Below are 57,671 nucleotides of genomic sequence, written 5' to 3' on the forward strand. Positions count from 1 at the left end.
CCTCGTCCCAGCCCGCGTCGCCGTCCAGCTCACCGAGATCGCGGACCCGGTCCAGCGCGGCCAGCTCGACCCGGCGGAACATCGCGTTGCGCACCAGCACCCGGAAGGCGCGGGCGTTCGCCGTGACCGGCTTGACCTCGTCGGCCCGCTCCTGCGCCTGCTCGGCCGTCTCCACCTCGGGATTGGCGAGCTGTTCCCACTCGTCGAGCAGACTGGAGTCCACTTGGCGGACCATCTCGCCGAGCCAGGCGATCAGGTCCTCCAGGTCCTCGGACTTGATGTCGTCCGGGATGGTGTGTTCCAGCGCCTTGTACGCGCCCGCGAGATACCGCAGTACGATGCCCTCGGTCCGGGCCAGCTCGTAGTTCGAGGTGAACTCCGTGAACGTCATGGCGCGTTCGTACATGTCGCGCACCACCGTCTTGGGCGAGACCGGGTGGTCGCCCACCCACGGGTGGCTCTGCCGGTAGACGTCGTACGCGTGCCACAGCAGTTCGCTCAGCGGCTTCGGGTACGTGACGTCCTGGAGGAGCTCCATCCGCTCCTCGTACTCGATGCCGTCGGCCTTCATCTGCCCGACCGCCTCGCCGCGCGCCTTGTTCTGCTGGGCGGCGAGGATCTGCCGGGGGTCGTCGAGCGTCGACTCCACCACCGAGACCATGTCCAGCGCGTACGAGGGGGAGTCGGCGTCCAGCAGCTCGAACGCGGCGAGCGCGAACGTGGACAGCGGCTGGTTCAGCGCGAAGTTCTGCTGGAGGTCGACGGTCAGCCGCACGATGCGGCCCTCCGCGTCCGGGGTTTCGAGCCGCTCCACCACGCCGCCGTCCAGCAGCGAACGGTAGATGGCGATCGCCCGGCGGATGTGGCGCAGCTGGGCCCGGCGCGGCTCGTGGTTGTCCTCCAGCAGGTGGCGCATCGCCTCGAAGGCGTTGCCGGGACGCGCGATGACCGACAGCAGCATGGTGTGCGTGACCCGGAAGCGCGAGGTCAGCGGCTCCGGGTCGGACTGGATCAGCTTGTCGAACGTGCTCTCCGACCAGGACACGAAGCCCTCGGGCGCCTTCTTGCGGACGACCTTGCGCTTCTTCTTCGGGTCGTCGCCGGCCTTCTTGACCGCCTTCTCGTTCTCCACGACGTGCTCGGGGGCCTGCGCGACGACGAACCCCGCCGTGTCGAAGCCGGCCCGGCCGGCGCGGCCGGCGATCTGGTGGAACTCGCGGGCGCGCAGCGTGCGTACCCGGGTGCCGTCGTACTTGGTGAGCGCGGTGAACAGCACTGTGCGGATGGGGACGTTGACACCCACGCCGAGCGTGTCCGTACCGCAGATGACCTTGAGCAGGCCCGCCTGCGCGAGCTTCTCCACGAGCCGTCGGTACTTCGGCAGCATGCCCGCGTGGTGCACCCCGATGCCGTGGCGTACGTAACGGGAGAGGTTCTGGCCGAACTTGGTGGTGAAGCGGAAGTTGCCGATGAGATCGGCGATCTTCTCCTTCTCCTCCTTGGTGCACATGTTGATGCTCATCAGCGACTGCGCCCGCTCGACGGCCGCCGCCTGCGTGAAGTGCACGATGTAGACCGGCGACTGCCGGGTGTCCAGGAGCTCGGTGATCGTCTCGGTGATCGGCGTCAGCCGGTACTCGTAACTGAGCGGGACCGGGCGCGTCGCCGAGCGCACCACGGAGGTGGGCCGGCCGGTGCGGCGGGTCAGGTCCTCCTCGAACATCCTGACGTCACCGAGGGTGGCGGACATCAGGACGAACTGGGCCTGCGGCAGCTCCAGGATCGGGATCTGCCAGGCCCAGCCCCGGTCCTGCTCCGCGTAGAAGTGGAACTCGTCCATCACGACCTGGCCGATGTCCGCGTACTTCCCGTCACGCAGGGCGATGGAGGCCAGTACCTCGGCCGTGCAGCAGATCACCGGGGCGTCGGCGTTGACCGAGGCGTCGCCGGTGAGCATCCCGACGTTCTCCGTGCCGAACAGCTTGCACAGGTCGAAGAACTTCTCCGAGACCAGCGCCTTGATCGGCGCGGTGTAGAACGTGACCTTGTCCTGGGCCAGGGCTGTGAAGTGCGCACCGGCCGCGACGAGGCTCTTCCCGGAGCCGGTGGGGGTGGAAAGGATCACGTTGGCCCCGGAGACCACCTCGATCAGCGCCTCCTCCTGAGCCGGATAGAGGGTGATGCCCTGCGTCTCGGTCCATGACGAGAATGCCTCGAAGAGGGCGTCGGGGTCGTCGGTCGGGGGCAGCTGATCGATTAGGGTCACGCCCCCATCTTGCCTGCCTTCCGCCCGGATGAGGGAACCGGACGACAGCACGAAGATCACGGACGATACGCTTCCCCCTCAACTCGACGACAGCGCAACGACGGTGGCCCGAGCACGGGCGGGGTGACATCTGTCGGGGCGTTTGCCGGGTCACCGGGCGATACCCGGACCAGTACCTGGATCAATACCTACGGGGGCGGAAACAGCCATGATGGGACCGGCACACTCTCTGTCAGGGGCGGCGGCCTGGCTGGGGGTGGGCGCGGCTGCGGCAGCTGCGGGACACACCATGCCGTGGCCCGTCCTGGTCGTCGGCGCGCTGATCACCGCCGGCGCCGCACTGGCACCGGATCTCGACCACAAGTCCGCGACCATCTCGCGCGCCTTCGGACCGGTCTCCAAGGGCCTGTGCGAAATAGTCGACACGCTCTCGCACGCCGTCTACAAGGCGACCAAGCTGCGGGGCGACTCCAACCGCAACGGCGGCCACCGGACCCTGACCCACACCTGGCTCTGGGCGGTCCTGATCGGCGCCGGAGCCTCCGCCGCTGCGATCACCGGTGGCCGGTGGGCGGTACTGGCGATCCTCTTCGTCCACCTGGTGCTCGCCGTCGAGGGGCTGCTCTGGCGGGCCGCCCGGGTCTCCAGCGACGTGCTCGTCTGGCTGCTGGGCGCGACCAGCGCGTGGATCCTCGCCGGCGTCCTGGACAAGCCGGGCAACGGCTCGGACTGGCTCTTCAGCGCCCCCGGCCAGGAGTACCTCTGGCTCGGCCTGCCGATCGTGCTGGGCGCCCTCGTCCACGACATCGGGGACGCGCTGACCGTCTCGGGCTGCCCGATCCTCTGGCCGATCCCGGTGGGCCGCAAGCGGTGGTACCCGATAGGCCCGCCGAAGGCCATGCGGTTCCGGGCCGGCAGCTGGGTGGAACTGAAGATCCTGATGCCGGTGTTCATGGTGCTCGGGGGAGTGGGCGCGGCGGCCGCGATGAACATCATCTGACGCCCGGCCGCGGCCGGCTTCCCGCCCTACCCGGGTCCGGGACGCACCAGGCGGCCGTGGGCGATCAGGGACGCGGCCTGCTTGAGGCGGCGGACCCGGATGCTGACCCCGTAGGCGTCGACCCCCGGCACGGTCGCGAGACGGGTGGTCAGATAGCGGTAGAAGTCCTCCGCGTCCCGGCAGGTGACGATGGCCATCACGTTGTGGTCGCCGCTGGTGGCCCCGGCGAACGCGACCTCCTCGTGTCCGGCGATCTCGTGCCCGGCGCGTTCCAGGATGGCGGGCGCGACGCGCAGCCAGAGAGTCGCGTTGAGGTGGTAGCCGAGGCGCTCGGGCAGCAGATCGATGTCGTACGAGAGCGCGCCGGAGGACTCCAGTGACTCCAGGCGGCGCGCGACGCGCCCCTTGGACCAGCCGGTGACCTCGGCCAGCCGCGTGTGCGAGGTCCGGCCGTCCTCGGCGAGCGCGTCGAGGAGCGGGGCATCCTTGTCGTCCGGGGGTACGTGCGGGCCGGCCGGGGCGGGGGGCGGGGCGCCCGCCAGCCGCTGCTCCTGCTCGGGCGTGAGATGTCCGCCGTAGCCGGTCCAGCCGGACGTGCCCCGGTCCTCGAAGGGGTGGATGAGCAGGTCGATGCTCATGTCGAGCACGGCGGCGGACCTGGGCAGCTGCTGGAGCAGCATGTCCTCGCGCCGGGCGTCCAGCGGCGAATGGATGACGCAGATGATCTCCGAGCCGCCCGAGGCGATGCTCGCGTAGGCGATGTCGGGGCGCCGGGTGAGCGAGTCGGCCAGCGGGCCGACCCGGTCGGGGCGGCAGCGGATGCGCGCGACCCACCGCGCCTCCCCGTACACCGCCGGATCGACCAGGCCCACCACGCGCATCACCCCGCTGCGGCGCAGGGCGTGGTATCGGCGGGCCGCGGTCTGCTCGGAGACCCCGTTCACCTCACCGATGAGCCGGAACGGGGCGCGCGGCGCGAACTGGAGCGAACGGAGGATCTGCATGTCTACGGCGTCGATCACGGTGGAAGTGTGCCATGTCGCACGAAGGCCATGGAGGTTTCTTCCTGGTTCGGGCAGCTGCTTCGTTGATTCCGGCTGACGTCACCGATGCTGGCGACCGGGGCCGACGGGCCCCCGCTGGACATCGACCGCGGCGCCCGCGCCGCAAAGGAGTGCATCCGTGAACGTCACACCCTCGGCGAGCGGGCCGGCCGACCGGCGGGCGGCCACGCTCGCCATGGCCTGCCTGGGCGTATTCGTCGCCTACTTGCCGGTGACCACCGTCTCCGTGAGCCTGCCCGCCATCCAGGCGGCCCTGGGCGCCTCCACGGCCCAGCTGGCATGGGTCCAGGACGCCTTCGTCCTGCCCATGGCGGCGTTCATCCTCACCGCCGGAGTGTTCGGAGAGGTCCACGGGCGCAAGAAGGTGTTCCAGGCGGGACTGCTGTTCTCCGCCGCCGGCGCCGCCGTCGCCCTGACCGCCCAGTCGATCCAGGTGCTGTGGGCCGGCCAGGCCCTCGCCGGACTCGGTGCGGCCGCGCTGCTTCCCACGACACTGGCCCTGATCAGCCACGCGGTGCCCGATCACCGGGAGCGCGGCAAGTTCATCGGTCTCTGGGCCACCTCACTGCTGCTGGCACTGGCCGTGGGCCCGCTGATCGCCGGAGTCATCCTGGAACACGCCGCCTGGCGGTGGATCTATCTCCTGGTCATACCCGTCTCGCTCATCGCGATGGCGGTCGCCGCACGGCTGCTGACCGATTCGCGCGCCCCGCACGGCCGGCGCCTGGACTGGCCGGGCCAGCTCACCGCCGCGGCCGCGATCACCGCGCTGGTGTACGGCGTGATCGAGGGCGGCGCCGGATCGTTCACCGACACCCGGGTCCTGGTGGCGCTGTTCGTCGCGGTGGCCGGTGGCGTCGCCTTCGTCCTGGCCGAGCGGCGCAGCGACAGCCCGATGCTGGACCTGGCGCTGTTCCGCAGCCCCGCGTTCACCGCCACCACACTCGTCGCGATGATCACCTTCCTGGCGCTGATCGGCTTCTTCTTCCTCCTGAGCCTCTACTTCGGCCTGGTGCAGCAGCTCGACACCCTCCAGGCGGGCTGGCGGCTCCTCATGGTCACCGGTGCCGCCATCGTCGCCGGCGCCCCCGTCGGGCGTCTGATGCACCGGGTGCCGGCCCGCGTCCTGATCACCGCCGGACTGCTCGTCGTCACCGGCTCACTGCTCTCGCTGACCACCGTCGGCGCGGATACCTCGTTCGCCTCCATCGCGTGGCGGCTGGCGCTGCTGGGCCTGGGCATGGGCGGCGTCCTGACCCCGATGACGGCCACCGCGGTCGCCTCCGTGCCCGGCCACCTGGCAGGCATGGCCGCAGCCGGCAACAACGCCTTCCGGCAGGTCGGCGGAGCACTCGGGCCGGCCGTCCTGGGCGCCCTGCTCACCGCCCGCGCCCTCGACACCTTCCCCGCCCACCTCGCCGACGCCGGGATCACCGGAGCGGCCGGGCAGAGCATCGCCGGGACCGCCCGCGCCGGCGGCCTCGGCGCGGTCGCCGCGATGAACCTGGGCGCCGGCACGGGACCGGCCCTGAACGCCGTGGGCGAGGCGTTCCTCGATGGCATGCGCCTCTGCCTGATCGTCGCCGCCGCCCTCACCCTGCTCGCCGCCCTGGTCTCCGCGGTCCTGCTGCGCCGCCCCCGCACGGCGTCCACCGTCGCGGCCTCCTCCAGCGGCGCGCCCGCCACCGAGCGGGCCCACGCGGGCTGAGGGCCGGACCCCGAGGCACCTCAGCGGCTCCCGCGCACCGCCCGACGGCCGGTGCGCGGGAGCCGCCGCGTCGTGCGTCCGCCGCTACCGGCAGACTGTGGCCAAGGGAGAACCGCACCCACAAGGAGCACGATGGATTCCCTCTCCACCGCCGCCGCCCCGGCCCTCGCCGCGCTGCTCGACGACTTCTCCCTGGAGATGACGGGCAAGGACGTGCCCGCGCTCGAAGAGGCCCGCGACCGGATACCCGCCGGCACCCGGATCAACATCACCTTCCTCGGCAGCGAGGACCCGGACACACGCCTGGCCGCGGCCCGCACCGTCCGGCGGCTCGGCTGCACCCCGGTCCCGCACATATCGGCCCGCCGGCTGCGCTCCCGGCCGGAACTGGAGGAGTTCCTCGCCGCCCTGCGCTCCGACGGCACGGCCGGCGACGTCCTGGTCGTCGGCGGCGACCCGGCCACACCCCACGGCCCCTACGACGACTCCCTCGCGGTCATCGGGTCGGGGCTGCTCCAGTCCTACGGCGTACGGCACGTCGGCATCAGCGGATACCCCGAGGGGCACCCGGCCATCGCCGCCCCGGCGCTCTGGTCCGCGATCGAGGACAAGACCACGGCCCTCGCCCGGCACGGCCTGTCCGGTGACATCATCACCCAGTTCGGCTTCGACGCCGGACCGGTCCTCGCCTGGGTCGAGGCGGTACGCAGACGCGGAATCGACGCACCCGTGCGCGTCGGCGTCCCCGGGCCCGCCGGAATCAAGCGGCTGATGACGTACGCCACGCGCTTCGGCGTCGGCACGAGCACGTCCGTCGCGAAGAAGTACGGCTTCTCGCTCACCAACCTGATGGGCACGGCCGGACCGGACCGCTTCATCCACGCCCTGGCCGAGGGCTACGACCCCCACCGCCACGGCGTACTCAAGCTGCACTTCTACACCTTCGGCGGGATCGGGGCCACGTCGCGGTGGATCACCGAGTTCCGGGCCGGCGCGGGCGGCTGACCTCGGGTCCCGTCCGGCCCGGTCAGGACGAGGGCGACGGCTCGCCGTGCCACGAGCACCAGAGCGCGGCGTACGCGCCCCCGGCCGCCACGAGCTCGTCGTGCGTGCCGAGTTCGGTGACCCGGCCGTCCTCCATCACGGCCACCCGGTCGGCGTCGTGCGCCGACTGCAGCCGGTGCGCGATGGCCACGACCGTCCGGCCCTCCAGGACGGCGGCGAGCGCGCGCTCGGTGTGCCGGGCCGTCCTCGGGTCGAGGAGCGCGGTGGCCTCGTCGAGTACCAGCGTGTGCGGATCGGCCAGCACCACCCGGGCCAGGGCGAGCTGCTGAGCGCGGGCCCCGTCCGGCCGGTGCCCGCCATGACCCAGATCGGTGTCCAGCCCGTCCGGCAGCTCGTCGGCCCACCCGGCGCCGACGGCGGCCAGCGCCGCGCGCAGTTCCGCGTCGGTGGCCCCGGCCGCGGCGATCCCCAGGTTCTCCCGGACCGTGCCCAGGAACACGTGATGCTCCTGGGTGACCAGCACGACGTGCCTGCGCAGCCGGTCGGGGTCCAGGCCGGCCACCGGCACCCCGCCCACCGTCACCGAGCCGGTGCGCGGGGTGTCCATGCCCGCCAGGAGCCGGCCCAGGGTGGTCTTGCCCGCGCCCGAGGGGCCGACGATCACCAGCCGCTCCCCGGGCCGGACCGTCAGGTCGACGCCGTGCAGGACGTCGTCCCCGCCGTCGTAGGCGTAGCGCACCCCGGCCACTTCGATCCGGTCGTCGGCCGGTGCGGGAGAGGAGGCAGGCGCCGGCCGTGCCGCCGTGCCGATCCCCTCCACCCTCGCGAACGAGGCACGGCTGCTCTGGAGCTGTTCCATCTGCTGGAGGATGACGTCCAGGGGCTGGGACAGCTGTCGCAGGTACAGCGCGGAGGCGACGACGGCGCCGAGGCTCATCGCACCGTGGTCGTGCAGCACCCCGCCGATCAGCAGGACACCGGCCACCGGGATGACGTAGGAGACGTCCACGGCCGGGAAGAGCACACTGCGCAGGAACAGCGTCCGGGTCCGGGTGCGCCGGCACGCGTCGATGCTCTCCCGGCACGCCGCGAGGCGGCGCCGCTGCAGTCCCAGTGCCTCGACGGTACGGGCGCCCGAGGCGGTCGCGGCGAGCTGCTCCGCGAGCTCCGAGTTGGCGGCTCCCTCGGCGAGGTACGCGCCCAGGGCCCGGCGCAGGTACCAGCGCGCGGCGAACCAGATGCCGAGCAGGCCCAGCACCCCGAAGGCGCCGAGCAGCGGGTCGAGCGCGAAGACCGCCCCGAGGATGAACAGCGCCTGGACCCCCGCGACGAGGACCTCGGGCCCGGAATCCCGCAGGGTCGCGCCGACCGAGGCGACATCGGCGGTCCCGCGCGTCATCAGGTCGCCCGTGCCGGCCCGCTCGACGGTCGCGGCGGGCAGCGCGAGCGCCCGGTCGGCGAACTGCTCCCGGACCCGGGCCAGGGTCCGCTCACCGAAGCGGTGCGCGACGAGGCCTGCGTAGCGGACCAGCAGCAACTGCACCACGGCGAAGACGAGGATGGTGAGCGCCAGGCGGTCCACCTCGGCCACCCCGCCGCCCGCCCGCACCGCGTCGACGATGCGGCCGAGCAGCCAGGGGCCGGCCAGCCCGGCAGCGGCGGCGAGTGCGTTGAGCCCGGTCATGGCGGCGAAGGCACGGCCGTCCAGCCGGATCAGCCGGAGCGCGGCCCGGCGGACCAGGAACGGTTCGGCGACGGGCAGGGCCCGGTCCGCCGCCCCGGCGCCGGCGGTCATCGCACGGCCTTCCGGGACGCCGGGACCGTTCCGCCGACGGTGTCGTCCTCCGCGCCCCGGGACACCAGCGCGCGGTATCCGGGCTGCCCGTCCAGCAGTTCACGGTGGCTGCCGACGGCTGCGACGGTGCCGTCGGCCAGGTAGTAGACGGTGTCCGCCCGGTCCAGCAGGAGCGGCGACGTGCTGGTGACGACCGTGGTGCGGCCGGTCCGTGCGGCGTGCAGCCGGGCCGCGACGGCCGCCTCGGTGTGCGCGTCCAGTGCCGAGGTGGGCTCGACCGCCAGGAGCACCTCGGGATCGGCCAGCAGCGCCCGCGCCAGCCGGACGCGCTGGCGCTGTCCGCCGGAGAGGTTGCGGCCCTGCGCGTCGACCGGCGAGTCGAGCCCGTCCGGCAGACCGCGCACGATGTCCTGCGCCACGGCCGCGCGGACGCTCAGGCCGATGGCCTCCTCGTCCCGGTCCCGCGCCCCCGAGATCACCTCGCGCAGCGGGCCGGCGAACAGGTCGGCCGCGTTGTCCGCGACCAGGATGCGGTTGCGGACCCGCGTCAGGTCGATCTCGTCGAGGCGTATCCCGCCCCAGGTCGCGGCGGACTCCGCGAACCGGCCGAGGCGGTCGACCACCGCCGCGGAGTCCGACGGCCGGGCGCCGACGAGCGCGGTCAGCTCTCCGGGCGCCACCTCGACGCCGGACTCCGGGTCACGGAGCGCGGCGGGCGCCCCGGGCCCGTCCGAAGTCGCCGCACCGCCCGCCGAAGCGGGCTCCAGGGCCAGGAACCGGATGACCCTGCGGGCGGCGACCAGCCCCCGGCTCAGGTCGTAGCCGCCCTCGATGAAGAACGAGACCGGCACCACCAGCACCGCCGTGTACCCGTACACCGCGACCAGCTCGCCCACCGTGATGGTCCCCTGGGCGGCCATCCGGGCCGCCAGCCAGGTCACGACGCCGAGGAACAGGGTGGGCAGCCCGACACCGAGTGCCTGGATCCAGCTGGTCACCGTACCGACCCGGTACCCCTCCGTCCGCAGCTCCCGCGAACCCTGCCGGTAGCGCTCGCCGTACACGTCTTTGCCGCCGATGCCGTTGAGGACGCGCAGGCCCCCGACGATGTCCTCGAAGCGGGCGGCGAGCCCACCCTCCCGCTCCCGGTACGCCGCCTCGACCCCCTGCAGGCGCCACAGCAGCGGGCCGACCAGCACCGCGAGCAGCGGCACCCCGAGCAGCACCACCGCGGCGAGCAGCGGTGAGACGGCCAGCAGCAGCACGGCCACGACGACATAGGCGAGGACCGCGCCGACCCCGGGGCCGGTGATGGTCAGGGTTCCGGCGATCACGGCGACATCGCGGAACCCGATCGTGACGACCTCCCCGCCAGTGACCCGGCGCGGCAGCTCCGCGCCCAGCACCGTCGCCTGCCGGACCACGACCGCCACGGACCGGAACGCGGCGTCCATCCGCACCCTGGTCATCGTGCGGTGCCGCATGATCGCCAGCCACGCGTTGAGCACCCCCACACCCAGCAACGCCGCGACCCAGCCCGCCAGCGCGGGCCACCGGCCCGGTTCGAGTCCGTCGTCGATGGCCCGCGACAGCAGGTAAGGCGGCAGCGTGAGACAGACCATCCAGGCACTGCCGAGCAGTGCGCCTGCGGCGATCCGGCGGCGCTGGCTGGTGATGAGCCACCACAGGTACCGCAGCGGCCCGCGACAGTCGGGGGTCCCCGGATCCGCGAAGGAATCTGTCATGCGCAGACCCTAACGATCCCCGGCCCGGCCGATGGAGCCGGGGACCGTCCAGGTCAGCCGTGCCAGGACCGCCACAGCGCCGCGTACGCGCCGTCCGCCGCCACCAGCTCGTCGTGGCTGCCCAGTTCGCTGATCCGCCCCTCCTCGACGACCGCGATCACGTCCGCGTCGTGCGCCGTGTGCAGCCGGTGCGCGATGGCCACGACCGTACGGCCGTCCAGCACCCGGGCCAGCGAGCGCTCCAGATGGCGGGCAGCGCGCGGGTCCAGCAGCGACGTAGCCTCGTCCAGCACCAGCGTGTGCGGATCGGCCAGCACCAGCCGGGCCAGCGCTATCTGCTGCGCCTGCGCCGGGGTGAGCACCAGACCGCCCGAGCCGACCTCGCGGTCCAGCCCCTCGTCCAGTGCCCCGGCCCAGCCGTCCGCGTCGACCGCGGCCAGCGACGCCCACAGCTCCGCGTCCTCGGCACCGGCACGGGCCAGCAGCAGGTTGTCCCGCAGCGTCCCCACGAACACGTGGTGCTCCTGGTTGACCAGCGCCACATGCGTACGCACGTGCTCGGCCGTCATCCGCGACAACTGCGCACCGCCCAGGGAGACCTCGCCGGTGCGCGGCGCGTAGATACCGGCCAGCAGCCTGCCCAGCGTCGACTTGCCCGCACCGGACGGGCCGACGAGCGCGAGCCGGGTGCCCGGCGCGACGTCCAGCGACACCTGGTGCAGGACGTCGAGCCCTTCCCGGTAGCCGAAGCGCACCTCGTCGGCGCGCACGTCCCGGCCGTCCGGGGCCACCGCCGCGTCGCCCGCGTCCGGCTCGATCTCACGGACCCCCACCAGACGCGCCAGCGACACCTGGGCGACCTGCAGCTCGTCGTACCAGCGCAGGATCAGGCCGATCGGGTCGACCATCATCTGCGCCAGCAGCGCGCCCGTGGTCAGCTGCCCGACGGTGAGCCAGCCCTCGATCACGAACCAGCCCCCGAGCATCAGGACCGCGCCCAGGATCGTCACGTACGTGATGTTGATGACGGGGAACAGCACGGACCGCAGGAACAGCGTGTACCGCTCCCAGGCCGTCCACTCCTTGACCCGCTGGTCCGACAGGGCGACCCGGCCCGCACCCAGCCGGTGCGCCTCCACGGTCCGCCCGGCGTCCACCGTCTCCGCGAGCATGGCCGCGACCGCCGCGTAACCGGCGGCCTCCGAGCGGTACGCGGAGGGCGCCCGGCGGAAGTACCAGCGGCAGCCGATGATCAGCACCGGCAGCGCGACCAGCACCGAGAGCGCCAGCGGGGGAGCGGTGACCGCGAGCGCCGCCAGCAGCAGGCCCGCCCACACCACGCCGATGGCCAGCTGCGGCACCGCCTCGCGCATGGCGTTGGCGAGCCGGTCGATGTCGGTGGTGATCCGGGAGAGCAGATCACCCGTTCCGGCCCGCTCCAGCACACCCGGCGGCAGCCGGACGGAGCGCACGAGGAAGTCCTCGCGCAGATCGGCCAGCATTTCCTCACCGAGCATCGCGCTGCGCAGCCGCATCATCCGGGTGACCGCGGTCTGGATGACCAGCGCGACGGCGAACACCGCGGCGGTGCGCTCCAGATGGAGGTCGGTGACCCCGTCGGACAGGTCCTCGACGAGCCCGCCCAGCAGGTAGGGCCCGGCGATCGAGGAGACCACGGCGACCGTGTTGAGCAGGGTGACCACGATGAACGGCCGCCGGTGGCGCCGCATCAGCTCCCCGACGTAACTCCGTACGGTCGCGGGGGTGCCGACCGGCAGGGTGGTGGCCGACTCGGGCGCTGCCGGGTCGTAGGCCGGTGGTGCGACGCCGGTCATGCCCTCTCCTCGATTTCCTCGTGGGTGTCGATCGGGTGGATCGCTTCGTCCTCGCCCGGCCGGGCCCGGACCTCGTCGTCGGTCTCGCGGGTGACGACCGCCCGGTAGCGCGGTTCACCCGACAGCAGTTCGCGGTGGGTGCCGACCGCCACCACCGTGCCCCGGTGGACCAGCGCCACCCGGTCCGCCAGGTCGAGCAGCAGCGGCGACGAGGCGAAGGCCACCGTCGTACGGTCCTTGCGCAGCGCCTTGATGCCCGCGGCGACCCGGGCCTCCGTGTGCGAGTCGACCGCGGAGGTCGGCTCGTCGAGCACCAGCGCCTCCGGGTCCGTCACCAGCGACCGGGCCAGGGCGAGCCGTTGGCGCTGGCCACCGGAGAGCGAGCGGCCGCGTTCGGTGATCCGGGTTTTCATCGGATCGCCGCCGGAGTCGACCGACGCGTGCGCCAGGGCGCTCAGCACGTCGTCGCACTGCGCGGCCGACAGTGCCTCGTCCGCACGCACCCGGCCGGACGACGGCACGTCCAGCAGCTCGCGCAGGGTGCCCGAGAGCAGTACCGGGTCCTTGTCCTGGACCAGAACAGCCGTCCGGGCCGCGTCCAGTTCCAGTTCGTCCAGGGGGACACCGCCCAGCAGTACGGACGGCACCTCGTCGTCGGCCGTCGCGTCCTCGACGGTGCCGTCCCTCGCCACCCCGGGCTGGGCGTGGCCGCCGAGCCGGTCCGCGAGCCGTCCCGCCTCGTCCGGATCGCCGCAGACCACCGCGGTGAACAGACCCTCGGGCGCCAACAGCCCGGTGACCGGGTCGTACAGGTCCCCGGCCGGTGCGGTGTCGAGCGTCGAGGGCCGGGCGACCCGGCTCAGCGACAGCACCCGTACCGCGCGCTGGGCGGACGGCCGGGAGAAGGAGTACGCCATGGCGATCTCCTCGAAGTGGCGCAGCGGGAAGAGCAGCAGCGTCGCCGCGCTGTACACGGTCACCAGCTGACCGACCTCGATCTTCCCGTCGCGGGCCAGCGCGGCCCCGTAGGTGACCAGTGAGATCAGCAGGACGCCCGGCAGCAGGACCTGGATCGCGGAGATCAGGGACCACATCCGCGCGCTGCGCACGGCGGCCTTGCGGACCTCCTGCGAGGCCCGCCGGTAGCGGCCGAGGAACAGTTCCTCGCCGCCGATGCCGCGCAGCACCCGCAGTCCGGCCACGGTGTCCGAGGCCAGTTCGGTGGCCTTTCCTGCCTTCTCGCGCTGGGCGTCGGCTCGGCGGGTGGCGCGGGGGAGGAGCGGCAGGACGCCCAGGGCGAGCACCGGCATCGCGAGCGCCACGAGCACGCCGAGCGAGGGCAGATACAGGACGAGACCGACGCAGATGATGACCAGGGCGGCAGCGGCGGCCACGAAGCGGGAGAGCGCTTCGACGAACCAGCCGATCTTCTCCACATCACCTGTCGAGACCGCCACGACCTCGCCCGCGGCGACCCGGCGGGTCAGCGCCGAGCCGAGCTCCGCGGTCTTGCGGGCCAGCAGCTGCTGGATCCGGGCGGCCGCGGTGATCCAGTTGGTGATGGCGGTCCGGTGCAGCATGGTGTCGCCCACCGCGATCAGCACGCCGAGCACCGCGATCAGCCCGCCGGCCAGCGCGAGCCGCCCGCCCGACCGGTCGACGACCGCCTGGACGGCGAAACCGACGCCGAGCGGCAGCCCGGCGATGGAGCACTGGTGCAGCAGGCCCCAGGACATGGACTTGAGCTGTCCGCGGATCTGGTTGCGGCCGAGCCAGATCAGAAAGCGAGGACCCGACCGGACATCGGGATCGCCGGGATCCGGGTACGGAAGATCGCGAATTTGCATGACGTCCCAAAGATCGGAAGGAACTTGAGGTCCGCGAGGACCTCCAGAAACACGTGGGCACAAGCGTGTGGGGGGACCAAACCGTCCAATCCTCGCGTCCCGCCGGGGGCGCGGCAAACCCTTTTACGCGCGCGGACCGCGCGCACCGACGCGGCGCGGGAGTAAAGATTCGGCACGCATTCGCCGCGGTGCGCACGGGTGGGGCGGGGCCGGCCGCCGGCGGGTGCGACCATGGACGGATGTATATAGCCGGTTCGGTACGAGTGGCGGTCTCGGCGGCCGCCTGCGCAGTCCTGCTCATGGCCCTGACGTCATGCGGCGCGGACCAGGACGCGAAGGAGACGGACGCGCGGTCCTCCGACGCCCCCAAGTCGAAGGACAAGGCGCCGGTCACCGACCTGAAGCGCATTCCGGACGTGGGCGACCGGCTGCAGTCGCAGATCCCGGACAACTCCCGTCAGGTCGTCACCGTCTACGGCGACGGCAAGAACTCCGCGGACTCCACGGTCGTGCTCTACACCAAGTCCGGCTCCACCTGGGACAAGGCCGCCGGCTGGAAGGCCCACAACGGGAAGAAGGGCTGGGCCGACAACCACCACGAGGACGACAAGCGCAGCCCCGTGGGGGTCTTCACCCTCACCGACGCGGGCGGCGTACTGCCCGACCCGGGCGCGCTGCTCCCGTACACGGAGTCGGCCTCCATCCAGGCCCCGCACTACTGGGCCAAGTCCCACTGGCACGACTTCGACTACGTCATCGCCATCGACTACAACCGGGTCAAGGGCACGCCTCCCAACGACCCGACGCGACCCCAGGGCCAGACCAAGGGCGGCAGTATCTGGCTGCACATGGACCACGGAAGCGGCACCTCGGCCTGCGTGAGCCTGCCGAAGGCGGGCATGGAGAAACTCCTGCGCACCCTGGACCCGAAGCAGCACCCGGTCGTCGTCATGGGCGACCGGGCGGCCCTTCAGGCCTGACCGGGTCCCGGCCTGGTCGCCCGCTCCAGTTCCATCAGCGCCGAGTAGTACGAGCGGCCCGTCGCCCGGTCCATGCCGATCTCGCACATCCGGTTGGCCGAGAGATACGTGTCGTACTCCCGGGTGTTGACCTCGGCGGCCTCCTTCGCGGTCGCCGAGGCCGTCAGTTCCTCGTGCAGCATGCCCCGGTCGCCCGCGAATCCGCAGCACGCGGCATCGTCCGGTACCACGACCTCCCGTGCGCAGGCCTGTGCGACCGCGCGCAGGTGCTCCACATCGCCCAGGTGCTCCATCGAGCACGTCGGGTGCAGGACGGCTGAGCCGGTCCGGCGCAGCACGGTCAGCTCCGGGAGGAGTTCGTCGGCGGCCCAGACCAGGGAGTCGACGATGTTCAGCTCGCGGTGCAACGCCCGGTTGTCCTCGGTCAGATACGGCACCACCTCATGGGCGATGCCCAGCGTGCAGGACGAGGCGTCGACGACGAGCGGCAGCCTCCCGCCCGCGGTCCAGCCCCAGGCGGCTTCCACGATCCGGTTGGCCATCACGGCGTTGGCGGTGTCGTAGCCCTTGGAGTGCCAGATCGTCGCGCAACAGGTCCCGGCGACGTCCTCGGGGATCCAGACCGGCTTCCCGGCCCGCGCCGACACGGCGACCACGGCCTGCGGCAGGGACGGGAGGTGCTGCCCCTCGGGGCCGCCGAAGATGCGGTTGACGCAGGCCGGATAGTAGACGGCGCTCGCCCCCGTCCTTGTGGTGCGCGGCAGTCTGCGGGCGGCGGCCCCGGGGATCTCCGGCAGCCACGCGGGCATCAGGTCGGGGCGCACGGCCCGGCGGGCGAGAGCGGTGACGCCTTCGAGGAGCCGGTCGTCGATCCGGCTCGCCGCGGCGACGGCGAGCCGGGCCGCCGCCTCCACGGCGCGGAACCGCTTCGCCGTGAGCGCGGCGATCCGCTCCTCGCGCGGGGAGTGCCGCTGGTGGCGGAAGCCCTTCATCATGGCGCCGGTGTCGATCCCGACCGGGCAGGCGAGCTTGCAGGTGGAGTCGCCCGCGCAGGTGTCGACCGCGTCGTAGCCGTACGCGTCGAGCAGCCCGGTCTCCACCGGCGAGCCGTCCGGCTGCCGCATCATCTCCCGGCGCAGCACGATGCGTTGGCGCGGTGAGGTGGTCAGGTCGTGGCTGGGGCAGGTCGGTTCGCAGAACCCGCACTCGATGCAGGGGTCGGCGACCGGTTCGACGCGCGGGATGGTCTTCAGGCCGCGCAGATGGGCCCTGGGGTCGCGGTCCAGGACGATCCGCGGTGCCAGCACCCCGTCGGGGTCGATGAGCTGCTTGGTCCGCCACATCAGTTCGGTCGCCCTCGGCCCCCACTCCAGCTCCAGGAAGGGCGCGATGTTGCGGCCGGTGGCGTGCTCCGCCTTGAGCGATCCGTCGAACCGCTCCACGGTCAGCCGGCAGAAGTCCGCCATGAAGGCGGCGTACCGGTCGACGTCGGCGGGCTTCGCCGCGTCGAAGGCGAGCAGGAAGTGCAGGTTGCCGTGGGCCGCGTGGCCGGCGACGGCGGCGTCGAAGCCGTGCTCGGCCTGGAGCGCGAGGAGCGCCTCGCAGGCGTCGGCCAGCCGGGAGGGCGGTACGGCGAAGTCCTCCGTGATCAGTGTCGTACCGGAGGGCCGGGAGCCGCCGACCGCGGTGACGAAGGCCTTCCGGGCCTTCCAGTAGCCGGAGATCGTCCCGGCGTCCCGGGTGAACTCGTTGGTGACAGAGGTGACGGGCCGCACCAGCTCCAGCCGGCGCACCACACCGGCCGCCGCCCGCTCGTACGCCTCCTGGCCCGGCTCGTCCGGCGCGCGGAACTCCACCAGCAGCGCCGCCGTCTCCTTCGGCAGCCCGGCCCAGTCGGAGGGGACGCCCTGCACGCTGACGGAGGCCCGCAGGGTGTTCCCGTCCATCAGCTCGACGGCGATGGCGCCCGCTTCGTTGAACAGCGGCACGGCGGCGGCCGCCGCCGTGAGGGAGGGGAAGAAGAGCAGCGCGGTGGAGACGCGGCGGTCCAGGGGCAGGGTCTCGAAGACGACCTCGGAGATGAAGCCGAAGGTGCCCTCCGAACCGACCATGAGGCCGCGCAGGATCTCTACGGGTGTCGTGCCGTCCAGGAAGGCGTCGAGCCGGTAGCCGTTGGTGTTCTTGATCTCGTACTTGGCCCGGATCCGGGCGGTGAGCGCCGCGTCGGCCTCGATCTCGGCCTTCAGCGCGAGGAGCCCCGCGCACAGCTGCGGCTCGGCGTGCGCCAGGTCCTCGTCCGCCGAGGGATCGCCGGTGTCCACCACGGTGCCGCCGGGCAGCACGACGGTCAGTGAGGAGACGGTCCGGTAGGAGTTGCGGCTGGTGCCCGCCGTCATCCCGGAGGCGTTGTTGGCGACGACCCCGCCGATCGTGCAGGCGATCGCGCTGGCCGGATCGGGGCCGAGCAGCCGGCCGTGCCGGGCGAGGGTGGCGTTGGCCCGCATGACCGTCGTCCCCGGCCGGATGCGGGCCCGCGCCCCGCCGTCCAGTACCTCGATGCCCGCCCAGTGGTGCCGTACGTCGACGAGGATGTCCTCGCCCTGCGCCTGCCCGTTGAGGCTGGTGCCCGCCGCCCGGAAGACGACGTTGCGGCCCTTGCCGTGCGCGTACGACAGGATCGCCGAGACGTCGTCGATGTCCTCGGGGACGACGACGACCTGGGGCACGAAGCGGTAGGGGCTGGCGTCGGAGGCGTAGCGCACCAGGTCGGAGATCTTCCACAGCACCTTGTGGGCGCCCAGCAGGGCGGTCAGCTCGCTCCGCATCGGCTCGGGCGTGCCGGTCGCCTGCCCGTCGGGCACCCGGTCGTGGGTGGGGCTGCGCATTGCCCCGGGGCTCAGGGCTTCCGGCTTCGGCTCCAGCAGCGGCATTCGGTGTCCCCTCGGGCGGCTCGGTGGGTGCTTCGCACCCGGTCAGCAGCGGCGCTCCGGCATTCCGTCGACCAGAGCGGTCAGCAGGCCGCCGAGCACCTCGCGCTGATCGGCGGTCAATGGAGCCAGGATCTCCTCTGCGGCCGCCCGGCGCCCGTCGCGCAGCGACCGCAGGGTGGCGACGCCCTGGTCGGTGATCTCGATCCGGACCACCCGGCGGCTGTCCGGATCGGGGACCCGGCGCACCCGGCCGCCGGCCTCCAGGCCGTCCACCAGCGTGGTCACGGCGCGCGGGACCACGTCCAGGCGCTGCGCGAGATCCGCCATCCGTGGCGCGCCGTCGTAGTGGGCGACGGTGCGCAGCAGCCGGAACTGCGCGGGGGTGATGCCGGCCGGCTCCAGCTGGCGGCTCTGAATGCGCTGGAGCCTGCGGGTCAGCCGCAGCAGCTGTTCGGCGAGCAGGCCGTCGGGGTCGGGGGAATCCATGTCAGGAACAATATCAGGACCACGTTCATTGTGAGTAGAGGTAACAATGAGCTATGCTCCTGTTCGCTGGACTGTGAGGGCTGTGATGCCGGCGGGCCGCAGATCGTGACGGCCGCCGCCCTGAGCAGCCCGGACCGCTGACACGCACGGCGTCGCAGGCGGTCGGAAGCCCTCCCTCTTTGCCCCTGTTGTCCTGTTGTCGCACGCCTGACGAAGGAGCCCATGAAACCCGACGAACCCACGTGGACACCCCAGCCACCGGATGCCGAGCAGCCGCCCGCCGAGCTGCGCCGCATCCTCCGCCTCTTCCATCCCTACCGCGGCCGCCTCGCGGTGGTCGGCCTGCTCGTCGGCGCCTCGTCGCTGGTGTCGGTGGCCTCGCCGTTCCTGCTGCGCGAGATCCTCGACACGGCCATCCCGCAGGGGCGGACCGGACTCCTGTCGCTGCTCGCACTCGGCATGATCCTGACCGCCGTGATGAACAGCGTCTTCGGCGTGCTGCAGACCCTCATCTCCACCACCGTCGGCCAGCGCGTGATGCACGACCTGCGCACCGCGGTCTACACGCAGCTGCAGCGGATGCCGCTCGCCTTCTTCACCAAGACCCGCACGGGTGAGGTCCAGTCCCGGATCGCCAACGACATCGGAGGCATGCAGGCCACCGTCACCTCGACGGCGACCTCGCTGGTCTCCAACCTCACCGCGGTCATCGCCACCGTCGTCGCCATGATCGCGCTCGACTGGCGGCTCACCGTCGTCTCGCTGCTCCTGCTTCCCGTCTTCGTGTGGATCAGCCGCCGGGTCGGCCGGGAGCGCAAGAAGATCACCACCCAGCGGCAGAAGCAGATGGCGGCCATGGCGGCCACCGTCACCGAATCGCTGTCCGTCAGCGGCATCCTGCTCGGCCGCACCATGGGCCGGTCGGACTCGCTCACCAAGAGCTTCACCGAGGAGTCCGAGCGGCTGGTCGACCTCGAAGTGCGCTCCAGCATGGCCGGACGCTGGCGGATGTCGACGATCGGCATCGTCATGGCCGCCATGCCGGCCGTCATCTACTGGGCGGCGGGCATCACCCTGCAGTCCAGCGGACCCGCCGTCTCCATCGGTACGCTCGTCGCCTTCGTCTCGCTCCAGCAGGGCCTGTTCCGGCCCGCCGTGAGCCTGCTCTCCACCGGCGTGCAGATGCAGACGTCCCTCGCGCTCTTCCAGCGGATCTTCGAATACCTCGACCTCACGGTGGACATCACCGAGCCGGAGAACCCGGTCCGGCTGGAGAAGATCCGTGGCGAGATCCGCTTCGAGAACGTCGACTTCAGCTACGACGAGAAGGGCGCGCCCACGCTCAGCGGCGTCGACGTGGCCGTGCCCGCCGGCGGCAGCCTGGCCGTCGTGGGCCCCACCGGCTCCGGCAAATCCACCCTCAGCTACCTGGTGCCCCGGCTGTACGACGTATCCGGCGGGCGGGTCACGCTCGACGGCGTCGACGTACGGGATCTGGACTTCGACACCCTCGCCAGGGCCATCGGGGTGGTCTCCCAGGAGACGTACCTCTTCCACGCCTCGGTGGCCGAGAACCTGCGCTTCGCCAAGCCGGACGCCACCGACGAGGAGATCGAGGCCGCCGCCCGCGCGGCGCAGATCCACGACCACATCGCCTCCCTGCCCGACGGCTACGACACCCTGGTCGGTGAACGCGGCTACCGGTTCTCCGGCGGCGAGAAGCAGCGCCTGGCTATCGCCCGCACCATCCTGCGCGACCCGCCGGTGCTGATCCTCGACGAGGCGACGAGCGCCCTCGACACCCGTACCGAATTCGCCGTGCAGGAGGCGATCGACGCGCTCTCCGCCGGGCGCACCACCCTCACCATCGCTCACCGGCTCTCCACCGTGCGCGACGCGGATCAGATCGTCGTCCTGGACGGCGGACGGACCGCGGAGCGCGGCAGCCACGAGGAACTGCTCGACCAGGACGGGCGCTACGCGGCCCTGGTCCGCCGGGACACACAGCTCGCCCCGGCGGCGGGCTGAGCGGGCGGGACACGCCCGACCGCTCGGTGAACTCGTTCGTAACGAACGCGTTCGTTAGAGTGGATGTGTGCCCCTCGCCGCTCTGCCGCCGACGAGGGCGCCGGACCGCGCGGAACCTGCGGCCGGCATTCCCGACGAGCCGGAGGTACCACCATGAGCAGCGCACACCACCCCATCGCGATCATCGGCGCCGGTCTCGGAGGCCTCACGCTCGCCCGCGTACTGCAGGTGAACGGGATCGAGGCGGCGGTCTTCGACCTGGAGGCCGACCGCAACGCCCGCACCCAGGGCGGCATGCTCGACATCCACGAGGATTCCGGCCAGGCCGCCCTGCGCGCCGCCGGGCTGCACGAGCGGTTCCGGGAGAAGGTCCACCCCGGCGGCGAGGCCATGCGCGTCCTGGACAAGCACGCCCGGGTGCTGCTCGAACAGGCGGACGACGGTTCGGGTGGCCGTCCCGAGATCGACCGAGGAGACCTGCGCGACCTGCTGCTCGACTCGCTGCCCGAGGGGACCGTGCGCTGGGGCAGCAGGATCACCGGCGCCGGGCCCACCGGTGACGGGCAGCACCAGGTGACCCTCGCGGACGGCACCTCCTTCACCGCCGGACTGCTCGTCGGGGCGGACGGCGCCTGGTCCCGCATCCGCCCGCTGCTCTCCGACGCCGCCCCCGCCTACACCGGCATCTCCTTCGTGGAGATGGACCTTTTCGAGGCCGACGCCCGCCACCCCGAGTGCGCCGAGCTCATCGGCGGCGGAATGTTCTTCGCCCTCGGCGACAACCGGGGCTTCCTCGCACACCGCGAATCCGACGGCAGCCTCCACGTCTACGCCGGGCTGCGTGTCGCCGAGGGAATGCTGTCGACGATCGACTTCACCGACGCCGAAGCCTCCAGGGCCGCCATGGTCCACCTCTTCGCGGACTGGGCGCCCGCGCTCCGGCGCCTGATCACCGACGCCGACGGCGCGCTGGTGCCGCGTCTCATCCACGCTCTTCCCGCCGGCCACCGGTGGAGTCGCACCCCGGGCGTCACCCTCCTCGGCGACGCCGCGCACCTGATGTCCCCCTTCGCGGGCGAGGGTGCCAACCTCGCCATGATCGACGGCGCCGATCTGGGCCGGGCGCTCGCCGCTCACCCGGGCGATGCCGAAGCGGCGCTGGCCGCCTACGAGGCGGACCTTTTCGCGCGCAGTACGAAGAGCGCGCAGGAGTCCGCCGAGGGTCTCGAGACGATCTTCAACGACCGGGCACCGCAGCCGCTCCTCGACATGTTCGCCTCGTTCCGCGAGGAGTGAACCCGGGCGGTCCGGGCGCATACGACGGCGCCGCCGCTTCCGTGGGACGGGAAGCGGCGGCGCCTGATCGAACAATGGTCATCGAACGACGGTCAATCGAACGACGGTCCATCGAGCAGTGATCAGATGAGCCAACCCACGAAGTGGACGACACCGGCAAGCAGGTTGGTGAGGACGTTCATCTGGTTTTTCTCCTTGTGCATGGTGATTCTCTGGGACAGCACAGTCGCGGTCTGCAGCCCGTCGCTTGCGCTCTGTAATCATCATGTACCGCGCAGCAGTTGAGCAACGAATGCCGATACGACCACACGTTCCAGCGAACATCCGATCCCCTGTTCGTGCGTTCGCCTTGCGGGAGGCCCATGCCGGTGCCGGTGCGGGGCGCGTGTCGTAGGCGGCGGGGTGCCGGACGAGCGGATCCCTGCGGGATAGCGTTCCCGCATGGTGAACGAGTCCCCGGACACCCCGCCCCGTCGCAAGCTCCGCCCGACCCGCCGCGGCCGGCTGGCGCTGCTCGTCGCCGCCGTGCTCGTCCTCGTGGTGGCCGCGGCCGTCCTCGTGCCGCTGCTGACGAGGGAGCGGTCCACCGAGCGGACCCGTTCCCTCGTGATCCCCGAGGGGTGGCGGGCCTCCCAGGTGTACGCGGCCGTGGACAAGGTCCTCGACGAGCCCTCCGGCACCACGGAGAAGGCCGTCGCCGCGGCCGGTCTGCCCCTCCCGCCCTCGGCGAAGGGCAACCCCGAGGGCTACCTCTTCCCGGCGACGTATCCCGTCACCTCCGACACCACCCCGCAGAGCCTGCTGCGCTACATGGTGGACACGGCGGTCAAACGGTTCGGCGCGGACCACATCACGACCGGGGCGCAGCGCAACGGCGTCACGGTCTACCAGACGGTGGCGATCGCCAGCATCGTGCAGGCCGAGGCGGACACCGGGCCGGACATGGGCAAGGTGGCGCGGGTCGTCCACAACCGGCTCGCGCGCGACATGCCGCTCCAGATGGACTCCACGCTCAACTACGCGCTGAACCGCAGCACCCTGGACACCACCGCGGGCGACACGAAGATCGACAGTCCGTACAACAGCTACGAGCACAAGGGGCTGCCGCCCACGCCCATCGGCAATCCGGGGGAGCAGGCGATGGCGGCCGCGATCAGCCCGACCGCCGGCCCCTGGCTCTACTTCGTCACCGTCGCGCCGGGCGACACCCGCTTCACCGCCGACTACGCGCAACAGCAGCGCAACGTCGAGGAGTTCAACCGCAACCGGCGCGGCGCCGGCAACGGCTGAGCCACCCAGCCTGCCGCTCCTGCCCGGCCCAGCCTCGCCGTCGACCGCCTCGCCCCGCTCAGGCCACCGAAGCCGCCCGTTCCGCAGCCGGCTCGGCCCGGTCCAGCAGCTGTGCGACCGCTCGCGCGGCGGCCCGCCCCGCCCGGTTGGCGCCGATCGTGCTGGCGGACGGGCCGTAGCCGACGAGCTGGACGCGCTCGTCGCGTACCGCCCGGGTCCCCTCGACCCGGATGCCGCCGCCCGGCTCGCGCAGCCTCAGCGGGGCGAGGTGGTCGACGGCGGGCCGGAAGCCGGTCGCCCAGAGGATGACATCGGCCTCGACGGTGCGGCCGTCGTCCCAGGCGACCCCGGCCGGTGTGATCCGGTCGAACATCGGCAGGCGGTCGAGCACCCCCGACTCGCGGGCGCGCCGGACGGCGTCGGTGACCGGCAGCCCGGTCACGCTCACCACACTCTGCGGCGGCAGCCCGCGCCGCACCCGGTCCGCCACCATGGCGACGGCCGCCCGCCCCCGGTCCGCGTCGAACGGGCCCTCGCGGAAGACCGGCGGCCGGCGCGTCACCCAGTGGGTGTCGGCGGCCACCTCGGCGATCTCCATCAGGTGCTGGGTACCGGAGGCCCCACCGCCCACCACGACGACCCGCAGTCCGGCGAACCCGGCGGGCCCCGGATAGTTCGCCGTGTGCAGCTGACGGCCCCGGAAGGTGTCCTGGCCCGGGTAGCGCGGCCAGAACGGCCGGTCCCAGGTCCCCGTCGCGCTGACCAGGGCCCGCGTCGCGTACGTACCCTCGGAGCTCTCCACGAGCAGCCGCCCGCCGTCGCCCTCGCGCACCGCGCTCACCTCCACCGGCCGGTGCACCCGAAGGCCGAAGGTGTTCTCGTACGAGTCGAAGTACTCGCCGATCACCTCGGAGGAGGGCCTGCTGTCATCGGCGCCGGTCAGCTCCATGCCGGGCAGCGCGTGCATGCCGTGCACCTTGCCGTACGTCAGTGACGGCCAGCGGAACTGCCAGGCACCACCGGGGCGCGGGGCATGGTCGAGCACCACGAAATCGCGGTCCGGCTCCAGGCCCGTACGGCGCAGGTGGTAGGCGGCGGACAGACCTGCCTGCCCGGCGCCCACCACTACGGCATCCACTGAGCGCACCCCGATATTGTTCACGCTTCTACCAACTGTGGCGGGGGCGCGGATCTTCCCGCCTGTTCCCGGAGAGCTCAGCGCCCCCCGGCGAACAGCAGCGGCGCGCCGCCCGGAGCGGAGGCCGGACGGCCGTTCGCCGCAGGCACCGTCAGAAGCGGGGACGCCGGGACCGTCGACAGCAGCCCCCGGGCCGCCAGCTCCGGGGTGACGCCCTCACCGAACCAGTACGCCTCCTCCAGATGCGGGTATCCCGAGAGCACGAAGTGCTCCACACCCAGGGCGTGGTACTCCTCGATCCGGTCCGCGACCTCCGCGTGGCTGCCCACCAGCGCGGTGCCCGCGCCGCCCCGCACCAGACCGACCCCGGCCCACAGATTGGGCGCGATCTCCAGCTTGTCGCGTGAACCCCCGTGCAGTGCCAGCATCCGCTGCTGCCCCACGGACTCGCTCCGCCCCAGTGCCTGCTGGGCCGCCGCGACCGTATCGGCGTCGAGGTCGCCCAGCAGCCGGTCGGCGGTCGCCCACGCCTCGCGCGACGAGTCGCGCGAGATGGTGTGCAGCCGGATCCCGAACCGCACCGTGCGGCCCTGCTCCTCGGCCAGCCCCCGGATCCAGTCGATCTTCTTCTTCACATCGGCGGGCGGCTCGCCCCAGGTCAGGTAGACATCGGCGTGCTTCGCGGCGACCGGCCCGGCCGCGGCCGACGAGCCGCCGAAGAAGACCTCGGGCAGCGGATCCGGCGGCAGCGCCGTCAGCCCGCCCTCCACCTGGTAGTGCGCCCCGTCGAAGTCGAACGGCCGGCCGCTCCACGCACCCCGCACCACCGACAGGAACTCCGCGGTCCTCGCGTAGCGCCGGTCGTGGTCCAGATGGTCACCGAACCGCCGCTGCTCCGTGGAGTCACCGCCCGTCACGACGTTGAGCAGCAGCCGCCCCCGGGTGATCCGCTGATACGTCGCGGCCATCTGCGCGGCGAGCACCGGCGAGATCACGCCGGGCCGGAACGCCACCAGGAACTTCAGCCGCTCGGTGTGCTGGGCCAGCGCCACCGTCGTGAGCCAGGCGTCCTCGCACCAGGTCCCGGTCGGCGTCAGCACGGCCTCGAACCCCAGCTGTTCGGCGGCCTTGGCGATCTGCGCCAGGTACTCGATGTCGGGCGCGCGCACCCCGCTGACCGGGGTGATCCGGTCCCGCTTGATCCCGCCGTCGGTGTACGCGTGCCGGTCGACGAGCGTGCGCCCGTCGCCGCCCGTGGGCAGGAACCAGTGCAGGTGGACGTTCATGAGGAGGCCTTTCCGTACGAGCGCGGGGCTGCCGAGGACGGGGGGAGATCACGGTTGAAGCGGGTGTCGACGAAGTCCTTGAAGACGAAACGGCGCGGGATGAGCTTCAGGTCCGCGAAGGTGTCCGCGATCTCCTGCTCGGAGGCGATCGCGGCCGGATCGACGGCGACGGGAACCCGGGTGCCGGCCGTCCGCTTCACCGCGTCCAGCGCCACCTCGTACGGCAGTCCGGTCTCCTTCGCCCAGACCTTCGCCCATGCGTCGGGGTGCTTGAACACCCAGTTCTGCGCCCGGTTCAGCCGGACCAGCAGATCACCGATGGCCCTGGACTTCCCGGACTCCTTGAGCGCGGCGGGCGAGGCGACCTGGAACCCGAGGCCGTTGACGACCCCCTCGCCCGTGGTCAGCACCCGCGCCCTGCCGCCCCGCAGCACCTGCGAGGTGTACGGGTCCCAGACGGCCCAGGCGTCGACCTTGCCCCGGGTGAACGCGGCCAGCGCGTCGGCCGGCTGAAGGTACTTCAGCTTCACGTCCGAAATGCCGAGCCCGGCCTTCTTCAGCGAGCTGATCAGCTGGAAGTGGGCGGAGCTGCCCTGGGCGACGGCTATCGACCTGCCCTTCAGCTGCGCCGGGCTCCGCAGCGGCGAGTCCTTGGGGACCACGATCGCCTCACCGGCCGACGAGCCGTGCGTGGCGCCCACCACCACGACCTTGGAACCGGCACCGGCGGCGAACACCGGCGGGGTGTTGCCGACCCCGCCGATGTCCACGGCCCCGGCGTTGACCGCCTCCAGAAGTGGTGGCCCGGAGGTGAAGGTGGACCATTTGATGCGGAAGTCGAGGTCGTCCAGCTCACCGGAGGCGCGCAGGATGGCTTCGTAACCACCCTTCTGGTCGCCGATGTTGAGTGTGACGCTGCCCTTGCCGTCGGTGCTGCTCGCCGTGGAGGCGGAGCTCGCGCCGCCGCAGGCGGTGAGGAGCAGGGCGAAGGGGAGCAAAAGCGCGGGCAGGGTACGGCGGTTCATGTCGTCTCTCTCCGGTCCGGACAGGCGGGGGTTCAGGGGGCGGAGTGGGCTCGGGTCTCAGGCGGCCGCGGGGGCCGTCTCGACGCCGAGCTCGGTGAGCAGCCGGGTGCGCAGCGCGGCGAACTCCGGGGTGCCGGGGTTGCGCGGGCGGTCCAGGCCCACGGACGTCTCGTACGCGATGGCACCGTCCCGCATCACCAGCGCGCGGTCCGCGAGGAGCAGTGCCTCGTCCACGTCGTGCGTGACGAGCAGTACGGCGCAGCCCCGGCGCTGCCAGAGCTCGGCCACCAGCTGCTGGGCCTTGATCCTGGTCAGTGCGTCGAGTGCGCCGAACGGCTCGTCGAGCAGCAGCAGATCGGGCTCGCGGACCAGTGCACGGGCCAGCGAGGCGCGCTGTGCCTCACCGCCCGAGAGCGTCCTGGGCCAGGCCCCGGAGCGCTCGGTGAGCCCGACTTCCGCCAACGCCTTCTCGGCCACGGCGCGTTCGGGCTTACCGGGCAGCCCGAGCAGTACGTTGCGCCAGACGCGTTTCCAGGGCATCAGGCGAGGCGCCTGGAACGCGACCGCCCGGCGCCGGGGGACCAGTACCGTCCCCCTGATCTCCCGGTCCAGGCCGGCGAGCACCCTCAGCAGGGTCGACTTCCCGCAGCCGCTGCGGCCGAGCAGTACGGTGAACTCACCCGCGCGCAGGGTCAGATCGAGCCCGTCGATGACATCCCGGCCGTCGAAGGAACGGGACAGCCCCTCGACCCGTACGGCGGCCTCCGGCAGCGGTCCGGCCGGGGCGGGGGAGCGGGTGGTCACTGGCCCGTGAAGGTCGGTCGCCATTGCAGCAGCAGCCTTTCGAGAATGCGGACGATGACATCGGCGGCGAGGCCGAGGAAGGCGTAGACCACCAGGCAGACGACGATGACGTCGGTGCGGAAGAACTCCCGGGCCTGGTTCATCAGGAAGCCGATTCCGGCGTCGGCGTTGACCGACTCACCGAAGACCAGCGCCAGCCATGCGGTCGCCAGCGAATAGCGCAGCCCCGTCATGGCCCCGGGCAACGCCCCCGGCAGCACCACATGCCGCACCAGCCCCCAGCGCCCGAGGCCCAGGGACTCACCCGCTTCGATGAGCTGGGGATCGACGCCGCGAATGCCCGCGTAGACGTTGAGATACAGATGGAAGGCCACCCCGAGCGCGATGAGCGCCACCTTGGGGGCCTCGCCGATTCCCAGCCAGATGATGAACAGCGGGATCAGCCCGACCCACGGCACGGTGCGCAGCATCTGGACGCTCGCGTCGACCAGGTCCTCGCCCAGCCGGGAGAGCCCCGAGACCAGTGCGAGCGCGGTCCCGACGGCGCCTCCCAGCAGCAGCCCCACGGCCACCCGCTGGAGCGAGACGGCCATCGCGGAGGTCAGCGTCCCGTCCGCGATCAGGTCCGACCCCGCGCGGGCGATGGTGCCCGGCGAGGCCAGTACGTCCGGATGCAGCACACCGGTGGCGCTGAACACCTGCCACAGAACCAGCAGCAGCAGCGGCCCGGCGGTGCGCCGAAGCCACCGGGGTACGTTCCGCAGCCGGACACCGCGAGCGGTGGCGGGAACGACGGGCTCCAGGTCGAGCGGACGCCGCCGGGCCGGATCTTCCGGCCAGCCGGATTTCCCTTTTTCAGGGGCTATATCGGGTGGGGCGAGAGCATGGTCGAGAGTCATGTGGGCTCCACGAACGCTTCATGGGAACGGAGGTGCCCCAGCACCCGGGCACGCGACAGCCACGCCGTAGCGGCGGGAGGTCACGGAGGAACCACACGGTGTCCGGCCCTGGCCGGGCGACACGTGCGAGGTGGGGGCGGAGTGCGTACTACGTCAGGAGCGGTCGGGCGCCTCGCGCCCGGTCACTGACGGGAAAGTGCTGAGAGAACGTCAGCAGCCGCGACAACACGCGGCGGAAGCCACCCGCAGCAGGTCGATGTGACCGCGCGTGGTGAGCAGAGCTGATCGGGACATGGCGCTGAACGTAGCGATCCCGCAAGGAACCGGTCAATGGTGTCTCGGCACGTGGACGCGCGACCGTCCGGCGCAGGCGGAAGAATGGAGCCATGTCGACCGCCTTCACCACCAGCGTCCTGCACATCACCACGGGAACCACGGAGACCGTCACCGACCTGACGTCCGACTGCGAACAGTTCCTCACCCGGACGGCCGCCGGCCGGGACGGACTGCTCAACATCTTCGTACCGCACGCGACAGCGGGGATCGCCGTCCTCGAAACCGGCGCGGGCAGCGACGACGACCTCCTCTCCGCTCTGCACGCGCTGCTCCCCGCCGACGACCGATGGCAGCACCGCCACGGCAGCCCCGGCCACGGCCGCGACCACGTGCTCCCGGCCCTCGTCCCGCCGCACGCGACACTGCCGGTGATCGCGGGGCGGCTGGAGCTGGGGACGTGGCAGTCGGTGTGCCTGGTGGACACGAATGTCGACAACGCCAACCGGCAGGTGCGGCTGAGCTTCCTGGGCTGACCAAGATCGCTCCCAGGGGTCACCTTGGCGGCCATGCCACGCAAGGGGCACGGGCGAGGGCTGGCCGGGGCAGTCAAGTGCGCGAAAGGGGCGGGGATCGACAGTCCGCGCTTCCTGCGCCGGGCCGAGAAGAGTCTGAAGAAGGCGCAGCAAACCTCTCCCGCAAGGAGAGGACGCGGGGAACAGGGACAAGGCCAGGATTCGTGTCGCACGGGACATGCCGTGTCACGGATGCCCGCCGCGAGCTCCACCACCAGCTATCCACACAGCTGATCCGCGAGAACCAAGCGGCCGCCACGGAGGACCTTGCGGTGAAGGGGGCTCGTCCGGACGTGCTGGACCAAGTCCGTGCGAAGGCCGGCGTTCGTGAGCGGCCTGGAGTATAAGGCTGCCCGGCACGGACGCATCTTTGGGCAGCCCGTTTCAGCGGATGTTGTCCACTCGACATGGATGTGACGACAGTCACTGTCACATCCAACACGTCCATTCTGTCAAATGTGTGACAACTCGTCAGCAGCGACCGAATTGCGGTGCGGCCAAGGCGGGCGGCACACGAAGTGATCAACCAGCACACCTTGGGGCCGCCGCAGCCACTGGCCCCACGTCACGGTTCGGGCCCCGCCAAGGCGCGGGACCTCGCGCCCTGGCGTGCGCTCGTGGGCATGATCCGCAATTTCCGCAAGAAAACCAGGAGGCCGAAGTGCTCAAGAGACTGAAAAGATTTCGGCTGGCGGCAGTGGGATTCCTTGCTGCATCCGCCGCTGTCGTCGGTCTGTCGACGCCGGCATCCGCCGTCTGGGGCTTTCCCGGCGAGGGAAGCGACTGGAACCCGGTGAACTACGCGGCCGGCCAAATCACCAGCAGATCCACCACGAGTGAGGCACGCGACAACCGCAACAACATCATTCATGCCTGGCGCGGCGGGGGCAACGACAACATCTACATCTCGCTGAACGGCGGCCCCGCGTACCAGTTGCCCGACGCGCAGACGTATACGTCCCCGCGGGTGATCTGGACCGACGACGGTGGTCGCGGTAACTTCCGGATCTTCCACACCGGCACGGAAAGCCACATCTACCAGCACCGCATCCAGCTGAGCACGAGCTACCAGCTGCCCGCCACCCTGCCCAACTGGACCAGGGTCCCCAACGACACCCGCACCACCAACACTCTGCCCGTGGGAGTCGCCGCGCTCCCCAACAATTCGTACATGCTCGCCTGGAACAGCCAGTCCGACGACCAGATCTGGACGTTGTACTACAACGGCCAGACCGCTACCTACAGCAATCCCAGCGTGGTTCCGGACGCGCTGAGCAAGGACGCGCCGGCCCTCGCCGCCCAGGTCGACACCAACAACGACGACCCAGCCCCCTGGAACCAGGTCGTTCTCGCCTTCACGGGCACCAACAACTACGTGTACCAGTCGCGCCAGCGGTACGGAAGTGGCTCCTGGACGAACCCGCGTCAGATCTTCGCGGCGAACTCCTACGGCTTCTCGAGGCAGGGCCCGTCGGTCGCGCTCTCCCGTAACGGCTACGGCGTCATCACCATCTCCGAGGACCGCGACAACACGATCGGCAGTTACATCATTTCCCGCGAGGGCGGGTGGAGCGGGTTCTACGAGGAGAACTCCTTCGCAAGCACCTTCGACAAGACCCCACTGGCCGTGATCGACGGTACGACCTTGTACTACGTCATCAATGGTTCGGCCGGGGGCCAGAACGGGGTCCTGTGGAAGCGCGTCTACGACTTCGCGGCCATGCCCACGCCGTCCGCGCCTCAGTGGTAGGCCGACGGTAGTCCCGTACGGGAACCAAAGCGCCAGGACCCGGATACGGGACCCAGCAGCGTTCCGGGTCCAGGATCGCGGCGCAGCCGTACAACATCCGCGTCGCCGCGATCCACCACCCTTCCTCTCCAAGACCTGAGAGCGCGGCAGGCACGATGTCGACGTCTCCATGCCTGGCGCCAACAGAGAACCGCATATGTCGTCCGGACTCGCGGCCCCTGCCCCGGAACGGCACTCCTTCGCGGCCGGCCGGTCCTGACACGCCTACCCGGCGCCCTCGTGTCAGGACGGTCCGGCATCCGGCGATACGCCGAGCCCGGTCGGAGTCAAATGCCTCGAAGAGGAGCCGAGTTCCGGGATCTGCCCCGTGGGCACCGCCCGAGCCCTCCTCCCCCTCACCGCGCGTGCAGGTACGAGACGAGCACGCAGAAATCGAGTTCCCGTGAAACCAGGTAGACCTGTGGCTGGCCTTACGTTCGGCCTGCTGCTATCACTCTTGATGTCGGGGATCGCCCCGGCAACGGCGCTTACTCCCACGGCGTCCATGGCCGCCCTGGCCGTCGCGGCGGCAGAGGAGGACCCAGCATCCACCGGGCCGGGGGCATCCGGGCCGGATCTGAGTCACGAGAACCGCACGAGCCCGCCCTCCGGCCTGCCGAACTGGTCGCGCGTGGGATACCGAGGTGGCCTGGATCTGCCCAGCGGTGACTCAGGTGCGACGACGCAGGCCTCCTGCATCATCTCGGCGGGAGAACTCGCGTCCACGTACAAGGTGATCGCCGACGACGGAGTCGATGACACCACCGGACTGCAGAGTGCGATCGACTACGTCAAGAGCGACTGCTCTCCGCAGGCCAACCTCGGGCGACTCTCGCGCATTGAGCTGCCGGCCGGCCAACTCGACGTGTCCCGGCAGATCTACGTCGACGCCAGCTTCCTGACCGTCAGAGGGAAGGGTTCCGGCGAGAACGGCACCCGCCTGGTGTTCCGCCCCGACGTCAATACCCGGTACGACACGCTGGTCAATGGTCGCTGGGACCAGGACGCCATGTCGGTCGGTAGCGGCAGCGACGTAGGCAAGGGCGGCTGGATATGGCCGGGGCGCGGTCTGTTCCGGGTGCAGACCCGGGACATGGCCGAGCGGTACAAGGACGACTGGGCTGCGGCCCCGGCCAATCGCAAGGACCTCTTCGAAGGCAGCATCAACCAGCACTGGGCCTCCGGACTCAAGCTGGGCGCCCAGAGCGACGAGCCCGGATACGCGGCCCGGCAGGGCCATTCCGTGGTGCAGCTGGACGCGAAAGCGAAGATGGACAAGCTCGTCCTGAATGGCTACGTCTGGGTCGGCGCGGCCAACAGCATGAAGTTCTACGAGCAACAGGGCATCGCTGACACGAGCTTGATGGAGTCCCTCCACATGCGTCAGCAGATGTTCCGGCTCGTCGGCAAGGACACGGTCGCCAAGACGATCACGCTGGACCGCCCGCTGGAGTGGGACCTGCCGGTCGACTCCGTCTCGGACGGATCCGCGCCGCTGGGACCCACCCCCTACGCCAGCAAGGTCACTCCGCTGACCATCGTCGAAGGAGTCGGCTTCGAGGACTTCTCCTTCACCCAGGACATGAACGGGCTGCCGAAGCTGGACGGTGGCACGTACTCGCTCACTCCTGAGCAGGCGAAGCACAACTACGGCAACCTGGCGCCCGAGTACGCGATGAACGGCATCGTCTTCAAGTGGGCCGCCAACAGCTGGGCGCGCGGGCTCAAGGCGACGATGACCGGCTCGCATCCGATCGTCACCGAGGTCGCGCGCAATCTGCAGATCGAGCGCAACAGTTTCGACGGCGCCTGGAACAAGGGCAAGGGCGGCAACGGCTACCTGCGCGGCAGCCGCGTCTGGGACTCGCTGTGGGCGCTCAACATCAGCCGCAACCTGCGCCACTTCACCTTCCAGTGGGCGGCCAGCGGCAACGTGGCCTTCCGCAACGACCTCGACTCCGACCTCAACCTGCACGGCGGCTGGGAACACGGGAACCTGTTCGAGCAGAACACCGTGCGCACTCCCTACGAGCACCGCTCGGCCAGCTGCAGCGCCAACTGCGGCGGTGAAGGCGGTCAGATCGACGAGGGCACCTGGTATCCCATCTGGTGGGCGGCCGGTCCCAAGGCGGCCAAGTGGGCCGGTTCCTCCGGGCCGCGGAACGTCTTCTACAACAACACACTGATCAAACAGGCTACCGAGGGCGGGCCGTTCGAGCCCTACACGCCGTACGGTACGCGCTCCGGTACCGCCTTCCAGTTCGGCTCGAACACGAACGACGCAAACCAGTTCCAGCACCTGAGCCAGGATGGTCAAGTCATCGCGGACTGGACCGGCCAGGAGACCCAGGACTTCTTGGGGAAGGGGGTGGCGGCCCTCGACGTCGGCAACCGGCATTCCCTGTTCCTCGACGACACCGGCGGTGAACTCGAACCCCGGCCGGGCGAATCCCGGCGCACCGTCGGTACCTGGAACATGCGCGGTGCGACCAGCAGGCTCGCGGGTGAGAACTACGACCTGTACGAACGCATCGGTCAGCTCATGGAGCTGGAAGCGTTCAATCTCAGCCTGGTTGCCGTGCAGGAGGCCGGCAGGCCACCCCGGTACAACCCTGGTGGGTACAACCCGCATGTGCGCCGAATCCCGCAGAACCAGTATGTGCGGTGGAACGCGGCCGGCACTGAACGCGTGTCTGAGGACGTTATCGAGGTGCCGCTGGGAACACAGGCCCGGCCCCGAGGGTATGTGTACTGGCTGCACACACACAACGACATCAGCACGACAGGCCGGAACAACATCGGCATCATCACCTACTCTCGACTGCCCTTGGATGACGGGCGAACCCATGTATGGGTCGCCGCCGGGCCCGTGAACAGCAATGGGGTATCGACGGGTCGCCCTGCGCTGGGAGTCCGCCTCGGCGACACCGTGTACTGGACCTTGCACGGAGATTCACAGACCAATGGTGCGGACGTCCCTCAGATCCTGCGCAATATCAACCGGCAAATGAGCGCCGCGGGCCCGAACGGAGCTCCGATGCGGTATGTCGTCATAGGAGATTTCAACCGCACCCCGTCGAACCTGGAAGGCTCCATCTTCGCACGTGACTTCACCGTCCATCGGCCGGCCGCCCCGACCTACCAAGGAGACAACAGGGACTATCAGTACGACTATGCCGTCACGGCAGGCAGCGACATGCCCAACGCCGTCAGCGTCGCTGCGCGACAGGTCCACGATGTTTCTCTATCGGATCACCACCTTTCGACGTTCTACGTGAACGCCGCTCGGGTCGAGGACGAACCTGGCCAGACGCCGCCTGGCGACGGGCATGACAGTCCGCCCCCGAGGCCGACGAAGAAGAGGATCGTGATTCGCAGCGCCAAGACCGGGAAGTCGGCCCTGCCCTCCGGTCAAAGTGGTGACGGTAGTCAGGTGGTCGCGGTACCGGCCGATCCGAATCATCTGCCGCTGCAGAACTTCGAGATCGAGGCGGATCCCGAGTACCCCGGATACCATCGTGTGCGCCACGTGTACTCCGGTGCCTATCTCGGACAGATCGACAGGGCCGACTCGGAGGTCTACACGAAGACGCACTGGTACGGAACGGAATCGCTCTGGGCTCTGGTCGAGGGGGACGATCACACCTGGATGCTGGTCAACCACCACACCGGCCAGGCGCTCACATCCGTCGTGGTATCGGGTCAGGAACGACTGTTCGGCCGTGACTGGGACGTCGAGGACTCGAGCCAGCGCTGGTTCCTCCAGGATGCCGACCAGGCGTTGGACGTGTATGAAATCACCGACTCGACCGAGTCCCCCGGGCAGGTCCTTCGCCCGCTGAACGGCTCCTCCGAGGAAGGTGCCCCGCTGGAAATGGTCCTGGACGGCAACGACCCCAGCGAAGAGTTCACCTTGGTCGAAGCCGATGACAGGAACGGTGAGAACTGCTTCTACGCGGTCAGCCAGGACGGAAGGTATCTCAATTCGACAAACGGTGCAGTGGACAGTCCGGCGGAGGGGAACACCCTCACACTCAACGCATATCACCCGGACTCCGACGGTTACCCGCTCTGTTCGAGTTCGGACCCTCGCGTGGAAGCGACAGTCCTGAGCCAGCACAGGCGGTTCAACGAGTTCGTCTTCCTCACCACTCGCGGAGTTTCTGCCTATGTGGGTCTGACCTACACGGTCCAGAACGCGAACCTGTTCCGATTCAGGTCGAAGAACAGTCGCTGAGGTCAAGACTTCGTGACAGACGTGCCTGTCGCGCACCGACGACGTCCATCAGTGTGATGTGGACACCGCGGCTCAGCGAGACGCCGCCCGTCGGATGACCGAGGTCCCCTTCCCGGCATGTCGGGAAGGGGACCTCGATGGTTTCGGGGGGAGAGAGATCGAGGCTCTAGGCGTGGTCCCCTACGGAAACGGGGCGACCCGAAACTGGAGGCCGACGGATAGCCGAGCACCCGTGCCTTCGGAGCGGATGGTGACCTGTTCCGTGTCGGATTGCAGCGTTACCGTGCACACAGCAGCGCAACGCCGGGCGGCCCAGGGTACTGCTCCGATAGGATGCGTGGACGAAGATATTGCCGGGCGGTAGTCTCCGGCGAAGGCGGATATCATGCCCGATATCGCACCGTTGTGGGGGCGGCGCGACGAGTTCGCGCGGCTGCACACACTGGTGGACCGGGCTCGCGCCGGCCGCAGTGGGGTGCTGGTCGTCTCCGGCGAGGCCGGAATCGGCAAGACGGCGCTCTTGAACCGCCTCACGGCACAGGCGGCCCCACACGTCCGCACCGAGCGCATCGTCGCCTCACAGGCCGGGATGGAGCTCGCCTATGCCGGCCTCCAGCAGCTCTGTGGGCACATGGTGGGTTCCGCCGTCCGGTTGCCGGCCCCGCGACAGGAGGCGATCGAGGTGGCGTTGGGGCTGTGCAGCGCCCCGCGCCGAGTCCTTTCCTCGTAGGGCTGGCCTTGCTGGGAGTGCTCACCGGAGCCGCGTAGGACCGTGGACTACGGGGCCTCGCCCGCAATCCATTCCACTTCACCGAGCGCTTCGGCAACCCGGACGGCGCCCGCGGCGTTCTCGACCGTGCCCTGGTCCGCGAAGACCAGGGCGAAGTCGGATGGGCCGTCGGTGGCAGCTACCAAGTCGTACGCGTCATCCGGCTGGCGACTGAGCTGTGGGACAAAGACCCGGTTCCTGAACAGGAGCGGATCATTGGCCGCCGCAGGGGCGGACGTTGGCTCTACGGCACGCCGAACGGCGAGCAGTCCGACTTTGCTGCGGACCCCACGGGCAAGGTCACGTCACTGGACTCGCATGTGCGCCTCGCGGCCCCTGACCGGCGCAATCCGCCACCGATGGTACGACGTGGGTACAGCTACGACCGTGGCAACGGGGACTCCGGGCTGATCTTTTCCTGCTTCCAGCGGGACCTGGCGAAGGGATTCGAGGCGGTGCAGAAGCGGCTCGCCGGTGAGGCCGTGGCGAAGTACAGCCTCACCATCGGCGGTGGTTACTACTTCGTTCCGCCGCCCGGAACCGCGTGGGTGGATGCCCTGTTCCGGTCCTGCGAGAAAACTGCTGCACGGCTGGATGACACCTGGTCTGGCTTGCAGTGCTGCGGAGGACCACGGTGCGTCACCCGCCATGAACTGTGGTTGATTATCACAAGCAGCGGGGGAGCGGAGTGTTACACGTTGCACAGGCGGCTGTAGGTACCGGATGGCCAGATATCCTCGGAGTTGCCTTAACGGAGTTTGGTGGACACGAATGTCGACAACGCCAACCGGCAGGTGCGGCTGAGCTTCCTCGGCTAGGCATGGCCGCGTGAGTCACTTCGGTGGGACTGTAGGGGCAAAGCCCGGCCGCACCGACTGGGCAGCGCTCGCAGCTGCCGCATGGGCTCCGAAGGCTGTCGGAAGGTCCTTCGTCTGCTTGTGGTACACGCCAACCATTGCTTCTGGCCGGCGGCAAAGAATGGAATCGGCTGTTGCCGGGCCGGGTCGGTCCGCGCCTGGTGGGTCGGTTGTCGGCGGTGTGTCGTCGGCTCGTCTCGCCCAACACGGCGAAGGTCGTGGCTCGCTTCGACTACGGGCACATGTGCGGCGGTTGATCCCACGGGACCGTACGTGCGGCGCACGGTGCGATCACCGTGTGCCGCACGTTCACGTCAGAAGGTCAGTTTCCAGCTGTCGATGTAGCCGGTGTCCTGTGCTGCCACATCCTGGACTCGCAGCTTCCACGTACCGTTGGCGGCCTCGCTCGACGCGTTGACCGTGTACGTGGCGATCACGTTGTCCGCGGAGTCGCTGGAGCTGGAGCTCTTGAGCCGGTACGCGGAGCCGTCGGGCGCGAGGAGGTCGACAACCAGATCGCCGCGGAAGGTGTGCTTGATGTCGACGCTCGCCTTGAGCGTGGCGGGTGCGTTGCCGGTGAGGCCGGTGGCGGAGACGGGCGATGTCACGGCCGCACCGTTGTCAGGTACGGCCACGTCTGCGGTGTTCTCGAAGACGGTGCCGGAGGGCGGCGGAGTGGTCGCAGCGGACAGGGCCCAGACCGCGTAGGCGATCGCGTCGCTGTTCCGGTCGAGCGCCGTGTCGTTGATGTTGGCGGAGGTGTCGCAGGACGCGTGGTAGCACCGGTCGAAGGCCAGGCCGGAGGTGCCGCCCCACTTCTGCGCCTGGGCCGCGGTCTTGGTGTAGTCGGCCCCGGAGAAGAGACCGCCGACGGGTATGCCGGCGTTCTTGAACGGCGCGTGGTCGGATCGGCCGTCGCCCTCCGTCTCGATCTCGGTCGGTATCGAGATTCCGGCGTAGTAGTCCTTGAACGTCTTCTCGATCGTGGGGTCGTCGTCGTACACGAAGTAGCCGGGATTGGGCGAGCCGATCATGTCGAAGTTCAGATACCCGGTGATCTTCGCGCGGTCGGCCGTGGCGAGGTGGTTGACGTAGTACGTCGATCCGACCATGCCGAGCTCTTCCGCTCCCCACCAGGCGAAGCGCAGGTGTTTCGAGGGCTGGTAGCCGGCCCTCGAGACGGCGAGGGCGGTCTCCAGGACCGCGGCCGACCCGGAGCCGTTGTCGTTGATCCCCGGACCGGCCGTGACGGAGTCGAGGTGCGCGCCGGTCATCAGGACCTGGCTCGCGTCGCCGCCGGGCCAGTCGGCGATCAGGTTGTACCCGGTGGACCCGCTGGAGGTGAACGTCTGGAGTGTGGTGGTGAATCCGGCGGCGTCGAGTTTGGCCTTCACGTAGTCGATGGAAGCCTTGTAACCGGCCCTGCCGTGGGCGCGGTTGCCGCCGTTGGCGGTGGCGATGGACTGCAGCTGGGCGAGGTGCGCCTTGACGTTGGCGACCGGGATGTCCGGGGCCGCGAGGACGGCGGCGGACGACGGGGCCGCGGATGCGGGGACAGCGGGAGCGAGGAGGGCGGCGAGTGCGAGGGAGGCCGCTGCTGCCACGGCCGTGCGTCTGGGGAAGGCGAGAGTCATGTGAGGGCTCCGGGTTCCGTACGCGCGAAGGGATCGGGTGTGGAACTGGCCGCGCGCACCTCCCCACGGGGGGCGGCAAGGGGCGCGGTGCGTGCCCGATCGTCGACGCTTGACGGCGCACCGTCAAGACGGCATCCGGGCGGCCGTGTCCGCTCAGCGGACGCGGCCGGTATCAGCCCACCAGGGCGTCGGCCGGGCCGAGCTTGTCGACCGCGTCGTAGTACGTCCGGGCCAGGGCCTTGCGGGAGGCGGGGCCGGCGCCGGAGTGGTTGGCGCAGACCCGCTTGAGGCCGTCGTGCGGCATGTCGTCGAAACGCGCCTGGCTGGCGGAGAAGGTGCCTGCGGCCCTGTAGGTGCGGTAGCCGAAGTCGTGACGCGCGCTGGTCCGGGTCCAGGGGCTGAGCATCTGCGGTTTGTCCGCCGGAGCCGCCGAGGCGGGCGAGGTCGCCAGGATTGCTGCGGTGGGAGCGGGGGCGGAACCGCCAACGGGCCGAGAAGTGTGGAACGCGTGACGGTGACCTCCGACTGCGCATCCGGACGGAAGGTCCTGGCCGGGGAGGGCGCCGAACGCGGCGGGAGCCGACCTCGGTCGCCCGTCGATTGTCGGACCGGTCCGGTAGGGCGCCGGGGCGGGATCGGTGCCGTCGTCGGGCGTCCGGGACCGGCCTTCTGCTTTATTTGAATTGCCGAGAACTTCCGTCCCGGACGTACAGCCCCGCGCGAGTTGAATACGCCCCATGTACCACCCGCCGTACGAGTGGATGAAATGGGTGTTTTCCCAGTTCAGCGCCGTTCTGGGGGTTGGTGAATTCATCATTCAATTGAATTGTGAATTCACTCCCCGAGCCGCCCGATTTGCGGCTTTACATTCCATGTATTTCACTCGGTACGTACGGCAACCCCACTTCCCAACAGGACGGGGCAACACCCATGTACACCACGGAAACCACTGCCACTGACATCGAGCTCGACCTCGACGCGGCGCTCAACCCGGGCGAGGCCGAAGGCTTCTACCGCGACTCCCGCGAGTGCGCGTACCTCGCGCTCCTCGGCGGCGGCTCCGCGCTGCTGCTCTCGCCGCCGACCCCGCGCCCGAAGAAGGGCTAGTCGGCAGCAAATGGACCAGACACATGCCTCGTCTCCCCTTGAGGGTGCCGTGCATGACCTGGCAACAGAGGTGGTCCTCGCTCTTCGGAGCGGGGACCACCTCGCCACGGTTTGCGGCGCGGCCGGAATCGACGAGGACAACAGGACAGGAATTGCCGCGGTACGCGTCATCGGAGCCGATCTGCTTCTGCCCAGTGTGCTGTACGGGCACAATCCGCATCCCGGGGACGTCGCCGTGTTCCACCGTGCCGTGCGGGAGTTCCCGCCCCGGCCCGACGCCTCCGACGCCACGGCCTGGAGTCACTGGGGCATGATCTCCGCCCTGCACCGGACGGCCCCGGCCGCCGCCCCCGGGCAGCCCGCGGTCACCGCTCCCGGCAGTGGTGAGCCGGATGCGGCGTGGCTCGAAGGAGCCCCCTGGCAGGCCTTCACCCATCAGCTCTCCGTGCTGGCACCGCTCGCCGTGCCGGCCGCGTCGTCGGCCGTGCACCGGGCCGCCGCACACCGGGTCGTGGACCTGTCCCGGGGGTTCGTGCGCGCGGTGCGGCGGCGCAACTGGCTTCAGGCCGCAGGCGCCGGACGCTGGCTGGCCGTGCTCGACGGCAGGCCCGACAGCCTGGGGCTGGACCGCGGACTCGACTTCGTCGAGCTGATGGGCGGCGCGGACCCCCGCGTCGCGCTGCATGTGCGGGTCGCCCGGCTGATGGCCGAGGAGCGGGCGCGGTGACGGCTCCGGCGGCCACCGCGCCGGGCAGTACCGCGGGCGCGGCGCTGGCCGTCCTGCCCCGCGTCCTGCGGCAGGCGCTCGGCTGGGCCGACGCCCACCGAACGGGCTTTGTGCTCCCCCCGGACGTGCTGGAGCCGCACACCCAGGTCAACAGCACACTCAAACCCCTCGGCGAACTGGCCCAGCTCTGCACCACGATCCGCCGCAGCACCGAGCCCGGCACCCCGGAACACGGGACGGCCGGGGACCTCATCGCGTTCGCGTGGGAGCAGGTGCGCGCCGGAGACCTGCTGCTGGAGCTGCTGCGCGGCGAACCCTTCGCCGCGTACCCGTACGAGATCTACGCGGCCTTCGCCGGACACGGCCTGCGCAACGAGGGCTTCGAGCGCCTGGCCGGCACGCTCTCCTCGACCAGGGGCTGGGCCCACACCGAGCAGCACGCCAACCGGGAGCTCGGCCTGATCAACTCGGAGCGGCGGGTCGGCGCCGCCCCGCACGCCGACGCCGGTGCGGTCCTGGCGCGCACCTGGCTGGGCGGGCTGTCCGAACCGTGGATGTTCGAGGGGCCCTCCGGCTACGCGCTGACCCACACCGTCTTCCACATCACGGACTGGTGCTGCGTCCCCGAGCGGATGCCCGCCGACATCGACGCCTATCTGCGGGCCTGGCTGCCGCCCTGGATCGACGGCTGTCTGGAGAGCCGGCAGTGGGACCTGACCGGCGAGCTGCTCGCGGTAGCCGCGGCCCTGCCGGGACCGCCGCCCACCGCCCTGCTGGACGCGGCATGGCCCGCGCTCGCCACCGCGCAGGCCCCGAGCGGCGCGGTGCCGGAGACGGGTCCGCTGATCCCGGTGCCGGAGAGTCCGGAGACGGCCGGACCCGGTGGCCCGGAGCCGGACCCGTACCCGTTCCTCGCCTGCTACCACTCCACCCTGGTGACCGCCTTCGCCGCCGCACTGTGCCTCAAGCGCCTCACCGCGCACCGGGCGGACGGCCCGGCAGCGGACACCGGGGCCGCCGTATGAGCCGTACCGGCCGCACGAAGGGAGCTGCCGCATGAGCGGCATCCAGCAGATCCATGACGTGGGCGCGCGGGCCCTGGGATGGCTGTACGACCACCGGGCGGGCTTCCGGCTGGACGACGACCCGCCGCCCGAGGTGGGCGTCCTGGACCGGTTCAAGCCGCTCGGCGAACTGGCCCTCATCAGCAAGGTCATCTTCCGCGAGGGGGTCGCCGGGTCCAAGCAGGCCGCCCTGGCGCGCAAGCTCCTGGACCACGCCTGGCACGAACTGCTGGGGTCGGGGAGCCGGCTGGTCGACGGCCAGCGGCGCGAACCGCTGTGCCCCGTTCCGATGGAGGTCTACGTACCGTTCCGGGAGCTGGGGTTCCAGCAGCCGGCCCTGGAGGCCGCCGTCCGGCTGAACCACCGGCTGAGCAGCTGGGGCGCGCTGGAGGTCGTGCCGGTGCGCCGCCTCGGACTCAGCGCCATGGAGCGCCGCTTCGGGCTGGAGCCGAGCGTGCCGGTCGACGAGGCGTACGGGCGCACCTGGCTGTCGCGGCGGCCCGAGCCGTGGACCGTCGAGGGCAACATCGGCTACGACATCACCCACACGGTCTTCCACCTGACCGACTGGGGAGCCAACCCGGCCGGGCTGCCCGCAGACGTCGCGGACTACCTGGCGCTCTGGCTGCCCGTGTGGCTGGACGACTGGCTCGATCTGGGCCGCTGGGACCTGCTGGGCGAACTGCTCGTCGTCGATGCCTGCCTGCCGGAACCGACCCTGGACCCGGCCGCCTGGGCGGGATTCGCCGGGGCCCAGCAGGCGGACGGCGCGATGCCCGTGATGGGCGCCATGCCGGAGGGCGACGAGGAGTCCGTCTTCGACCTCGTCTACCACCCCACGCTGGTGGCGGCGTTCGCCTCGGCCCTGGCCCTGTCCCGCGCCCTGTCGGACCTCACCGAGCCGGCCCCCGCGTGACGGCCCCGCAGGACGTCCGCCGGGCCCCCGCCGGCCGTCCTCCCCAGGGCGAGGACGAGGGCGAGCGGGCCCGGCTCCTCACCGAGGCCGCCCGCACCATCGATGCACCCGACCTCGTGATCGCACTCAGCCACGAGGGGCGCCGCACCTTCCAGCTCGCCGAGGGCCGGCCGCAGGCCGAAGCGCCGAGCGGCCTGCTCCGCTACGAGCTCGGCTCCGCGTCCAAGCCCTTCACCGGGCTGCTGCTCGCCTCGCTCGTCGCCCAGGGCCGCCTGAGCTACGAGGACCGGGCGGCCGGACTGCTGGCCCCGGGCCATCCTGTGCATCCCGCCGTGGGCGCCATCACCCTGCGCCATCTGATCACCCACACCTCGGGCCTGCGCGCGCTGCCGGTCGACTTCTACCCGCAGGCGCTGCCGCGTTGGTCCACCGCGCCCTACAGCGGCTACCCGGCCGACCGGGTCGTCCGCGCCTTCCTCCGCGCCCGCCCGCGCCACCGGCCCGGCACCCGCTGGCACTACTCGAACTTCGCGGTCTCCGTACTGGGGCACACCCTGGCCGCCGCCACCGGCATGTCCTGGGAGGCGCTGCTCCAGCAGGAGGTCCTGGACCCGCTCGGACTGGACGGTACGCGGCTGCGCCCCGGGGCGCCGGCCGGCGGTGACGCCGTGGGACACCGGAGGGACGGCGGGCCGCTGCCCGCGCTGGACACCGGCGGCTTCAGCGCCGCCGGAGCGGTCCGGGCGACGCCGCCGGACCTCCTCGCGTTCCTGGAGGCGCATCTCCCGGCAACCGCCGCGCCCACGCCCCTGCCGGCCGCCGCACTCGCCGACGTACAACGCCCGCTGCTGCGGCGCGGACTCGGGCACGCCCACACGCACACGCTGACCTGGTTTCGCCATCCGTCGCCGCGCGGGCCGGTCCTCTTCCACGCGGGGGCCACGCTCGGGCAGCAGGTGTTCCTCGGCTTCCGACCGGACACGGCTACCGCGGTGGCGGCCATGTGCACCCGGCGGGTGCACCGGAGCGACCCGTTCATCGCGACGGTCCACGAGCTGCTGACGGAGAGACTCTGACCGCGTGAACCCGGTTCGCGCGGAAGGCCGGACAGCGCGCCGGTCCGGTCGCCGGCCGAGGCGCTTTCGCCTCAACCGGCCGCCATGCGGTACGAAGACCGGTGTGAACGAACAGACCCAGCCCGCGACCGTTCGCGTGTTCATCGCCCTGGCCCCGCCCGACCACGCGAAGGACGAACTCGCCCGGGAACTCAGCCCCGCCTACGGCACCCACCCCCACCTGCGGTGGAACCGCATCGAGGACTGGCACATCACCCTGGCGTTCCTCGGGGAGCTCCCCGTCTCCACCGTTCCGCTGCTGCGCCCGCCGCTGGCCGGCCTCGCGGCGGCCCGCCGGCCCCTCCCACTGGCTCTGCGCGGCAGCGGCACGTTCGACGACCGTGTGCTGTGGAGCGGTATCGGCGGGGACCTGGACGGGCTCCAGACGCTCGCCGCCGACGTACGTACCGTGGTCAGGAACTGCGGCATCGCGTTCGAGGACCGGCCGCTGCGCCCCCATCTGACGCTGGCCCGCGCGCGACGGGACGACCGGTCCTCGGCAGCCGATCTCGCCGCCCGGCTCACCGGATTCGCCGGCAGCCCGTGGCCGGCCGAACATCTGCACCTGGTGGGCAGCAACGCGGGGCGCGGCACCGTACCGATCCGCTACGGAGACATCGAGGCCTGGCCCCTGGGAGGCGGCGTCCCGAAACTTTTTCCCGAAGACGCTTGACCTGGAGCGCGCTCCAGATCCGAGAGTGGAGGGCATGAACACCACAGCCCCTCAGATCATTCTCGGCACCATGGGATTCGGCACCCAAGTCGGAACCGACGAGTCCTTCGCGATCCTCGACGCCTTCGTCGCCGGCGGCGGTGTCTGGCTCGACACCGCCAACTGCTACTCCTTCTGGGCCGACCCCAGCGGCGTCGGCGGCGCCAGCGAGAGGGTCATCGGCGCATGGCTCCGGGCCCGTCCCGGTGCGCGCGACGCGGTACGCATCGCGACGAAGGTCCGGCAGAACCCGCTCGTGGCGCACTCCTGGCCGCAGAGCGCCGAGGGACTCTCCGCCGACGCCGTCCGCACCGGGTTCGACGGGAGCCTGGGGCGGCTGGGGGTCGACCACGTCGACATGCTCTGGGCCCACGCGGAGGACCGCGAAGTGCCGTTGGAGGAGACGGTCGGAGCCTTCGGCGAACTGGTCGCCAAGGGAACGGCGCTGCGCGTCGGGGCGGCGAACCACGCGGCATGGCGGGTCGAGCGCGCCCGGTCACTCGCACAGGAGCAGGGCGTGGAGCCGTGGACGGCCCTCCAGTTGCGCCACTCCCTCGTCCAGCCCCGCCCCCTCACCCCTCTCGCGGAGGGCGGCCACCGTCTGCTCACCGCCGACGACCTGGACCTCGCGCAGGCACGGGGGCTCACCGTGTGGTCGTACAGCTCGCTGCTGTGGGGTTCCTACGTGCGTGCGGACAAGCCGCTGCCGCAGACCTACGACCACCCCGGGAACGCCCGGGTGCTCTCGGTCCTGGGCGACGTGGCCGACGAGGTCTCGGCCTCGCGGAACCAGGTCGTCCTCGCCTGGCTGATGCGGCAGGGCATCGACCCCATCGTCGGCGTGAGCCGGGTCGAGCAGATCGAGCAGGCACTGGCCGCCCGCCGGGTACAGCTCGGTGACGAGCACATGGAGCGCTTCGCGCAGGCGCGATAGCGAGCGGACGGAAAGGGAGTTGCATGACCACCGCCCTCACCCCGGCGACAGCCGCCGACCGCTCCGGCGTCTCCATCGACACCCTGCGCTACTACGAACGCGAAGGGCTCATCGGCCCGATCCGGCGCTCCAGCGGCGGACGCAGGGAGTACAGCGAGGACGACATCTTCTGGATCGGCCTGGTCACCTGCTTCCGTGACGCCGGCCTCGGCATCGCGGACCTGCGGGGTTTCGTCGCCATCCTGCGCGCCGAGCATCCCGCGCAGGACCGGGTCGCCTTCCTGCGCGGGCACCGTGCCGAGCTGGAGCAGCGGGTGTTAGCGCTGCGCCGGGCCATCGAGGTCCTCGACGGGAAGATCGCCTACTACAGCTGAACGCGCGGAGGGGTCCGGGCCCGGTTCCGGCCCGGACCCTCGCGCAGCTCCCGCCGTCCCGGTGGACGCGGTGCGGAGCGCGTACGTGCAACCAGTTGAGTGGCGGAGCGGAACCCCGGGGTATGTCATATGCCAGAGATCTTACTATTTACGTACTTTGCTCGGTATGAGTCTGAGAGCATTCCGTGCGACGCGCACCGGTACCGGGCGTACTTCGGCGAGACGATGGGCCGCGACAGGGCTCGGTGTGCTCGCCATGGCGGCCGCCGGGCTGGGTCTGCCGGGACAGCCGGCCGCCGCTCAGCCCGTAGGCGTACCGCTGGTCGACGAGACGTTCACCGGAGCCGGTGCGCAGGCGGGGTTCGAGGCGTTCGGCCCCGCGTGCCTGACCGGGGCGCCGCAGTCCCCGGCCACCGGCCCCGGGACGCATCCGCTCGCGGGATGCCCCGCCGGTGCGACCGGTCCGGTGCCACCGGACAACGCGGCACCGAAGGGCTACCTGCGCCTGACCGACGCGTCGAACGACCAGTCGGCGGCGGTGCTCTACAACCACGCGCTGCCTGCCAACCAGGGGCTGGTCACCAGCTTCGACCAGTGGCAGTACGGCGGAACGACCAGCCCTCCCGCCGACGGCATCTCCTTCTTCCTCATCGACGGAGCGGCGTCACTGACCTCGCCGGGAGCCTTCGGCGGCAGCCTCGGATACGCACAGAAGCTCCCCGACGACGACCCGGGCCGGACGTTCCTGCCGGGTGTGGACCGGGGGTACCTCGGGGTCGGTCTGGACGTTCTCGGCAACTACTTCGGGGACTGGGAGCACCGGGGCAACGGCTGCGCCACCCGGTCACCGGCCGGCACCTCCTTCCGCGTCCCCGCACCGGGGCAGAACATGGTGACGCTGCGGGGGCCGGGGGACGGCACGGAGGGCTACTGCTTCCTCGACGCCACCACCAGCAACCACTCGACGACGGGGCCCTGGCCCTCCACCCTGCCGGGGCAGCTGCACGGACCCACGGTCTCGATCCCGCCCGGCTCCACCCCGGAGGAGGCGGAGGCGCTGCTGGAGCCGTCGCGCCGCACCGTGACCGTGGAGATCTCCCCGGCCCCCGATCCGGTGATCATGGTGGCGGTCGATTTCCATGACGGCAACGGCAGCAGGCAGGTGCTGTCGGCTCCGGCGCCCCAGCCCGTGCCGGACACCTACAAGTTCGGGTTCGCCGCGTCGACCGGCCTCTTCACCGACGTCCACCTGCTCCGTAACCTCACCGTTCACCCGGCGGCCGCGCTGCCCCAGCTGAACCTGGTCAAGCAGGTGTCCCAGGAGCCGCCGCTAGCCCTCCCGCTGACCCCGGGCGCAAGGGTCCCGTACGAGTACGTGGCCACCAACAGCGGGAACGTCCCGCTGACCGACGTGAACGTGACCGACGACCGGGTCACGGACATCAGCTGCCCCCGGACCACGCTCGGTGTGGGCGAGACGATGACCTGTACCGGTACGTACACCGTCACCGACGCCGACGGCACGGCCGGTTCCGTCACGAACACCGCCACCGCACAGGGCAAGGACGGTGGGACCCCGGTCGTGTCACCACCCGACGACGTCACCCTGCCTGTTCGCTCCGGTCCCGGCCTGAGGCTGGAGAAGTCGGCCGACGACACCCGCGAGTACCGGGCTGGCGACGAGGTCACCTACACCTACACCGTCACCAACACCGGACCCGAGCAGCTCACCGGCATCGCTGTCACCGACGACCGGGTGAGCGCCGTGACGTGCGGTACGACGACACTTGCCCCGGCGGGCCAGGAGGGTGACAGCACTACCTGCACCGGCACGTACACCGTCACGGACGAGGACGCGGCCCAGGGTTCCGTCACCAACACCGCCACCGCGCGGGGCCGGGCCGGCGAGGCCGAAGTCACCTCGCCGCCCGACAACGTCACCCTCCCGGTCAAGGGCGAGGAACCGTGTCACGGCAAGGGCTGTCACCGGCCGCCCCCGTGCCACGACGGCAAGGGCTGTCACAGGCCGCCCCCCTGCCACGACGGCAGGGGCTGTCACCGGCCGCCCCCGTGCCACGAGGGCAAGGGCTGTCACCGGCCCACCCCCACCCCGACGCACTCCCCAAGCCCCGCGCCGCACCCCGGGCCGGGTCACGACGGCCCCCAGCACGGTGGCGGTCACCTCGCCGACACCGGGGCGGGGACGACGCTGCTGGCCGGAGGTGCCGGGCTGGCCGGTGCCGGTCTGCTGCTGAAGGCCGGGCTGGTGATGCGCTCCCGTCGCACCAGGAACCGGGTGTGAAGCAGCTCTGAGCTCCCCTTTCGTCCCCCCGCTTTGCTCCGACGGGCCACCGTGCGACTAGTTTGTAGCAGCACAGGTACGCGGGCCCGTGGTGGCAGAGGTGCACGGGGGACGGGAGGTCGGGAAGAGTGTCGCTTCGCGGAGGAGATCCAGCCGAGATCGGTGGTTATCCGCTGGAGGCGCGGCTCGGCTCGGGTGGCATGGGCACGGTCTTTCTCGGCCGTACCAGTTCGGGGCGGCCTGTCGCGATCAAGCTGATCCACCAGCAGTACGCCGGGGACGAGGAGTTCCGTATCCGGTTCCGGCAGGAGGTCGCGGCGGCCCGGCGGGTGAGCGGCGCGTTCACGGCCGCCGTGGTCGACGCCGCCCCCGAGGCCGAGCAGCCGTGGATGGCGACGACCTACATCGAGGGCGACACGCTCGCCCAGCACATCGCGAAGAAGGGCCCGCTGGACGGCGCGGAGCTGAGGCGGCTCGCCATCGGGCTGGCGGAGGCGCTGCGCGACATCCACCGGGTGGGCGTCGTGCACCGTGACCTGAAGCCCTCGAACGTCGTGCTCTCGCCCGAGGGGCCGCGCGTCATCGACTTCGGCATCTCGCGCGCCGCGGACCAGCAGACGCTGACGATGACGGGGCGGGTCATCGGGACACCGCCCTTCATGTCGCCGGAACAGCTCCAGGCGCCGCGCGGGGTCGGGCCGCGCTCCGACGTCTTCTCGCTGGGGACGCTGCTGGTGTACTCGGCGACGGGCCACGGGCCCTTCGACGCGGACAGCCCCTACATGACGGCGTATCAGGTGGTGCACGAGGAGCCCTCGCTGGGCGCCGTGCCCACGGCTCTGCGCGCGGTCGTCGAGTCGTGCCTGGGCAAGGAGCCCGAAGGGCGCCCCTCGGCCGACGAACTCCTGGTGCTGCTGCGGGACCTGCCGCCCGACCTCGGCGGGACCGAGGCGGCCGGGGCAGGGACGGGCCGCACCCGCGACATGATCACCCAGCACCACCTCGCGACGCGTGACACCCCAGCGCCGTCCGGCCCGGACGCCGGTCCGGCCGGTCCCGGCACGGGGAGCACGGGCGGACCCGTCGGCCGCCGGCTGCGCCGTCGCTGGCGGCCCGTGCTCGCGGCCGCTGTCGCGGTCGCGGCGATCGGCGGCGGAGCCGCCGCACTGAACGCGGGCGGCCTCGGCACGGACGGCGACGACGACCGGGGCAACACCGTCGCGGCGCCCGGTGCCGCGCTTCCGGCCGGCTTCCGGCCGTGGCGAGAGACCGTGCCCGGCGGCCAGGAGGACATCCCCGACGAACTGCGTTGCGTGGCGCACGGCGACGCGCTGTTCTGCGGGGGCGGCGGCGTCGTCGCGACCCGAATCAGGGCCCTGGACGGTTCGCGCGTGTGGACGGCGAAGAGTCCGGGCGTCCCCGTCCAGGGCATGCACCTGGTGGGCGCCACCGACGACACGGTGCTCGGCTACCGTTTCGCCGCCCAGGACGCCCCGCAGGGCCCGCCCAGCGAAGTGGTGGCCCTCGACGCGGACAGCGGACGCGAGCTGTGGTCCGTTCCCTCGGGCGCCCAGTCCACGGCCGTCACGGGCCGCACCGAGGACGCCGTCGTGGCCGGTTCCGCCGTCGTGACGGTCGACGCCTCCAACTCCCGCTTCGAGGCCAGGGACGCGCACAGCGGTGATCTCACCTGGACGACGCCGTTCCCCGCGGGCAAGCAGTGTGCTCCGGTCACGGTGGGCCCGCGGCTCATGGCGATGTGCGCGGGGAACGCGGAGGTGGATGACCTGGACGTACGCCATCCCACCCTCTACACCGTCGACGATGCCTCGGGGGCGCTGGGCAGGCCCATCGCGGTCAACGGCCCCGTCGTCGCGGCGGGCGTCGCCCACGGCCGGCTCGTACTGCTCAGGCAGCACAAGGAGGGAACGGAGCTGACCGGCTACGACGGCGTCGCAGTGGTCGACCCGGTCTCCCGCAAGGCCACGTACTCCTCACTGGACAGGACGTACGACGGCACGCTCGGCATGGCCGGCGGCACCGTCTACCTGAGCGGGCAGACCGGTCTCGTCACCGCGTTCGATCCCGCCACCGGACGGAAGAAGTGGTCGCGGCAGACGAACGTGGAAGGCGCGTCGGGCCCCGTCGCGGGAGACGACGCGCTGTACTTCAGCTCGGCCACCGGCCGGGTGGTCGCGCTGGCGCCGTCCGACGGCAGGACCCTGTGGTCGACGGACCCGCAGGCCGACGGGCTGACGGGCGAGCAGGGCGCCAGTCCGAGGGTGACCGTCGCGGGGCGGGCCCTGATCGTGGCCGCGGACAAGAACACCCTCTTCGCCTTCGACGCCCGCAATCCGCCGAAGCCGGGCTGACCCCGGCGGCTCACGTGTTCCTCCGCTCGCGCGGGGCCCTGTCCGCCCGCATAGTGGGCAATGGCTCAGCCGCTCCCGGGAGGACACATGGACGACTGGACCCACGGCACCTGGGGCACGCCCGCCGATTCCTCCCGGTCCCGGAACGTCCGACGGCTGATCCGTGCGCTTCCGCTGCTGCTCGTCGTGATGGGGGTCGCGTTCGAGGCCAGCACACCGCACGCGCTCAAGGGGATTCCCTTCTTCGCCGCCGCCCCGCTGATCGCGGCACCACTCTTCACCCGGGCGGTCATCGTCCTATACGGCAGCCTCGGGCTGGTCGCCGTGGCCATGCTCTACGCGATCAAGGGGAGCGCGGGCGGGACCACCGGGGTCTGGGCGCTGGTCACCGAAGTGGCCACCCTGGTCTTCGTCACTCTGATAGCCGTCCTGCTGAACGGGGTCGTCCGCCGGGACCGGGAGCGCCTCGCCTCCGCCCGGGGCGTGGCCGAGGCGGCGCAGCGGGCCGTGCTCCCGACCCCCGGGCAACGGGTGGGCGGGCTGAGACTGGCTGCCCGCTACGAGGCCGCCCAGGAGGACGCGCTCATCGGCGGGGACCTCTACGCGGCCCTCTCCACGCCCCACGGCGTACGGCTCCTCATCGGCGACGTCCGGGGCAAGGGGCTGGGCGCCATCGAGACCGTCTCGGTGATCCTCGGAGCGTTCTGGGAGGCGGCGGACCGTGAGCCGTCCCTCTCCGGGGTGATGGACAGCCTGGAGCGCTCACTGGCACGTGAGGCGGCGCGCCGCACCGGCATCGACGACGCGGAGGGATTCACCACCTGCCTGCTCGTGGAGATCCCGGCCGGCAACGAGGAACTGCGGGTGCTGAACCGGGGCCACCCCGAGCCGCTTCTCCTGCGCGGGGACGGCGAGCCCGTCAGGCTGGCTCCCGGCGCCTTCGCGCTTCCCCTGGGCCTGGCCGACCTCGCCCCGGACCTGCCGGAGGCGGACGTCTACGCGTTCCCGCCGGGGTCCACGCTCCTGCTCTACACGGACGGGCTGTCGGAGGCCCGAGGCGCCGACGACGTGTTCTACGATCCGGCCGGCCGCCTCGGCGGCCGTACCTTCACGTCCCCGGACCACCTGCTCAACGCGGTCGTCGACGACGTACGTCAGTACACGGCCGGCATCCGCTCCGACGACATGGCACTGCTGGCGGTGGGCCGGCCCGCACGACGCTCCTCGCAGGGGTAAAGCGAGCGGGTGACCGTGATCGCGCGCGCGTCCGGGGGTGGCGCGGGCCACCCCCGGTGCACATGGGCGCTCAGGTCTGCGGACGGCTGCCGTGGTTCGCGTTGTTCTTGCGGCGGGCCTTCTTCTTGCGACGTCGCTTCGAGGACATGGAAATCTCCTTGATCTGCCGTTCTGCCCAGTATCCAACGGAATGTTGCCTACTGCGATCGCTGTGCCCCTACCCACAGAAGCGGCGTCAAACATCCCTCGTCGGAGCTCTGCGGAAGCCCTCGGGGCCCGCTCACCGGGCCAGGAAATCAGGGGAGGGGCGGCTGCCACTCGAACATGAGGATCGTCGCGTCGTCCCGCAGTCCCGTGCTGCCGGAGTCCAGGATCGCGTGGATGAGCCGGCGCAGCGTCTCCGGCGCCAGCTCGCCGGCGGCCATGGCCCGCACGACGTAGTCGACGAAGCGCTCCAGCCCGAATTCGGTGCCGTTGCGCATGCGGGACTCCGTGGCCCCGTCGGTGTACAGCAGCACGCGGTCCCCGGGCTCCAGGGAGATGCGGTGCACCTCGCGGGTGAAGGCGCTCAGCGTGGACACCAGGCCCATCGGCGGTTCCGCCTCGCGTTCCATCGCGCCCTCCACCAGGGTCTGCCCCCGGATCAGCAGCGGAGCGGGGTGCCCGCAGTTGATCCACCGCAGCAATCCGCCGGCCAGATCCAGCTGGAGCAGGACGCCGGTACAGAACTGGTCCGGCAGCCACGTCGCCAGTGCCGTGTCGACGCTCTCGACGAGCTGAGGCAGGTCGGCGCCGGTGCGGCGCGCGTTGCGGCACGTGGCGAGGGAGACGGCCGTGGCGAGTCCGGACGCGAGATTGTGGCCCATGGAGTCGAGGATCGCGGCGTGCAGCGTCGTCTCGGTCAGCGCGTGGTCGAAAGCGTCCCCGCCGATCTCGTAGGCCGGCTCCAGCACCGCGGTCGAGACGACCGATGCCGTGCCGATGGTCCGAGGCGGCAGGAACGCCCGCAGCATCTCGGCCGGCAACTGCATGGGTTCGGTACGGGTGCGCCGCACGAAGCTGTCCTTGTACGAGCGCTTCGACGTGATCATCATGGCGAGCAGCGAGGCCAGCGTGCGGGCACGGCGCAGGGTGACCGGATCCAGGGCCGGGGAGTGCACGGCGACGACCCCGAGCCGTTCCGCCCCGTCCAGGAGGGGCAGCCAGGCGATCAGCTCTCCGGCGCCGGAGTCCTCGACCCGCAGGGACTGCGTCCGGTAGGCCCAGCCCGCCAGGGAGCCGTCGATGGGGAGCTGCGAGGTGTTGAGCATCAGCGGGACCAGCAGCCGCTGCTGGATGTCGGAGAGATAGACCACGGAGCGCCGCAGCCCCAGCGCCTCCGAGCAGCGCACCGCGGCCGTGGGCAGGTCGAGCGTCGAGTTGGCCGGATCGGCGAGGAACTCGCCCAGCAGGCCGTCAGCGGCCTCGGAGGACCACACGTCAGCTCCCTTCGCCGCGATCCGGACCGGCCTCGGGCACGCACACCCGGCGGCGCGCGCGATCCGCCGCGTGCACGAGTCTGGTGGGACATCCGGCGGGCCGCACATCCGGCGCCGCTGTTCGGAGCAGCGGGGAGACCGGAACCGGCGCGCCGCGGCCATCGATGACACCCGCTGGCCCACCGGCCGTCCGAACAGCTCTCACGCCACCTGCCCCAGCGCCCCCACCTCCTGAACGCCCAGACCGGGCAGACCGGTTGTGCGCACGATGCCGTCCTCGCCGCCGATGCCGGTCCATGGGTCGCGGGCGAGCAGCAGGTGCCCGTCGAGGTCGGTCCAGCGGGCCCGGCCGGCCAGGTGCACGGCCGGTGCGAGGCCGAGGGTGCTGGCGGTGAGGCAGCCCAGCATCAGCTCCGTGCCGCTGCCCGCGATCGTCTCCGCGATGCGCAGGGCGGCGAGCGCCCCGCCGCACTTGGCGAGCTTGACGTTGACGCCCTGGACGCGTCCGGCCAGGCGGCGTACGTCCTCCAGGCCGACGGCGTCCTCGTCCGCGATGACCGGCAGCGGTGAGCGTTCGGCCAGGTCGCCCAGCGCCCGGGGGTCACCGGGCGCGACGGGCTGTTCGACGGCCTCGACGCCGAGGTCCGCGTACCGGGGCAGCAGCGCCTCGGCCTGCGCCGTGGTCCAGGCCCCGTTGGGGTCCAGCAGGATCCGGGCCAGGGGAGCGATGTCGCGGATGATGCGGACGCGCTCCACGTCGTCCTCCGGGTCGGTGCTGCCCGCCTTGACCTTGATGATCTCGAAGCCGCTCGCCGCGAGCCGGCGGGCCTGCGCCGCGGCGTCCGTGAGGGAGGTGATGCCGATGGTGCGGGCGGTGGCGGCGACCGGGTGGCCGCCGGCGCCGAGCAGGCGGTGGACGGGCCGCTCCGCCCGTTTGCCGACGAGGTCGAGCAGTGCCGCCTCGGCGGCGGCGGTGACAGCCGGGGGAGTGCCGGCCCCGGCCACCTCACCCGCCCACAGCGCCTCCAGGGCGCTCTCGGGGTCGCCGAAGCGGACGAGGCTCCTGCCGACGGCGGCGACGAGGCGTTCCAGCGTCCTGGTGTCGAGCCGGTAGAAGGCGCTGGTGACGGCCTCGCCGTGGCCGGTGACGCCGTCGTGCTCGACGCTCAGCCACACGGCGTCACGGGCGGACATGGTGGCGCGGGAGATGCGCAGCGGCTCGGCCAGTTCGAGCCGCACGGTGCGCAGGCCGGTCTTCACGGGTTCCCTTCCGGGTGGGGTGGTGCCTTCAGCGGGTCATGAACGCGGTCGCAGCGCATCCAGCCGGTGGTCTCGGCCGCGTGGGGGTGGGGGATCCGGACGGGGTGGGTGGCCGCCGCGGCGGGGTCGAGGCCGTGCGCCTCGGTGAAGTCGTCGTCGTAGACCGTGCCGAGGTAGCGGTGCGGGCCGTCGGGGAACACGGTGGCGACGACCGCGCCGGGGCTGACGCGGGCGGCCCAGGCGGCGACGCGGGCGGCGGCCCCCGTGCTCCACCCGCCGCTGACGAAACTGCCGAGGGCCAGCCGGCGGCAGCTGTCCACGGCCTCGGCCGGGCCGACCCAGTGCACCTCGTCGAAGGCGCCGTAGGCGACGTTGCGCGGGTGGATGCTGCTGCCCAGACCGCGCATCACCCTCGGCCGGGCGCGCCGGCCGAAGATGGCGGAGCCGGTCGCGTCCACCCCGATCAGCCGCAGCGCGGGCCAGCGCCGGCGCAGCGGTCCGATGATGCCGGCGCTGTGGCCCCCGGTGCCGACGCTGCACACCAGGACGTCCAGATGGTCGAGGCGGGCGATGAGCTCGGCGGCGAGAGAGGCGTAACCGGCCGTGTTGTCAGGGTTGTTGTACTGGTCCGGCCAGTACGCTCCGGGCAACAGGGCGGTGAGCTCCCGCACCCGGTCCAGTCGGGCCACCTGCCAGCCGCCCAGGGGCGCCGGACGGTCCACAAGCTCCAGTCGCACCCCGTGAGCTCGTAGCAACTGTCTTATCGAAGGCTCCAGTTCAGTGTCGCCGACCAGTACGACGGGATGGCCGAGGGCCTGTCCCGCGAAGGCGAGCCCGATACCGAGCGTGCCGGAGGTGGACTCCACCACGGTCGCGCCGGGCGGCAGTTCGCCGCGCGCCCGCGCTCCCAGCAGCATCGAGACGGCGGCCCGCGCCTTCATGCCGCCCGCCGCGAGCCCTTCGAGCTTGGCCCAGAAACCGGGGTGCGGGCCGGGCAGATCGGTGGTGACGCGCACCAGGGGCGTCCCGCCGAGCAGCGTGAGCAGTTCCGGGCGAGCCGTGGGGCGCACTGCCGTCAGGGTCATCGGCCGTCCCCCGGGCGCGGACCGGCGTAGCGGTACAGGGTGCCGGGGCCGCCGTCGAGCCAGAAGAAGGGGTACGGCTCGGCGCACACCGCGCTCACCCCGTGACCCAGGAAACGGGGCAGGACGGCGCTGCCGCTCTGGGCGAACATCACCAACTGCTTCCCGTTCGCGGCCGCGTGCCGCCGCAGCGGTTCGAAGGTCCCGTTGCCCAGCGTCATCCCGGACACGAGCAGGGCGTCGCAGCGGCCGGCCGCGCCGAGTGCATCGGTGGCAACTGTCTCGCCCCATTCCGTCGAGCCGCCCCCGAGGTCGCAGGGCACGTAGTGCAGCCCGCGTGAACGCAGCGCCTCCAGGAGGGAGTTGACCACGCCCACCACCAGCACGGTCGCTCCCGGCGGCAGGCCGAGCAGCTCGACGACGGCGTTCGCGCGGGCCCGGGACTTCTCCAGCGAGGTCCCGGCGGGCAGCGCCACGGGCCGCGCCCCGGTCGCCGGTGTGTGACCGCCGGCGTGCATCAGGTAGGCGTCCAGCGCGGCCACGCGCACCGGGAGCAGAGGATGCTCCAGCAGCCGGGCCACGTCGGCGCCCACGCAGTCCTCGACCGTACGGTCGGGGAGCGTCCCGGGTTCCACGGCGCACGACCCGACGGCCCCGGCGAGCCGCAGGCTGAGCACCTCGTTGCGGTAGCCGGTCGCCCGCCCGGTGTGCCGGGCGGCCTGCCGTGTGGTGAAGGCGACGGCGATCCGCTGCGAGGCGGGATCCGGTCCCGGCTCGCCGGCGAGGACGCGCGCCACGAGCTCGTCGTAGGACGCGCACGACTCGTACCTCCAGGCCGTCGCGGTGCCGCTCGCGGCGGTCATCGGATCACCAGCGCGGACCGCAGCTCACCGAGCAGGGCCTCGGCACGGTCGCGGGCGCCGAGCCCCCGCGCATCGCCCGTCATGACGTGCCCGAGGTACTCGTTGTTGCTGCCCGCCGCCGTCACCCGCGCACCGGGCTCCGCGAGCCGAAGGTCCAGCACGCCCGGCGCGCCCCGCACCCCGCTGCTGTCCAGCGACGCCAGCGTGCCCGACGCCTCCGGTACGAGGAAGCCGATGGCCGCGCTGCGCAGCCCGGTGCGGGAGCCCCTCACGTCGGGCTCGCGGCCGAGGGACACCGCCACGAAGGACGCCACCAGGTCGATGCCGGTCACCCGGTGGACCAGCTCGGTGATGCGGTTCCCGGCGGGCCTGGGGTTCACCTCGACCACCCGGGGACCGTTGGCGGTCAGCTTGATCTCGGTGTGTGCCACGACGCCGTCGGTGAGGCCGAGGGCTCTGATCGCGGCCACGGCGGTCCGCCCGGCTGCCTCGGTGTCCGGGGCGGGCAGCGCCGCCGGGAACATGTGCCCGGTCTCGATGAACGCGGGCGATCCGCCGATGCTCTTGTCGGTCACCCCCACCACGTGGACGGCGCCCCCGTGCGACACCGTCTCGACGCTCACCTCGGGACCGTCCAGCAGCTCCTCCAGCAGGACGACGGGATCCCTGCGCTGCCCGCGGGCGTTGACCGGGAACGCGGTGAGCGCCTCGACGGCGCGGGCCAGCTGCCCCTCGTCGTCCACGCGGCGCACGTACATCCCCGCGCACAGGTCGACGGGCTTGACGACCAGCGGATAGCCGATCTCCCGGGCGGAGCGCGCGAGGGCGCCCCACTCCTCGTGCACGGCGAAGCGCGGACCTGGCACCCCGGCGCCCGCGAGGACCCTGCGGGTGGCGTCCTTGCGGCAGGCGTCGCGGACCGACTCCGCGGCCGGGCCCGGCAGGCCCAGCCGCCCGGCGATCAGGGCCGCCGTCGGGAGGTAGTAGTCACAGGACGTCAGCACGCCGTCGAAGCACAGCACCTCGTGCAGCCGCTCGGCCAGCGGCAGCAGGGTGCCCGTGTCGTTCGTGTCGGCGGTGACGACGTTACGGGCGCCGAGCAGCGGGTGCGCCGTCCCCTCGGGCGCCGGGCCCAGGTAGTGGTGCAGGTCGCGGGTGAGGAAGGTGAACTCGTGCCCGCCCTGCCCGATGGCCCGTGGCAGCAGCCTGCTCATTGACCCGACCCAGCTCTCGACCATCAGCAGATGAGCCACAACTCCCCTTTTCACGCGTTCGGTTCGGACGGCACGACGGCAGCCCGGACCGCCCTCGGAAGGGACGGCCGGAGACGCTGTGCCACCATATACGGTATCGATAATCATTTTCAGTTACCAGTCGCGTACGTTGGCGGTTGTTCTCAGGGAGGCCCGGGAGACTGCCGTGCACGCGGCAACCGCGACACCCTGAGCCGAGATCGGAGCGCATGATGAAGGCAGTCCGTTTCAGCCGGTTCGGAGGCCCTGAGGTCCTGGAGATTGTGGATCTCCCCGATCCCCGTCCCGGCCCCGGGCAGGTCCGGATCGCTGTGC

The 57,671-nt window shown here is 71.3% G+C and carries 45 protein-coding genes and 1 pseudogene (2 of these 46 running past the window's edge); 24 read left to right on the forward strand and 22 right to left on the reverse strand.

What is annotated here, in order from left to right; all coding sequences use genetic code 11:
* On the reverse strand, positions 1-2,266 hold the 5' portion of the coding sequence (locus tag EDD93_RS29865) for an RNA helicase (protein ID WP_123529424.1). The gene continues 248 nt to the left of window position 1, outside the view; the window shows 2,266 of its 2,514 coding nt (coding positions 1-2,266); its start codon is at positions 2,264-2,266; its stop codon lies off the left edge, out of view.
* A 208-nt stretch (positions 2,267-2,474) separates the two neighbouring features.
* Here EDD93_RS29865 and EDD93_RS29870 point away from each other — a divergent pair, with 208 nt between their 5' ends.
* Positions 2,475-3,266: a metal-dependent hydrolase gene (locus tag EDD93_RS29870; RefSeq protein ID WP_123528600.1), complete on the forward strand. Its 792-nt coding sequence runs from the start codon at positions 2,475-2,477 to the stop codon at positions 3,264-3,266.
* 26 nt (positions 3,267-3,292) lie between these two features.
* Here the strand turns inward: EDD93_RS29870 and EDD93_RS29875 are convergent, their stop codons facing one another.
* Positions 3,293-4,288 carry an Lrp/AsnC family transcriptional regulator gene (locus tag EDD93_RS29875; RefSeq protein ID WP_123528601.1) on the reverse strand — a complete coding sequence of 332 codons (996 nt, stop codon included), beginning with the start codon at positions 4,286-4,288 and terminating at the stop codon, positions 3,293-3,295.
* 160 nt (positions 4,289-4,448) lie between these two features.
* Here EDD93_RS29875 and EDD93_RS29880 point away from each other — a divergent pair, with 160 nt between their 5' ends.
* Together EDD93_RS29880 and EDD93_RS29885 are read left to right on the forward strand one after the other, a co-directional pair.
* Positions 4,449-6,038, forward strand: a complete 1,590-nt coding sequence (locus EDD93_RS29880; RefSeq protein ID WP_260255989.1) for an MFS transporter — start codon at positions 4,449-4,451, stop codon at positions 6,036-6,038.
* Between the two features lie 132 nt (positions 6,039-6,170).
* Positions 6,171-7,043, forward strand: a complete 873-nt coding sequence (locus EDD93_RS29885) for a methylenetetrahydrofolate reductase (protein WP_123528602.1) — start codon at positions 6,171-6,173, stop codon at positions 7,041-7,043.
* Positions 7,044-7,065: 22 nt separating this feature from the next.
* Here the strand turns inward: EDD93_RS29885 and EDD93_RS29890 are convergent, their stop codons facing one another.
* From EDD93_RS29890 to EDD93_RS29905, 4 genes are read right to left on the reverse strand one after another with little or no spacing between them, the layout of a single operon-like run.
* Complete coding sequence (locus tag EDD93_RS29890) at positions 7,066-8,838, reverse strand: ABC transporter ATP-binding protein (RefSeq protein WP_123528603.1); 1,773 nt, start codon at positions 8,836-8,838, stop codon at positions 7,066-7,068.
* On the reverse strand, positions 8,835-10,583 hold the full coding sequence (locus EDD93_RS29895; protein ID WP_123528604.1) for an ABC transporter ATP-binding protein: 1,749 nt from the start codon (positions 10,581-10,583) through the stop codon (positions 8,835-8,837). The genes EDD93_RS29890 and EDD93_RS29895 overlap by 4 nt, the downstream gene beginning before the upstream one ends.
* Positions 10,584-10,636: 53 nt before the next feature.
* The gene (locus EDD93_RS29900; RefSeq protein ID WP_123528605.1) at positions 10,637-12,418 is read right to left on the reverse strand and encodes an ABC transporter ATP-binding protein; all 1,782 of its coding nucleotides are present in this window, start codon (positions 12,416-12,418) and stop codon (positions 10,637-10,639) included.
* Positions 12,415-14,265 carry an ABC transporter ATP-binding protein gene (locus EDD93_RS29905; protein WP_123528606.1) on the reverse strand — a complete coding sequence of 617 codons (1,851 nt, stop codon included), beginning with the start codon at positions 14,263-14,265 and terminating at the stop codon, positions 12,415-12,417. Before EDD93_RS29905 ends, EDD93_RS29900 begins: the two co-directional genes overlap by 4 nt.
* A 239-nt stretch (positions 14,266-14,504) precedes the next feature.
* On the opposite strand from EDD93_RS29905, the gene EDD93_RS29910 reads away from it, so the two are divergent.
* Positions 14,505-15,245, forward strand: coding sequence for a hypothetical protein (locus EDD93_RS29910; protein WP_398905530.1), 741 nt, complete (start codon positions 14,505-14,507; stop codon positions 15,243-15,245).
* Here the strand turns inward: EDD93_RS29910 and EDD93_RS29915 are convergent.
* On the reverse strand, positions 15,236-18,175 hold the full coding sequence (locus EDD93_RS29915) for an FAD-binding and (Fe-S)-binding domain-containing protein (protein WP_123528608.1): 2,940 nt from the start codon (positions 18,173-18,175) through the stop codon (positions 15,236-15,238). The genes EDD93_RS29910 and EDD93_RS29915 overlap by 10 nt on opposite strands.
* A 42-nt stretch (positions 18,176-18,217) precedes the next feature.
* Positions 18,218-18,661, reverse strand: coding sequence for a MarR family winged helix-turn-helix transcriptional regulator (locus EDD93_RS29920; protein ID WP_123528609.1), 444 nt, complete (start codon positions 18,659-18,661; stop codon positions 18,218-18,220).
* Positions 18,662-18,883: 222 nt separating this feature from the next.
* Between EDD93_RS29920 and EDD93_RS29925 the strand changes: the two genes are divergently transcribed.
* The 3 genes from EDD93_RS29925 to mltG all read left to right on the forward strand — a co-directional run bounded on the left by EDD93_RS29925 (position 18,884) and on the right by mltG (position 23,275).
* Positions 18,884-20,689, forward strand: a complete 1,806-nt coding sequence (locus EDD93_RS29925) for an ABC transporter ATP-binding protein (protein WP_123528610.1) — start codon at positions 18,884-18,886, stop codon at positions 20,687-20,689.
* A 153-nt stretch (positions 20,690-20,842) separates the two neighbouring features.
* The gene (locus EDD93_RS29930) at positions 20,843-21,985 is read left to right on the forward strand and encodes an NAD(P)/FAD-dependent oxidoreductase (RefSeq protein ID WP_123528611.1); all 1,143 of its coding nucleotides are present in this window, start codon (positions 20,843-20,845) and stop codon (positions 21,983-21,985) included.
* A 441-nt stretch (positions 21,986-22,426) separates the two neighbouring features.
* Positions 22,427-23,275 (forward strand): endolytic transglycosylase MltG, encoded by an 849-nt coding sequence (gene mltG / locus EDD93_RS29935; protein WP_123528612.1) that lies wholly within the window; start codon positions 22,427-22,429, stop codon positions 23,273-23,275.
* A 58-nt stretch (positions 23,276-23,333) separates the two neighbouring features.
* On the opposite strand, the gene EDD93_RS29940 is transcribed toward mltG, so the two are convergent.
* From EDD93_RS29940 to EDD93_RS40850, 6 genes are all read right to left on the reverse strand, one after another.
* Positions 23,334-24,422 carry an NAD(P)-binding domain-containing protein gene (locus EDD93_RS29940; protein ID WP_123528613.1) on the reverse strand — a complete coding sequence of 363 codons (1,089 nt, stop codon included), beginning with the start codon at positions 24,420-24,422 and terminating at the stop codon, positions 23,334-23,336.
* A gap of 68 nt (positions 24,423-24,490) precedes the next feature.
* The gene (locus EDD93_RS29945) at positions 24,491-25,699 is read right to left on the reverse strand and encodes an LLM class flavin-dependent oxidoreductase (RefSeq protein WP_123528614.1); all 1,209 of its coding nucleotides are present in this window, start codon (positions 25,697-25,699) and stop codon (positions 24,491-24,493) included.
* A complete protein-coding gene (locus EDD93_RS29950; protein WP_123528615.1) occupies positions 25,696-26,724 on the reverse strand; it encodes an ABC transporter substrate-binding protein in 1,029 nt (342 codons plus the stop codon). The genes EDD93_RS29945 and EDD93_RS29950 overlap by 4 nt, the downstream gene beginning before the upstream one ends.
* Positions 26,725-26,781: 57 nt before the next feature.
* Positions 26,782-27,552, reverse strand: a complete 771-nt coding sequence (locus EDD93_RS29955) for an ABC transporter ATP-binding protein (protein ID WP_123528616.1) — start codon at positions 27,550-27,552, stop codon at positions 26,782-26,784.
* Positions 27,525-28,427, reverse strand: a complete 903-nt coding sequence (locus EDD93_RS29960) for an ABC transporter permease (protein WP_185092563.1) — start codon at positions 28,425-28,427, stop codon at positions 27,525-27,527. The genes EDD93_RS29955 and EDD93_RS29960 overlap by 28 nt, the downstream gene beginning before the upstream one ends.
* Positions 28,428-28,637: 210 nt before the next feature.
* Positions 28,638-28,721: a putative leader peptide gene (locus tag EDD93_RS40850; RefSeq protein WP_398905870.1), complete on the reverse strand. Its 84-nt coding sequence runs from the start codon at positions 28,719-28,721 to the stop codon at positions 28,638-28,640.
* A gap of 92 nt (positions 28,722-28,813) precedes the next feature.
* Here EDD93_RS40850 and EDD93_RS29965 point away from each other — a divergent pair, with 92 nt between their 5' ends.
* From EDD93_RS29965 to EDD93_RS29980, 4 genes are all read left to right on the forward strand, one after another.
* Complete coding sequence (locus tag EDD93_RS29965) at positions 28,814-29,236, forward strand: secondary thiamine-phosphate synthase enzyme YjbQ (protein ID WP_123528617.1); 423 nt, start codon at positions 28,814-28,816, stop codon at positions 29,234-29,236.
* 736 nt (positions 29,237-29,972) lie between these two features.
* Positions 29,973-31,025 carry a hypothetical protein gene (locus EDD93_RS29970; protein ID WP_148083914.1) on the forward strand — a complete coding sequence of 351 codons (1,053 nt, stop codon included), beginning with the start codon at positions 29,973-29,975 and terminating at the stop codon, positions 31,023-31,025.
* A 499-nt stretch (positions 31,026-31,524) separates the two neighbouring features.
* Positions 31,525-35,301 carry a hypothetical protein gene (locus tag EDD93_RS29975; RefSeq protein ID WP_148083915.1) on the forward strand — a complete coding sequence of 1,259 codons (3,777 nt, stop codon included), beginning with the start codon at positions 31,525-31,527 and terminating at the stop codon, positions 35,299-35,301.
* Positions 35,302-35,686: 385 nt separating this feature from the next.
* A complete protein-coding gene (locus EDD93_RS29980; RefSeq protein ID WP_260255990.1) occupies positions 35,687-36,031 on the forward strand; it encodes an ATP-binding protein in 345 nt (114 codons plus the stop codon).
* Positions 36,032-36,078: 47 nt separating this feature from the next.
* Here the strand turns inward: EDD93_RS29980 and EDD93_RS40450 are convergent, their stop codons facing one another.
* Positions 36,079-36,216, reverse strand: a complete 138-nt coding sequence (locus tag EDD93_RS40450; RefSeq protein ID WP_260255991.1) for a hypothetical protein — start codon at positions 36,214-36,216, stop codon at positions 36,079-36,081.
* Here EDD93_RS40450 and EDD93_RS29985 point away from each other — a divergent pair.
* A pseudogene (locus EDD93_RS29985) lies at positions 36,151-36,786 on the forward strand (Dyp-type peroxidase); the annotation flags it as partial. The gene EDD93_RS40450 and the pseudogene EDD93_RS29985 overlap by 66 nt on opposite strands.
* A 455-nt stretch (positions 36,787-37,241) precedes the next feature.
* Here the strand turns inward: EDD93_RS29985 and EDD93_RS29990 are convergent.
* Complete coding sequence (locus EDD93_RS29990; protein ID WP_123528620.1) at positions 37,242-38,561, reverse strand: M28 family peptidase; 1,320 nt, start codon at positions 38,559-38,561, stop codon at positions 37,242-37,244.
* A 172-nt stretch (positions 38,562-38,733) separates the two neighbouring features.
* Positions 38,734-39,015 carry a phospholipase gene (locus tag EDD93_RS29995; protein WP_260256038.1) on the reverse strand — a complete coding sequence of 94 codons (282 nt, stop codon included), beginning with the start codon at positions 39,013-39,015 and terminating at the stop codon, positions 38,734-38,736.
* A 476-nt stretch (positions 39,016-39,491) separates the two neighbouring features.
* On the opposite strand from EDD93_RS29995, the gene EDD93_RS39740 reads away from it, so the two are divergent.
* From EDD93_RS39740 to EDD93_RS30040, 11 genes are all read left to right on the forward strand, one after another.
* A complete protein-coding gene (locus EDD93_RS39740) occupies positions 39,492-39,668 on the forward strand; it encodes a hypothetical protein (protein ID WP_185092565.1) in 177 nt (58 codons plus the stop codon).
* A gap of 10 nt (positions 39,669-39,678) precedes the next feature.
* On the forward strand, positions 39,679-40,395 hold the full coding sequence (locus tag EDD93_RS30000) for a hypothetical protein (protein WP_123528622.1): 717 nt from the start codon (positions 39,679-39,681) through the stop codon (positions 40,393-40,395).
* Positions 40,392-41,420 (forward strand): DUF6895 family protein, encoded by a 1,029-nt coding sequence (locus tag EDD93_RS30005; RefSeq protein WP_123528623.1) that lies wholly within the window; start codon positions 40,392-40,394, stop codon positions 41,418-41,420. Before EDD93_RS30000 ends, EDD93_RS30005 begins: the two co-directional genes overlap by 4 nt.
* Positions 41,421-41,451: 31 nt before the next feature.
* Entirely contained in the window at positions 41,452-42,375 is a 924-nt protein-coding gene (locus EDD93_RS40455; RefSeq protein WP_260255992.1) for a DUF6895 family protein, read from the forward strand.
* A complete protein-coding gene (locus tag EDD93_RS40460) occupies positions 42,372-43,451 on the forward strand; it encodes a serine hydrolase (protein WP_260255993.1) in 1,080 nt (359 codons plus the stop codon). Before EDD93_RS40455 ends, EDD93_RS40460 begins: the two co-directional genes overlap by 4 nt.
* A 103-nt stretch (positions 43,452-43,554) precedes the next feature.
* Positions 43,555-44,163 (forward strand): RNA 2',3'-cyclic phosphodiesterase, encoded by a 609-nt coding sequence (gene thpR, locus EDD93_RS30015; RefSeq protein ID WP_123528624.1) that lies wholly within the window; start codon positions 43,555-43,557, stop codon positions 44,161-44,163.
* Positions 44,164-44,197: 34 nt separating this feature from the next.
* Positions 44,198-45,136, forward strand: a complete 939-nt coding sequence (locus EDD93_RS30020) for an aldo/keto reductase (protein WP_123528625.1) — start codon at positions 44,198-44,200, stop codon at positions 45,134-45,136.
* A gap of 23 nt (positions 45,137-45,159) precedes the next feature.
* The gene (locus EDD93_RS30025; RefSeq protein WP_123528626.1) at positions 45,160-45,510 is read left to right on the forward strand and encodes a MerR family transcriptional regulator; all 351 of its coding nucleotides are present in this window, start codon (positions 45,160-45,162) and stop codon (positions 45,508-45,510) included.
* A gap of 166 nt (positions 45,511-45,676) precedes the next feature.
* Positions 45,677-47,812, forward strand: coding sequence for a lectin-like domain-containing protein (locus tag EDD93_RS30030; protein ID WP_123528627.1), 2,136 nt, complete (start codon positions 45,677-45,679; stop codon positions 47,810-47,812).
* Positions 47,813-47,940: 128 nt separating this feature from the next.
* Positions 47,941-50,184, forward strand: a complete 2,244-nt coding sequence (locus EDD93_RS30035) for a serine/threonine-protein kinase (protein ID WP_123528628.1) — start codon at positions 47,941-47,943, stop codon at positions 50,182-50,184.
* A gap of 87 nt (positions 50,185-50,271) precedes the next feature.
* On the forward strand, positions 50,272-51,420 hold the full coding sequence (locus EDD93_RS30040) for a PP2C family protein-serine/threonine phosphatase (protein WP_123528629.1): 1,149 nt from the start codon (positions 50,272-50,274) through the stop codon (positions 51,418-51,420).
* Positions 51,421-51,716: 296 nt separating this feature from the next.
* Here EDD93_RS30040 and EDD93_RS30045 read toward each other — a convergent pair whose 3' ends face one another.
* From EDD93_RS30045 to EDD93_RS30065, 5 genes are all read right to left on the reverse strand, one after another.
* The gene (locus tag EDD93_RS30045; protein WP_260255994.1) at positions 51,717-52,898 is read right to left on the reverse strand and encodes a PP2C family protein-serine/threonine phosphatase; all 1,182 of its coding nucleotides are present in this window, start codon (positions 52,896-52,898) and stop codon (positions 51,717-51,719) included.
* Between the two features lie 201 nt (positions 52,899-53,099).
* Entirely contained in the window at positions 53,100-54,158 is a 1,059-nt protein-coding gene (locus EDD93_RS30050; RefSeq protein WP_123528631.1) for an enolase C-terminal domain-like protein, read from the reverse strand.
* On the reverse strand, positions 54,155-55,243 hold the full coding sequence (locus EDD93_RS30055; protein WP_123528632.1) for a PLP-dependent cysteine synthase family protein: 1,089 nt from the start codon (positions 55,241-55,243) through the stop codon (positions 54,155-54,157). Before EDD93_RS30055 ends, EDD93_RS30050 begins: the two co-directional genes overlap by 4 nt.
* Positions 55,240-56,103 carry a Rossmann-like domain-containing protein gene (locus EDD93_RS30060; RefSeq protein WP_123528633.1) on the reverse strand — a complete coding sequence of 288 codons (864 nt, stop codon included), beginning with the start codon at positions 56,101-56,103 and terminating at the stop codon, positions 55,240-55,242. The genes EDD93_RS30055 and EDD93_RS30060 overlap by 4 nt, the downstream gene beginning before the upstream one ends.
* Positions 56,100-57,356 (reverse strand): ATP-grasp domain-containing protein, encoded by a 1,257-nt coding sequence (locus EDD93_RS30065; RefSeq protein ID WP_185092566.1) that lies wholly within the window; start codon positions 57,354-57,356, stop codon positions 56,100-56,102. The genes EDD93_RS30060 and EDD93_RS30065 overlap by 4 nt, the downstream gene beginning before the upstream one ends.
* Positions 57,357-57,568: 212 nt before the next feature.
* Here EDD93_RS30065 and EDD93_RS30070 point away from each other — a divergent pair, with 212 nt between their 5' ends.
* Positions 57,569-57,671, forward strand: the start of a protein-coding gene (locus EDD93_RS30070) for an NADP-dependent oxidoreductase (protein WP_123529434.1). Its footprint extends 851 nt past the window's final position; the window shows 103 of its 954 coding nt (coding positions 1-103); its start codon is at positions 57,569-57,571; the stop codon falls past the right edge of the window.

The organism is Streptomyces sp. 840.1, assembly GCF_003751445.1.
Classification (GTDB): domain Bacteria; phylum Actinomycetota; class Actinomycetes; order Streptomycetales; family Streptomycetaceae; genus Streptomyces.

Excerpts from the sequence above, each read along its gene's own strand:
- EDD93_RS29870 (WP_123528600.1), top strand. The coding sequence starts at position 2,475 with ATGATGGGACCGGCACACTCTCTGTCAGGGGCGGCGGCCTGGCTGGGG.
- EDD93_RS29885 (WP_123528602.1), top strand. The coding sequence starts at position 6,171 with ATGGATTCCCTCTCCACCGCCGCCGCCCCGGCCCTCGCCGCGCTGCTC.
- EDD93_RS29890 (WP_123528603.1), bottom strand. The coding sequence starts at position 8,838 with ATGACCGCCGGCGCCGGGGCGGCGGACCGGGCCCTGCCCGTCGCCGAA.
- EDD93_RS29895 (WP_123528604.1), bottom strand. The coding sequence starts at position 10,583 with ATGACAGATTCCTTCGCGGATCCGGGGACCCCCGACTGTCGCGGGCCG.
- EDD93_RS29900 (WP_123528605.1), bottom strand. The coding sequence starts at position 12,418 with ATGACCGGCGTCGCACCACCGGCCTACGACCCGGCAGCGCCCGAGTCG.
- EDD93_RS29905 (WP_123528606.1), bottom strand. The coding sequence starts at position 14,265 with ATGCAAATTCGCGATCTTCCGTACCCGGATCCCGGCGATCCCGATGTC.
- EDD93_RS29910 (WP_398905530.1), top strand. The coding sequence starts at position 14,505 with ATGTATATAGCCGGTTCGGTACGAGTGGCGGTCTCGGCGGCCGCCTGC.
- EDD93_RS29915 (WP_123528608.1), bottom strand. The coding sequence starts at position 18,175 with ATGCCGCTGCTGGAGCCGAAGCCGGAAGCCCTGAGCCCCGGGGCAATG.
- EDD93_RS29920 (WP_123528609.1), bottom strand. The coding sequence starts at position 18,661 with ATGGATTCCCCCGACCCCGACGGCCTGCTCGCCGAACAGCTGCTGCGG.
- EDD93_RS29925 (WP_123528610.1), top strand. The coding sequence starts at position 18,884 with ATGAAACCCGACGAACCCACGTGGACACCCCAGCCACCGGATGCCGAG.
- EDD93_RS29930 (WP_123528611.1), top strand. The coding sequence starts at position 20,843 with ATGAGCAGCGCACACCACCCCATCGCGATCATCGGCGCCGGTCTCGGA.
- mltG (WP_123528612.1), top strand. The coding sequence starts at position 22,427 with ATGGTGAACGAGTCCCCGGACACCCCGCCCCGTCGCAAGCTCCGCCCG.
- EDD93_RS29945 (WP_123528614.1), bottom strand. The coding sequence starts at position 25,699 with ATGAACGTCCACCTGCACTGGTTCCTGCCCACGGGCGGCGACGGGCGC.
- EDD93_RS29950 (WP_123528615.1), bottom strand. The coding sequence starts at position 26,724 with ATGAACCGCCGTACCCTGCCCGCGCTTTTGCTCCCCTTCGCCCTGCTC.
- EDD93_RS29955 (WP_123528616.1), bottom strand. The coding sequence starts at position 27,552 with ATGGCGACCGACCTTCACGGGCCAGTGACCACCCGCTCCCCCGCCCCG.
- EDD93_RS29960 (WP_185092563.1), bottom strand. The coding sequence starts at position 28,427 with ATGACTCTCGACCATGCTCTCGCCCCACCCGATATAGCCCCTGAAAAA.
- EDD93_RS40850 (WP_398905870.1), bottom strand. The coding sequence starts at position 28,721 with ATGTCCCGATCAGCTCTGCTCACCACGCGCGGTCACATCGACCTGCTG.
- EDD93_RS29965 (WP_123528617.1), top strand. The coding sequence starts at position 28,814 with ATGTCGACCGCCTTCACCACCAGCGTCCTGCACATCACCACGGGAACC.
- EDD93_RS29975 (WP_148083915.1), top strand. The coding sequence starts at position 31,525 with ATGTCGGGGATCGCCCCGGCAACGGCGCTTACTCCCACGGCGTCCATG.
- EDD93_RS29980 (WP_260255990.1), top strand. The coding sequence starts at position 35,687 with ATGCCCGATATCGCACCGTTGTGGGGGCGGCGCGACGAGTTCGCGCGG.
- EDD93_RS29990 (WP_123528620.1), bottom strand. The coding sequence starts at position 38,561 with ATGACTCTCGCCTTCCCCAGACGCACGGCCGTGGCAGCAGCGGCCTCC.
- EDD93_RS39740 (WP_185092565.1), top strand. The coding sequence starts at position 39,492 with ATGTACACCACGGAAACCACTGCCACTGACATCGAGCTCGACCTCGAC.
- EDD93_RS30000 (WP_123528622.1), top strand. The coding sequence starts at position 39,679 with ATGGACCAGACACATGCCTCGTCTCCCCTTGAGGGTGCCGTGCATGAC.
- EDD93_RS40455 (WP_260255992.1), top strand. The coding sequence starts at position 41,452 with ATGAGCGGCATCCAGCAGATCCATGACGTGGGCGCGCGGGCCCTGGGA.
- EDD93_RS30020 (WP_123528625.1), top strand. The coding sequence starts at position 44,198 with ATGAACACCACAGCCCCTCAGATCATTCTCGGCACCATGGGATTCGGC.
- EDD93_RS30025 (WP_123528626.1), top strand. The coding sequence starts at position 45,160 with ATGACCACCGCCCTCACCCCGGCGACAGCCGCCGACCGCTCCGGCGTC.
- EDD93_RS30030 (WP_123528627.1), top strand. The coding sequence starts at position 45,677 with ATGAGTCTGAGAGCATTCCGTGCGACGCGCACCGGTACCGGGCGTACT.
- EDD93_RS30040 (WP_123528629.1), top strand. The coding sequence starts at position 50,272 with ATGGACGACTGGACCCACGGCACCTGGGGCACGCCCGCCGATTCCTCC.
- EDD93_RS30055 (WP_123528632.1), bottom strand. The coding sequence starts at position 55,243 with ATGACCCTGACGGCAGTGCGCCCCACGGCTCGCCCGGAACTGCTCACG.
- EDD93_RS30060 (WP_123528633.1), bottom strand. The coding sequence starts at position 56,103 with ATGACCGCCGCGAGCGGCACCGCGACGGCCTGGAGGTACGAGTCGTGC.